Genomic DNA, 54,831 nt, shown 5'->3' with positions numbered 1-54,831 from the left:
ACTTTCGACGACTCGACGGGCCGCGAGCCAGTCTCAGTGTATTCGGACCGAACGAGGAGTCGCTACTGCGTCTCCAGAACGTCGACCGGCTCGAACGCGTCTTCGAGGTCAGCGAGCCGGGAACGTACTCGGTGGTAACGCGCAACGAGTCGACCGACGGCAGCGGTCGGTGGGAGACGACAGTCACAGTCTACCGTGGCTGGTGTGGAGACGTTTTTTGACACCATGAGCAGGCTCCTCGACGGACTGATCTGGGCGCTCGTCGGCCTCATCACCGCCGGGCTTGTTCGGCTGACGATGCCACGAAACACGGTTTTCGTGCTCGGCCTCCTTGCCGGCGTCGCAGTTGGCAGCCTCTATGCGGCCAACACGCGGCTCTCGCGGCCGACGCTGTCGACGCTCGTCGTCACGCTGTCGACGGGTCTCATCATCGCCACCGTCTCGGTCGTCATTGTGTCGACGCGATGGCTCCCATCGATCTGGACGGTAACCCTCGGTTACGCCATCGGGATCGTCGCCACGTGGCTGTTGGTGAGCGGGCTTGCGCTCGATGATCTGGGCGGGTTCGCCGCCATCGCCGGACTCCTGCTGGCGGTGATCGGCGGCGCGGCCGGACTGCTGGTGGTCGACGATTCACTGCTGTTTCTCGCCGTGCTGTTCGGCGGGCTGGTGGCTGGCCTGCTCGTCCCGCTCAGCGGGCTCGTCTTCGGTTTCGTTCGGTCGACATCGGGCGGTCCGCAGCGATCAAAAGACGCCGAACGCATCGAGCCAGCCACGCGGTTCGGCATCGAGGCCACGGCGATTGCGGGGTTAGCGGTGGGAGTCCCGTTCGGTTCGCGGGCGGTCGCGCTGTTCGGCTCCGGCGGACTCGACGCGTTCCCGATTGGGGTCGGCTGTGGCGCACTGTACAGTCTCGGACTCTGGGCGGTCAGTGGCGGCCGCTCCGAGCGGGTCAGTCGACTCCGTGATCGGTTCGTCGAGCGCGTCTATCGGCTGCTCAATCGGATCGAGGACTGGCTCGACCGCCGTCGACCCGATGGCCCACAACAGGACTCCGAGTCGGGCGACGGCGAAGGCCAAAGCGAGGAGACCGCCGCCGCAGACGACGCCGACTCGGTCGCGGCGGCCAGTCGACTCATCGAGGGAGTCGCCACCGATTTCGCTGACCGCGAGTTGGTGATCAAAGCCGCCGAAGAGTTAGAGAATCTCACCGCGACCAATAGCGGACTGCGCGACCGGATTTCCACGCTCTGGATCCGGTTCAGCGGCACGCTCTCCCGGGAGACGCTCAACGCCGGGATGGCACTCCAGCTTTCGGCGGCCGAAGAGGCTCGCCAGCGCGGCGACACCGAGCGCGCCGAATCGTTGACCGACACCGCCTTGCAACTGGCTGCACCGACAATCGGCTCGGTGGCCTCGGCCATCCTCCGCGGTCGACGCAACGGAGTTGATACCATCTTCGACACACTGGCACCGCTGTTCGCACGAATCGACAGCCTGCTCGGCGAGGAGCGGCGTCCGGTCGACGACGATGATCCCGAAGGGTTTCAGCTGATCCAGCAGCTACTCGAACGGCTCATCGACGAGGAATCCGGTGAGGGGTTCGACACCGCCTTATCGCGGATTCGGGCCGCGGCCGCCGACGGCTGGTACTCGGTGCAGGCGGGCGATCAGGCCCTCTCAGCCGGCAACTACCAGCGCGCGCTGGTCGCCTATCTCGCCGCGATCAAAGCCTACCGTCAGGCCTACGACATCGCCGACGACTCCGCCAAGACCGCGACGAGCAAGCACGCCCAGCCCGACGACGCCAGCGATACCGACAGTTCGACCAACGAGGAGGGAGGTGTCACGGCGAGCGCCGAGACATACGCTTCGGAGACCAGTCGACTCGGGACGGCCATCGAGGCGATCTGCCACGATACAGCCGCCGCAGTGATCGCGGCCACCAACGACCTCTACGGCGAACAACCGCCGCCGACCGTCGACACCGATGCCCGCCGAACCATCGTCCGGAGCCTGCGCACGCTCCGGCAGACTCGCACCCGGATCGATGCAGCCGTCCCGCCGGTCGACCTCGCCGACGACCGCTACCAGCAGGCCGAGATCGCCCGGTCGATTGCCCGGCTTCGTCGACACCTTGAGACGGCCGACGAGGCCGCGACCGCCGGCAACGTCGACGCAGCCGTCGACCAGTACGAACGGGTCGCCGACCGCCTCGACGTACTCAGCAACCGAGCTGGAACCAATGGGCTGACCGACCTCGCACGGTCGCTGACTAAGACCGCGGTCGACATCGCCGGGCTTGCCAAGGAGCCAACGCCGGAGGCGGTTACCAACCGACCGGAGCTAACGGTGCCATTACCGAATGACCGGCGAGCACCCGAGGTTGCCCCGGCCGGGCGGCGGCTCCGGCGGACGTTCTGTGCGCCCGCGTTCGTCGACCTCTGGGCGTTCACCGAGGCGGCGGCTGACCACGCGCTGCTGGACATCGCTGGCCCGCCGTATCCGGATCTGATTGGTTCGGTCGGGATCGCGATCTCGGGACTCGACCCACTGTACACCGAGCCGGACGTCGACTCGCTGCTCCAGTGGGTCTCGGAAATCTCGCTTGAGGCGCTGTCGACAGCCGTCGAGACCGCCTCGAAGAGTCACAGCAGGATGGTCGAGACCGACCCCTCGCCTCCACCGGTATTCCGGGAGCCACCGACAGTGCTTCGTGAGGAGTCGGCCGCCTCGGTGTCGACCGCCGAGGGTGTCGCGGCGTTCAGCGAGGCGTGGCTCTCGCGGGCGACCGCGCTGGTCGAAGCCAAAGAAACTATTGAGCGACAGCAGTCGGCGGTCGACGGGTTTGCCGCACTCGAACCAAACGTGCGAAAGACGCTTCAGCGGGACGGCCAACTCGACTCCTCGCAGGTCAACGCTGAACTGCTCGTGGTTGCGGCTCACCATCTCTCGGGTGTCGAGTACGATCCCGACGCGGAGACCCTAATAAAAACGGGGACGATATCGCGGCGCACACCGGCGTCCCCGGATGAGGAGCCACGGACTCCGAACTGAGTCTTCGATTGGAGTGAGGCTGTGATTGACCCGATTTCGCAGAGCGACATCGACACGTGACTGTCTGAAGGCGAATTTTCATTACGGCGAAGCCTGTAGAGACGTGTATGGTAGACAAACCAGACTCCGGTGAGATCTTCGGGATTCCGTACAACTTCGAACGGCCCTCGATTGGGCGGATGTTGTCGTCGTACTTCCAGCCCGGCGAGGGCATGTTGGTCAAAAAGCCGTTCGGCATCGGCTACACGATCAACCTCGCCAGCTGGCGGTCGTGGGTCGTCCTCGGCGTCGCGGGCGCGCTGCTCTATCAGGAACGACGCTCCGGCTCGGCCGACGAGGCCGACGCGGAGACCGACGTCGACGAGCCCGTCGAAGTCATCGTCGAAGACTGAACTGACCTGTTTTCACCGTTCTCAGCCGAACCGACGACACTTTGGCCCGTCGACCGAACCGACGACTATGCTTCACTACGTGACGACCAACCCCGGCAAACTCCACGAGGCCCGGGCGTATTTGGGCGACGACACGGTCGACGGCTACGACTACGACTACACCGAGATCCAAAGCGAATCGCTGGAAACCATCGCCGCTGAGGGAGCACGGGAAGCCTACCGCGAGGTCGGCGGCCCGGTGATCGTCGACGACTCGGGCCTGTTTATCAACGCCTTCGACGGGTTCCCGGGTCCCTACTCCTCGTATGTCGAGTCGAAACTCGGCATCGAGAACGTGTGGGAACTGGGGAAGACGGTCGACGACCGCGCGGCGTCGTTCCGGTGTATCCTCGCTTACTGCGACGGCGAGCCGGTTGCGGCTTCGCCCGATCCAGTCGACCGGGATGACCGCGCGGCCGCTGCTGCCGCTGGTGCTGGCGAAAGATATCAGGACGACGAACCACTACCCGTAAAACTGTTCGTCGGCTCGGTTCGCGGTACGCTGGTCGCCCCACGCGGCGACGGCGGCTTCGGCTACGACCCGATCTTCGAACACGACGGCTCAACGTTCGCCGAACGCAGCTCCGAGGAGAAAAACGCCCTCTCACACCGCGGCCGGGCGCTGGCGAAGTTCGCCGACTGGTTCGACCAGCGGTAGGTCGACGCCATGGCGTTCGACCAACGATAGTCGACACCATGGGTGGGTGACACAGGTGTTACTAGGTTACCTTTGTGTCCAATAAATGATATATGGGCATAGCGTGTAGGAACCACCGTGATGCAACGACGTTCATTTGCCGGGCAGTATCGTTCACAAGCAACCGCGGTCGTTGAGGTGGGTGCCTAATGGTGTTCGACGCAGCGGGCGCAGGCGAGCTGTTCCTGATTGCACGGCTGCTGTTCGGTGGCGTCATGGCCTTTACCGGACTGAACCACTTCTCGGACGTCGACGGGATGGCGGGCTACGCCGAGTTCAAGGGCCTGCCAGCCCCGCGTGCCTCGGTGCTGCTGAGCGGCGGGCTGCTGATCTTCGGCGGGCTCTCGCTCATCGCGGGCGTGTACGCCGTGATCGGTGCGGGCGCACTCGCCGTCTTCCTCGTCGCCTCCGGGGTCGCGATGCACGACTTCTGGGCCGTCGACGAAGACGAAAAGCAGAGTGAGATGAACAGCTTCCTGAAAAATATCTACGGTGCCGGTGCTGCAGTCGCCTTCCTCGTCGTCGCCACCGTGCCGTGGCCCTACGCAGTCAACATCGGCCTCGGCCTGTAGACTGACGCCGATTTCCCCGACGTTCACACACTCCTTGCTTTTCGAGCGCTCCAAACTCGACAGCTCTAGGCTCGCGGATCGCGGTCGGGACCGGGATACTCGCCCGACAGTTCGGCCTCATAGAGGCTCTCGGGATCGAACAGCAGTCCAAAGGCGTCCGGCTGGCGGACGCTGACCGGAAACCGGTTGTGGAGGGCTGCGCCCGTCGACGAATCGGTCAACGACTCATCAAACGACAGCAGATGCATCGCCCCGCCGCGGTAGGCCGAGGCGAGGGCGGGATGATCTCCCGGAGGTTGGTCGACCGGGTCGCGCCACCGTTCGATACACGCCCGCCAGTCGACGGCCAGCGACTCGTCGGCGATCGCCTCGATGATGGCCTCGGTGTCGTCAAGAAGCTGATCGCTGGCGACCAGTGTCGTCCACGAATGCTGGCGAAGGGAATCGAGCGCCCGTCTGGCGTCGCCGTCTATACAGCAGTCGGCGGCCAACACGTCGGCATCGGCGACGACGCGTGCCGGACTCGGCTCGGGTGGCTCGCTCGCGGTCGACTCGCTGTCGCCGCTTTCGGCGGCTTTGCTACTGCGATGGGCCGCGAGTGCCGACCGAATCTCGTCGACCGTCACATCGTCGGGAGCTTGAGCGAAGCAGTCGACCCAACTCATTCGTCACCGAGCAGAATGGATTCAACCTCGTCGATTGACTCCTGTTCGGTGACGAGCGCCAGCCGGTCGCCAGCACTGACTGTCGTTGTGGGGAGGGGAATCGTCATGGGCTTGGAGTCCGCACCGTGGGCATAGAGGCGTGCAGTCGCCGGGAGTTCGATCTCCGAGATGCGGCTTCCGATCACCGGCGACTCGTGGTCGACCGTAAACACGGTCAGCTGGAGCTGTTCGGTCAGGTCACCGATAGCGTTGAGGCTCCCGCCAAGGAGGGCAGTTTTGGCACCCGCTGCGCCGAGCCGCTGGGGATAGATTACCTCGTCGCAGTCGGTGACGTAAGTCTCGTAGACGTCGGTGCTCACGTCCTCACTGATTCGCATCACGGTCCGGCAGCCGTACTCCTTCCCGATGAGACAGATTTTGTGATTGATGTCGACGTCGCCCGTGATCCCGCCGAGGGCGTCGGCGGTCTCGATGCCTGCCTCGATGAGAACGTCCTCGTCGGTGCCGTCGCCCTCGACGACGGTGAGTCCCTGCTCACGGGCCCGTTCGACTTTGAGGTGATTGTTGTCGACCACCATGACGTCGTACCCCTCTTCGGCGAGCACACGGGCGGTGCGGGACCCAACACGACCGTAACCTACGACAATGATTTGCATACCACACCGTACAACCGTCGAGCGCAAAAAGGTGTGTCCTCGTTTCTCCAGCCGTGGATTCGTCCCGAACTGGCGGTTCGGTCCCTGATTTTATATTACTCGCCGACATGTGTTCGGTGTATGCACTCGGCGCTCGGTCCCCTGATCAGACAGCGTCTCTCGGTCAGTGGCATACTCAAATGGACACTGGTTCTCGGCGGGATCTTCGCCGTCACGCGCAACGCAGCACTCGTCGTGGGCCTTCTGACTGCCGCAGTGATTACCGAGACAGTCGAGGTTCTCAACGCCGTTCCGGGCGTCGACGAGCGATGGGTGAAGGCAGGCTTTTCGGTCGTCTTTCTGGGGTTGAGTTGCTTCTGGCTCTGGGCCGACCTCCAGACACCGACGCGTGACTACACCGTGTGGTTCCCCATACTGGCGGTTGTCGGTGGGTTGTGGCTGCTGTTGGATACCCGTGCGGACTTCGTTCAGGGCCACCAGTTTGGCGTCGCTGAGACAGTCGACGCCGCCGACGATCTGAGCAGTCGCGAGGCTATGCTGCTCATCCAACACACGAGTCTCGTTGCCGACCATCTCGGTGACCGGCCGAAAACCATCCCCGAACTCGCTACGGAGTGCGATCTGACCGAGTCGCGGGTTCGGGAGGCCATCGAGATCGCAGGTGACGATGGAACCATCTACCCGACTGGGGAGTCGACCGACAACGGCCAGCCGCGGTACACGTTGGATGATCGGAAGATGGGAGTCAGCGGCTTTGGTCGATTGGCTGCCGGTGGCCTCTCCGGGATCGTTCGCCGAGCGGTCCGCCCCTTCGTCAGCCAGTTCTCATAATCGCTGATTGCTGGTGTCTCGGCTCGGCTACAGACTCTCCTGCGGTTGGTTGTCAGGTCGATGCAGTTGCTCCGAAAGCGTCTGATTGACCTGCGAAGGATTCGGCACGTCCTTGAGTTCGATATTCAGCGTGTCCGAGCCTGCAGTAAAGGCAACCACGTCACCGTACCCCAGTAATCGTTCGCGGACCGACTGGCTGAGCGTCGTGTTCTGAACCCGCGCGAGCCGGATTTGGTCGACATCCAGCGAGACGAACCCCCGTTTGATGTAGATCACCTCCGAGGTGATGACATACACTACCCGATACCAGTTCGCCAGGACAACGGCGAAGATAGACAGCGCCGCCAGCAGTGGCAGGACACGGACAACCGGTGGCAACGGCTGACTCAGTACAGACCCGAGCAGTGACACACCGAAGGCAGCGAGACCGCCGACGAGGGCCGCCCCGAGTAGCTGTGGCGCAACCGTAAACAGGGATGGTCGACCGGTCCACTCGATGGTTTCGCCCTCGGTCAGTGTGAGCCAGTTGGTCGACTGGAGGCGGTGGGATGCGGCCATCTAATCTCGGTTTGGTCTCACTGGTCTTCCGTGTTCGTACCGTCCGGATCGCTAACTGATCGTGTCCGTCTACACCGGATCGGCTGCTGCAATCTCACCGATTGCGGCCGACAGCACGTCGACCGCGATGCCAATATCCCGTTCGTCGACGTCGAACGTCGGCGTATGATGGCCGCCGGGGTGGTCGGTGCCGACACCGACGTAGGTTGCCAGCCCGCCCTGATTTTGGACGTGTTGCATGAGGAAGGTGGCGTCCTCACTGCCGCCGAGACTGTCGCGTTCGAGCACGTCGTCGACACCTGCGGTTTGCCGAGCCACGTCGCCAACGATGTCGACCAACTGCTGGTCGCTTTCGGCGCTCGGAGCCTCACCCAACATCTGGATATCGGCCGTACAGTCGTGCATCTCGGCGGCCGAATCCAGGATACGCTGGGCGTGATCCCACATATAACTCATCAGCTCGGTGGTTTCGCCGCGGACTTCGCCCTTTATAAATGCGTGTTCGGGGACGATGTTGTCGGCGGTCCCCCCGCCGACGTGGCCCGCGTTGACGCGGGTTTCGCCCGCGGAGTGTCGGGGGATACCATAGAGGTTCTGGACTGCTGCGGCCATCGCTTGGACCGCGTTCGCACCGGATTCGGGACGGGCTCCGGCGTGGGCCGACTCGCCGGAGAAGTCGACGCGGAACTGCGTGACCGCCAGAAAGTCATCGATACCGGCGACGACCTGTCCGGAGGGATGGTCGAGCCCGATGTGGAGCGCGAGCAGGTGGTCGACGTCGTCGATGATCCCCGATTCGGCCATCGGTTTCGCGCCGGAGATCTGTTCTTCGCTCGGCTGGAAGATGATTTTAAACGTGCCCGAAAAGTCGCTGTCGAGGATTTGATCGAGGACGCCGAGGCCGATGGTTGCGTGGGCGTCGTGGCCGCAGGCGTGCATGTAGCCCTCGTTTTCGGATCTGAATCCCTCATCGACAGGCACGTGGCCCGCGTCGTCGGCTTCGAGGATTGGAAGCGCGTCGATGTCGACCCGGAGGGCGATGGTCGGCCCGGGGCCGCGGTCGACGACCGCGACTGCGCCGGTGAAACTCTCGCTGATCTCATCGAGGATCGTGCCGTTGGCTCCGGCTTCGCGGGCGCGGTTCAGCCACTTAGTCCGGGTCGATTCGTCGGGGACGTTGAGTCGCTGGTCGGCGGCGTGGATCTCCCGACCGTAGTGGAGTTCGTCAATCGGGCGGGTGCGTAGCTCCTCAATCAGCCGGGCAGTGGTATAAAATTCACACCACGCTGGCTCGGGGTGGCGGTGGAGATCGCGGCGCAGCGACCGGAGATCATCGTCAGTTTGGACTGCAGAATCGGTCATAGCCGATGGAGACGACCGAAGAAAATAAAGCTAGATGTACGCAGTCGACGTTCGACTCGATTTGGTTCGATCAGTTCTTGTGGCCGAGTGGTTTCTTCTGTTCGACTTCGATTTCAACGTGGATCGAGTCAGGGAACTCCATATGGCCGACTTTGTTGGCGATGTGGTCTGCGCCGTGGATGTCGACCCGCCGCTCGTAGACGGCATAGGTCCAGTTGGAGAACGTATCTCCGGGCTGAAGGGTCTGATACTGGGGGACGTTGTGCTGTTCGACTGGGGAGGTGTGGGGGCCTTTACATTGGCCGCCCTTCCGCTCGACCATCTCTTTGAGCGAGGAGACGGTATCTTCAAGCACTGCCCGGTCGCCCGACTGAAACGTGAGTTTTGTGACGAACGTCATGGTGACTACAGCCCAGTGTGGCCGCGAACACTAAAAACGCATCTACCGCTTGCCGGACTGTGAGACTCTCCCACGAGCGACGGTGTCGACCACCAGTAATGGGTGACTGACTGGCAGTAATACGTGACTACCAGTCCGTAGTGGTCGACTACTGACAGTGGTTTCGGGAGAATCGTGGTACTCACGGGTGTCGACTGGTATATCCTCCGACACCCTCTTAACATGCGGTCGCATACCGGTTGCTAATGACGGTTGAGGCAACCAGTGCTGGTGCAATCCTCTTCCGCGACACCCGCGGCCGACGGGAGTATTTGCTCCTCAAAAGCCGTCCGGGGGACTGGGAGTTCCCCAAAGGCGGGGTCGAAGGGAAAGAGGAGCTCCAGCAGACGGCGATTCGAGAGGTATCAGAGGAGGCCGGTATCGAGGAGTTTCGACTCATCAACGGCTTTCGCAAGGACTACGACTACGTGTTTCAGGCCAACGGGAAGACCATCCACAAGACGGTCCACCTGTTTATCGCCCACTCCTTCGAGGCAAGCGCCGAGCTCTCGAAGGAACACCGCGATCTCCAGTGGCGTGACTACGAGCAGGCGCTCAACACGATCACCCAAGACGGTCCCCGTGAGATCCTCGAAGACGCCCACGAGTACTTAGAGGAACTCAAAGACGACGACGGCGAGTACATCTGAGCGAGGCGACCGTGTCGACTGGTCGCTCGGAGTTCGTCTACGAACTACAGGTCTGTCGGTGGGCCGAACTCGCATGGCCACCCGAAGAGCCAACGCCACCGGCCTACCTCGTCGCCCGCCAACTCGGCACGAAGCAGCGACGCTGGGATACGGTCGTCATCGAAGCCGACCCTGAGGGGTTGGCCGCCCGTCGACAGTTCGGTGAACAGGAACTCGATGCTGACCTGCTTCACGTCGTCCGCCACGCTCCCGCCGACTGGGCGTTTTATCGCGACGCACTACCCAAACCTGACTACCCGTGGCGCTACGTCCGAGAGTCGATTCACCGGGCCGACGACCGCGGCATCGTCCAGACGCGCCGCAACGGCAATCGAATCGAGATCAAGCAAATTGCGCCGTATCCCGACTGGCTCGGTCGACTCATCGCCATCGAAAACAAGCCGGATCTCGACGCCAGCGCGGCCCGCCAACTGGCCGATCAACTTGAGCACGACGTAGCGGCTGGACTGGCCGACGAGGTCTGGGTCGCCACCGCAAAAACGGGTCGACGGGTCGAACCAGCCCTGCTCGAATCGCTCCCGGTCGAAGCCGGGATTCTGACCACCGATTTCGAGGGTGGTGTCGACGCCGAGTCGGCCAGCATCGAATGGTATCCAACGCGGCTTCAGGCTGATGAGGACCGCCACGACCGGCGGCTCGAACTCGCCGAACGGGCCTACGGCCGGGGGTGGCGTAACTACGAGCGAACGATGCGACCTGACTGTCGACACTTCCAGCTTCGCCCCGCCGGACGCGCTCTTCTCCCGTGGTGCGAAGCCAAACAGTGCCATCAGTCGTCGACGGTCTGTGGGAGTTCCTGCGACGAGTTCGAACCGGAGCCACCCACATGGCGGACCCGCGGCTGGCCAATCGAAGGCGGTCCCGGTAAGGGACTCAAACGGCTTCTTAAAAGTCGGGCTGAGCAGTATAATCACGTCGGTGCGTCGGGCCTCAACGCTGAGGAGTAACTGCCTCTATTCGTCGTCTGTGGTTTCGACGTCGACCGCATCTCGGTCGACACAGAGCCGGAAGGTTGGGACCGTTCGGTAGATCACTTCGACCACGCCTTTTCGTTTGAGGCTCTGAAGGGCGCGTCGCACCTCGCCAGCCTCGGGTTCGACATCGTAGGCCTCCCGGAGGGCGTTGAGCACGCTAACGACACTCTGTGAGCGGTCGTCAGGACCGGCGACGGTGTCGAACACCTTGGCCTCTAGGGGGGAGACGCGGATCGAACTCGGCGGCTCGTCGGTGCCTTGGCCCTCGGTTGGGGGTTCGACACCGGGTTCGACGCCCGTGAGGTCGACGGCCTCGGCCGTAGAGCGGATGAGGCTGTTGTCGTCCCGGAAGTAGTACTCCTTGAGGTGGCCTTCGAGATACTGGTGGACCTCACTGCCGCTGTCGAGCCCCCAGCGGTCCTGTAGCTCCTTGTTCTTCGTTGGCTGGAGTTCGACGATGTCTCCCAGCCGATCTAACTCGTCGTCCGTGAGGCTCATCGACCGATTGTTATTCCTCGCCATATATCGGGGTTCCGGGTTCGACTCGCTGTCGGACCTGTCAGGAAACCCTCCAGAGCGGCTAAGTCGTGTGGAACCGTTATAGATGCTGTGACAGACCGTATCAAAATCAATCGCGTCAAAAACGTGCTCGGACGAATCGACTACCCCACAGGGAGGGATGAGGCCGCCAGCGCGTTCGCTGACGTGACGCTGGTATTTGCCGACGGCCAGACGAACCTCGGCGAGTTGATCGCCCAAGCCGACCGAAATCGGTTCGACTCGGTCGACGACCTCGATACCGAACTCAACAACGTGATGCCCATCGAAGCAGTCGGCGAGCCCGGCCAGTCCGATGGCGACGCCTGACTGCTGGGAATCCCGGCGTTTAAGTGTGCCAGCCGTCTTTCGATTCGCTAATGGAGTTTTGTGACGACTGCGGTTCGATGATGAAGACGGAGGGCGACCACTGGGTTTGTGGGTCCTGTGAGTTCGAAAAGCCACGCGACGAAAAACAGGAACAGGCGATGACGACCACACAGGGCCAGGTCAGCACCGAGATCGTCGACGTCAGTGACGCCGAGGATCAGGGGCTGCCAAGCACGAAAGCCCAATGCCCGAAATGTGACAACGACAAGGCTTACTGGTATATGCAGCAGATCCGGGCGGCCGACGAGAGCGAAACGCGATTCTTCATCTGTACAGAGTGCGAACACAAGTGGCGTGAGGACGACCACTAGGCATGACAATCCCGCCGCCGTCGGTTCCGGAGTCGCAGTTGGTCGACTGGCGGCAGACCGAGCAGATCGTGCAGACCCCGTTTTCGACACCGATTGTGTCCGTGGTGGCCCATACCTGTGTGTACGATGCCGACCACCAGGAGCTTCGGGCGTCGACCGGGATCGACGAGCCATGGCGGTTCTTTTTCGCCAGTCGAATCCGACTTGATCCACCGAAGCGACCCTCCTCACTTTTGACCGCGCTTGTTCGACGAAAAGTCAGCGCCACGTTCGTCGACCGGCTCTCCGAACGCGGCTTCGAGCAGATACGCAAATCTGGCACGGAGCAGGTCACAATCGGCGACAATGAGGGAGTTCGGTATCGGTATCGAGCGCGCTGTCGACTGATGGTCGAGTCCACCACGCTCGAACTCCCGGTCGAGGGCTATCTCGCGGTCTGGGCCGACGAGGAGTACCACGTTGCCGGTGGCGCATTTCCGGCCGGTCGACCGACGCGTGGCTCGCCGGAACTCGCCTCGAAGCTCGCTGAACACATCGATCCGGCCGCCGCCCGCGAGGAACTGTTGGCGTTGATCGAGGGCTGTGGCGAGCAGTAAACGGAGTCGCTTACTCTTCAGTACTGCTGTCGGTCGACTCGGTCGAACAGGACCCACCGCTTACGTCGGTGAGGATCGAGAGGTCGCCCTCACGAGTGACCATCACGACGAGGTCGATACAGTCACGCTCCGGGAGTTGTGTTGAGGAGAACTGGGCCCGCGTGTCGTTGTCGAGACGGACGATCAACTGAAAAGAGCCTGGGTCGGTCGGCCAGTCGCCACTGAGCGTGAGACTGCTGTCGTTCCCGCCGTTTGCGGCCAGTTCGTGTGTCCGCCAGTACTCGTTTTCACCGTCCCACTCGATGAATATGTCGAGCGTATGGGACTGGTCGTTGAGGTTCTCCAGCGAAATCGACTCCAACACCGGTCCAGTCGCCTGCGATGAATCACCCTCGGCGTCAGCCGTGTTCTCCGCTCCCGAACAGCCCGCAATCCCGGCCACCGTGGTCGCCCCGCCAATCGCAAGCAGTTGACGGCGTGTGTATGCAGTCATTACTACTGGTTCACAAACGAGACGGTATAACGTTTCGTCACACGCCGCGACGTTAGCCGCGGCGTCGACGTATGCCGGCCTGCACAACGCCGCTGAGATCGATCCGAAACGGACTGATCCCGAACAGGTCGGCGAGTCGACCCGGTGGCTGGGAGGGGTCGTAGCGGGCAACTGGGACACCCTGAACGCGGACGAGTACTGGCGTCTCGATCCGGAGGGGGCTGCCGAGACCCAACTGGCGGAGCCAGTCGACGGCCTCACTCTGGGCTGTCGCGCGGAGCTTACGCAGGGCGGCGAAGCTCTTTGCCTCGACGTACAGGGTGTCGTGTTCGGTGTGGAGTTCGAGGACCGAGTTCGGGAGGTCGACAGTCAGCTCGGCCTCAATCAGGAGCCCACGATGCTTGTCAGCGACACCGCGCTGCTCGTCGGATGCCTCGCGAGGCTCGTCGGTTGTGGTCACTTGTCGCTGTTGCGTTCGCGGGCCCGGATTTTGACGGTGCCGTTGAGCCGCCACTGGGCGTGGTCGGCGTCCTCGCCGATCCGGTCGGGGACGTCGACCTCCATATCCTCGAACTCGTAGGTGATCTCGGCTCCCCGGCCCGTCAGTCGCTCGTAGAGGCCAATCGCCAGCTCCGGCCACGTTTCAGTCTCGTTGAATTGACCGCTGGAATCGTCTGTCGACATCGTAGTTGTACTCAGGCGGGCCGATACAAAGAGTCTGGTGTCGTCCGGCCGCCAGCGACACCGATCCTAACTGTTGCGAGCGAAGGTCAGATAGCCGGTGTGGCCGACGCCAGCCGTCGACGGCCGCGAGCCGCGGTCGTCGAACATCATCTCTCGCTGGATGGTCTCAATCGTCACAATTCCGCTGAGTCCGGCTTCCTCGGCCGCAGCTACTGTCTTCCGGGAGTTCTCGATAAACGGCGAGTAGACCGCAACGTAGCCGCCGTACGTGAGGAGATCGGGAGCCGAGTCGACGATCTCGGGGGCGTCTTCGGTGTCGAGCGTGAGGAGATCGAACGGCTCACTCTCGGTGAGGCTGTCGAGATCCGCTTTGATGTCGCCGCTACGGACGTCGACGTGATCCTCGACACCGGCGGTCTCCATGTTCTCGCGGGCGACTTCAGCGAAGTCGGCCGACTGCTCATAGGTGGTGACCGAGGCACCGAGTCGACCCAGATACGCCGATAGCACGCCAGTTCCAGTCCCGGCGTCGAGAACGCTGTCGTCGGCTGCCGCACCGGTGTGGCCGATTACGAGCCCGATATCGCGGGGCATCATCGGCGCGCCGGTTCGTTCGAGGTGATTAAACAGATCCGGCCCGCGGAGTTCGCGGGCGACGAACTCGTCGCCGAGATGCGTCTCAAGGACGTCCCCGCTTTCGACGTCTTCGGGGACGGTCAGCATGCCGAGATCGGTGTGAAGCTCCGCACCGGGTGCGCGGAGGTACTCCCTGTCACCGTGTGTGAGGAGGATCACCCGAGGCGAGAGATCGCCGCGGCGAGATCGCCGTCTTCGGCTTCGAGCGCTTCACGCGCGTCGCTTTTCGACGCACCAGCCTGCGAGGCGACGAGTTTGACGTCGTCTTCCGGGATGGCTTCCTCGTCGGTTCCGGCGTCCTCACCGCTGCTGTCCTCGATAGCGCCTGCGGCGTCCTTCGTTTCGGCCTCGCCGACGATCTGGTAGGTCTGGCTGCCCTGAGCGTCCATTCGGGTGACCTCCGGCGCGTCGAAGACGAGCTGCTCGCCGTTGGTGGTCGTGATGGTCACGGTCTCGGCATCGATATCCGTGACATCGATTCCCATCTGTTCCATCATCTGTTGCATCTTCCGTGGGTTCATACCGCCGCCTCCAAACATAGGTAGATCTTCTCGGGGAACGACGAAAAACGTGGCGAAGCCAGCCGCCTCCCCACTGCCCTCCAGCCGCCCGTGATCTCAGCACTGTGTCGACCGAATTCCCCCCGAATGTCGACCGAATCGTGACACACGCGCCTGACTGAGAGTCTCGGATACTATAAAAATGACTACACTTCTGCCGGCCGAAATTTGGGTGGTTGCACATGACACAGACACCACGCAGAGACGTACTGAAAGCCGCGGGAACGGTCGCCATTGTCGGCGGCTTGGCAGGCTGTGCCGGAGGCGAGGGACAATCGACAGGGCAGCAAAACGAGACGGACGGCACCCAACAGGATGGCGGACAGATGGGTGCGTTCCGGGTTGCTCACATGTCGACGGATGCGCCGAACGTCGACGTCTTGGTCGACGAGGAGCCTGTGATCGAGGATCTCGGCTTCCGTGAGGTAAGTCCCTATCAGGAACTCGAACCGGGACCCTATCAGGTACAGGTCGCGGCGACCGGCGATCCGGAGACGCTCGTCTTCGACGAGGAAATCGAGGCCCAAGCGGGAGTCACAAACACCGCCGTCGCCTACGGTGAGGCTTCCGGCGGTCCTGACACCGCCTTTACCGTCGACGTTCTCGAAGACGATCCGAGTGATCCGGGCGAAGGGATGAGTCGTGTCCGGCTGTTCCACGCTTCGCCGGACGCCGGTGACGTGAATATCATCGTTACCGAGGCTCCCGAAGGCGGACAACAGCCGGAAGAAAATCAGACCGAAGAGGGAACAGAGGAAAATCAGACCCAAGACGGACAGCCAACCGACCTGCCACAGCAGGGAGCCGTGCTGTTCGAAGCCGTTGGCTTCGGCGAGTCGACCGCCCAAGAGGTTCCAGCAGGCGACTACTCGCTGGGGGTTGTTCCGGCCGATGACGACGATCAGCAGGCCCAAAACGAGACGAACCAGACTCAACAGGAGCCTGAACCCGAAGACGCCCAGTCGACACAGGAACCGGTCGCGGAGTTCGATCTCGCCGCCGAAGGCCAAACCGTCTACTCGGCGTTCGCCACGGGCTATGTCAGTCCCGAAGACGCGCCCGTCGACGAGGCCTTCGAGGTCATCACGGTCGTCGACGCAGAGGCAGGCGAACGCGCAGATGGCGGCACCGACAGCGGTGGAATGATGACGCTGACACGATAGCCAACTCGCCAACGACATTTAACAGGCCACACCGCGTCAGCGTCGACAATGTTCGATGACGAGGACCTCGCGACGATCCGCGAGGCCAAAGCCGAGTGGGAAGCCGAGACGCTCGAACCGACCGTAGACCGGTTCGGCGAGCGCGCCGAGCAGTTCGACACCGACACCGGCGGTCAGGACGTCGACCGGCTCTACACGCCCGACGACGTTGCCGACCTCGACTACACCGAGGATCTCGGCTTCCCCGGCGAGGAACCCTACACACGGGGCGTCTACCCCACGATGCACCGTGGTCGACTGTGGACGATGCGGCAGTACGCCGGGATGGGCACCGCCCGCGAAACCAACGAGCGGTTCAATTATCTGATCGACCAAGGCTCCTCAGGACTCTCGATGGCGTTCGATCTCCCAACCCAGATGGGATATGATTCTGACGCCTCAATGGCCGCTGGCGAAGTCGGAAAGGCTGGCGTCTCCATCGATACCCTCGCTGATTTCGAGACCGTCTTCGAGTGGATTCCGCTCGACGAGGTCTCGACGAGCATGACGATCAACGCCCCGGCGGTCGTCCTGTTGGCGATGTATATCGCCGTCGGCGACAAACAGGGCGTCGACCGCGAGGAACTCAGGGGAACGCTCCAAAACGACATCATGAAGGAGTATATCGCCCGGAATCTGTTCATCTACCCGCCGGAGCCGTCGATGCGGCTGATCACGGATACGTTCGCCTTTGGGGCCGAGGAGGTTCCCAACTTCAACACGATCTCGATTTCGGGGTATCACATCCGCGAGGCTGGCTCAACTGCGGCCCAAGAGATCGCCTTTACGCTCGCCAACGGGATCGAGTACGTTGAGGCCGCCATCGAAGCCGGACAGGATGTCGACGAGTTCGCCCCACAGCTCTCCTTCTTTTTCAATGCCCACAACAACATCTTCGAGGAGGTAGCGAAATTCCGCGCCGCCCGGCGGCTCTGGGCCACGATTATGGACGAGCGGTTCGGTGCGGAGAATCCCAAATCCAAACAGCTCAAATTCCACGCCCAGACCGGGGGGTCGACGCTAACGGCCCAACAGATCGAGAACAACGTCGTCCGCGTGGGGTATCAGGCACTCGCGGCGGTCCTCGGTGGGACCCAGAGCCTCCACACCAACGGCAAGGACGAGGCGCTTTCACTGCCGACCGAGGAGTCGGTGCGGACCGCCCTGCGGACCCAGCAGATTCTGGCCCACGAGTCGGGCGCGGCCGACACCATCGACCCGCTTGCGGGAAGCTACTACGTCGAATCGCTGACTGACGACGTGGAGGCCGAAGCCCGCGAGATCATCGACACCATCGACGAGCGCGGCGGGATGCTCCGGGCGGTCGACACCGGCTTCGTCCAACAGCAGATTCAGGACGTGGCCTACGAACGCCAGCGGGAGATCGAAGACGGCGAGCGGATCATCGTCGGCGTCAACGAGTTCGAAGTCGACGAGGAGCCGAAAATGGATCTCGAATCCGTGGACGAAGAGGACGGGGCTCGGCAGGTCGACCGACTGGAGCGGGTCAAAACAGATCGCGAGGAGGAGGCGGTCGACGATGCGCTGACGGCGGTTGCCGAGGCGGCGGCGGGCGGCGAGAACGTCTTGCCACCGGTGATCGAGGCGGTCAAAGCCTACGCCACGGTCCAGGAAATCTGTGACGTGTTTCGCGATGAGTTCGGCGAGTATCAGCCCGGCGTCTGAGGCGGTGGCTGTGGCTCACTGAAGCGAGACGGCCGTTCCGTACGCGAGGACCTCCGACGCCCCATCGCCGTCGTTGCCGGTCATAAACCGGACGCCGACGATGGCGTCCGCGCCCATCGACTTCGCCTCGGCTTCCATCCGTTTTTCGGCCCGCTCGCGGGAGTTCGTGGCGAGTTCCGTATAGCCGCGGACCACACCGTGTGTGGTGGAGATTGTTCGATCGGGGACCGTTTCGGTTGTCGTAACGATCATGTCGACTGACTCTCAGTGTGGGCTACTAATTGTGTCGGCGAGGTGACGGCAACTTCTCACACCGTAATCCGCCACAGTAGCGGCTGGCCTTTTATACGGGCTGCCGTCGACCGATGACGTATGCGTTTCCACCACGCCGGGATCGCGACCGCCGATACCGACCGACTGGCCGAACTCTACGGCGAACTGTTCGACGTGCCTGTGGTCCACGACGAACGGTTCGATGGGATGACTGTCGTTTTTCTCGATCTCGATGGGAGCTATTTCGAACTGTTGGAGCCACACGACGGCGGGCCGATTGCGAACTATCTCGACAGCCACGGTCCGGGCATCCACCATCTGGCCGTGGCGACCGACGATATCGAGGCTGCGCTGTCGACCGCCCGAGAGTGTGGCATTGAGCTGATCGACACCGAGCCGCGGCCCGGCGCGTGGGGCCACGATGTCGCCTTTCTGCATCCGGCGTCGACGGGTGGGGTGCTCGTCGAGTTCGTCGACGACTAACGACGGGGCTGTGATACCGCGGTATCACCGCTCGACTGCATCATAAGGTCACTGCTCAGTCGACCCACCGAACGGTCGCAGAAATCTATTCGTGTGGTTATTAATGACAAAGACGATTACATTTGAATAAAATATATCAGGCAGTATCATAATCCACAGACTATGTTCGAAGATGGAATGGCGTATCCCGTTCGCGGTGATTGGTTCGGACGAACAGTGATCGGTGGACTGTTGTTCATTTTTTCGATCTTTTTGATTCCAATATTTTTCTTGGTGGGGTATCTAATCAGAGTACTTGAACGGACTGTTGCGGGCGTCGACGAACCACCGGCGTTCGACGATTGGGGTGATCTCTTTGTGAAGGGAATTGTTGGAACGGTTATTTCGGTCATCTACTCGGTTGTACCGTTCGTCGTGTTCGGGATTCTGGGCTCCGTTCTGTTCGGTGTTGTTGGCCTTGCGGGGAGTGCTGGCGGTGATGGCGGTGGCATCGTTGCTGGCCTCGGATTCACGGCGATCCTGATCCTCGGGCTACTGTTCGTCCCGGTTTTGTTCATCGTGTACTACATGGTCCCGGCGGCACTCACCAACTACGCCATCGAGGACGAGTTTGGGGCGGCCTTCGACTTCGGGACAATAAAACCGATCCTGCTGAGCAGTGAGTACCTGGTCGCCACGCTACTGCCGCTCGTCGTCTCAGTGTTGCTCTGGATCGCAACGAGTATCTTGGGTCTCACGGTTATCGGTCTCGTACTCGTTCCGTTCCTCCAGTTCTACGGACAGGTCGCGGTGTTCAGAATGTTCGGCTCGGCCTTCGAGAGCGTCACGCGTCGGTCAGGAACGGCTCGTGCGTCACCTGCCGTCTCTGCGGACTAACCCGCGTTGATCCGCTGGTATCGAGCCGTCGACTCTCAAACTTATTGGTGAATCACAAGTCGATTCGAAATAATAAACTATTATGAATATATGAACGAGAGATAAGTAAGAGTTAAAGCATTTGGATTTGACAAACGCGGTATGGTGCAACAGAACACCGAAGAAGTCAGTGGAATCGTCTCTGCGCTTCTTTCGTTGATAATCGTTGGATTGGGTCACATTGTCATTAATAAGCAGACCAAGCGGGGAGCCTTCTGGTTGGTCGGCTCAATCGGTGCCGGGGTCCTCTACGGTCTGTTCAGCTTTTTAACAGCAGGACTCGGTCTGTTTTTGTTCCCAGTCCTGTTTTTGATTCCGGTAGCGTCCGCTGTTGACGCCTACCTGCAGGCCCAAAAAATAAATTCGGGTGCGATTCAGGTCTAATCACAGAGCGTTCGGACAGTACCGTTTTTAACAGATATTCTACACGGACATAGTAACTTCTGAAGGCTGTCATACCCGTCTTCGCGCTGATTCAACCGGGATCAGTCACTGATAGGTATAAAATCCGGCACCCGTCTTTTTGCCGAGATCGCCCGCTTCGACCTTTCGTTTCAGCAGATAGGCGGGCGTATACCGATCACCCAACTCGTCAGCGAGCGTCCGGGAGGCATGAAGACAGACATCCAATCCGATATGGTCGGCGAGTTCGAGCGGGCCCATCGGGACGTTCGTCCCGAGTTTCATCCCGCGGTCGACATCCTCTTTTGTCGCAACACCCTCGTCGTAGGCGCGAATCCCCTCGTTGATCCACGGCATCAGGATTCGGTTGGTGACGAATCCCGGCTTGTCGTCGGCCTCCCACGTCTCCTTACCCAGTCGCTCGGCGAACGCGTGGGCGCAGTCGACCGCCTCCGATGCCGTTTTTTCGCCGACGACGATCTCGACGCCCTTCATCACTGCGACGGGGTTCATAAAGTGGATACCGACCACCTGCTGTGGGCGGTCGGTGGCCGCGGCAATCGTCGTGATCGAGAGCGTGCTCGTGTTGGTCGCGAGGAGGGCCTCGCTGTCGACGAGCCCGTCGAGATCCGCGAACAGATCCCGTTTGATATCGATATCCTCGACGACGGCCTCGATGACGAGATCGCAGTCGGCGAGATCGGCGAGATCGGTTGTGCCGGTTACGCGGTTGCGAACTGCCGACACCGAGTTCGACGCCGGGAGGCGTCCGTCGTCGGCCAGCCGCGAGAGGCTTTCGTCGATGGCCGCCAGCCCTTGGTCGACGGCCGCCGGGTCTACGTCGCACATCCTGACCGCGTAGCCGGCGGTCCCACACGATTGGGCGATCCCATGGCCCATCGTTCCCGCACCGACGACGCCGACTGTGTCGATCTCAGCGAGGGCGTACATACATAACCCTCTGTTCCCAATAGCCTAAATATGAGGGACCGGCCTCCATACCCACCCATCGTGCTTCCCGATTCGAGAGAGCTGTTGCGTCGACCCGGAACGCAGAACGACCGCGAGCAGTGATCGGTCTGTCACACTACGGCCGCATAAATAGCACAGTACTGATAAGTATGGCCGGTGTCTCGACGTATGCCACTGATTTCTACCTCTCATTAGTCGTAAAGTGATGCAAATATTCATTAGCGATGGGTCCAAGATTCGTATGGAATGGTGACTGGTTGTGTCTAGCGATGGTACAGATCGGTGTACTGTCGACAGCCCGTTACAATCAGTGCGGTTCGTCGGTCCCGCAACCGCGACCGCGCTCGATACCCACGGGTACGATGCCACAGCCATCACCGACAAGCGCGTCTCCTACCGGATGTTGGTCGAGGCGGGCGTGAATCCGGGTGTCGCCGCGAAGATCCGCCGCGAGCACTCGCTGTCGTGGTCGTTTAGCTCCGGCGGCGACCTCGACCGACGGTCGGCACAAATCAGGGGCCTCGGCACCGCAGAGGCCGAGTGGGTCGCCGCCTCGGCCGGTGACTGGGAAGCGGCCTCCGAGCAGACGGTGGCCAGCCAGCAGTCGACGGCCGACTCAGCCGCCGATTCCGATACCGTAACCGACGAGAGCGACGAGACGCCGACACCGTGGCCGACTCACGGCGAGTCGACTGCGGATACGACTACGACTGGCACCGCGACCGATGGGAGCGGCGATGCGATCCGTGCGGAGGCCGCCTGGCGCGCCCGGAGCAAACCGACGCCCGTCGATGAGCTGGATGCGGTCGACGCGGCGTCGGCCGACCAGCTTGCGGAGGCGGGGATTATCTCGGTTCGAAGCCTCGCCACCGCCGATGCCGAACACGTCGCCGACGTGCTGGAGCTTTCAAAAGCGGTTGTCGACGAGTGGCATCAGGCCGCGCGGGATGCCCACGACCGATCCTAGGAGGATTCAAATAGATCAACAAGTCGACACCGACCGCTCGTCGACTCGGGAATCCCAATACAAGAGACATAGCTATAAGCCGACGGTATCGCGCTGCCCAATGTCTATGAATTAATTATAATGATCGATTCAGTCATTTTCACACGCGTCTACGATAATTTGCGCACAAAATCTGGCGGGGAAAACTAAAATCTGCGAAGTTTTTACTACAAAACAAAGTAACGCTGTGAGCCCAAAAATGTGCGTACGGGACTCTCTAACGTATCAAATCTGAAGGATTGACCACAGCGTTTTTATCCTAGATTACGGGACATAGTACTGATGATCCCTCACGCTGACGAGGCGATAACACGCGACGATAAGTCGCTGATACTCGCCTACGATCACGGACTAGAACACGGCCCCGTCGACTTCGAGCCGAATCCGGCCACCGCCGATCCCGACCGCGTCTTCGAACTGGCCACCCACGACGCGGTGACTGCGGTTGCCGTCCAGAAGGGGATCGCCGAGGGCTACTACCCGTCCTACGAGGATGACGTGACGCTCCTGGCGAAACTCAACGGCACCTCGAACCTCTGGATGGGAGAACCGAACTCGTCGGTCAACTGGACGGTCGAAAACGCCGCCGAGGTCGGTGCCGACGCGATTGGGTTCACGGTCTACGGCGGCTCGAACCACGAGATCGAGATGGTCGAAGAGTTCCGCGAGGCCCAGGAGGCCGCCCGTGAACACGATCTCGGTGTCGTTATGTGGTCCTACCCGCGCGGACAGGGCCTGAAAAACGCGACGACTCCCGACACCATCGCCTACTCGACGCGACTCGGTCTCGAACTCGGTGCCGACATCACGAAGGTCAAATACCCCGGTTCGCCGGAGGCGATGAACCACGCGGTCACCATGGCCGGCAACTCCAAGGTCGTCATGAGCGGTGGCTCGAAGACCGACGATCAAGACTTCTTGGCGACAGTCCGCAACGCGATGGATGCCGGAGCCAACGGGCTTGCAGTCGGTCGAAACGTTTTCCAGCGCGACAATCCAGAACAGATCCTCGACGGACTCGAAGCCGTAATCTTTGAGGAAGCCAGTGTGAAAGACGCACTCGACGTGATGGGATCCGAACCAACCAATCCGGCGGCCCTTGAGTAATGAGTTCACCAACTACTGACTCCGACCACGAGGCGGTCTTGGACGATATCTTCGAAACGCTTGCCGAACTCGCCCCCGAAATCCGGGCTTCGCTGCCCGGTCGACGGACCAAAAGTACCGAAACGAACCCCAGCGGCGAGACGCAGATGGAAGCCGACGCCTACGCCGACGAACTCCTCGAAGAGGCACTCGGCGCAATTGACGGTGTTGGGTTCTACGCCAGTGAGGAGCAGGCCGAACCACTCGACCACGGCGAGGGTGTGACGGTCGCCCTCGACCCACTCGATGGCTCGTCGAACCTCAAACCCAACAGTCCAATGGGAACGATCATCGCCGTCTACGAGGGTGAGCTTCCGGCCGGTGGCGACGAGCTGCTGGCCTCCGGCTTCGTCCTCTTCGGCCCGATCATGACGATGTCGGTCGCCCGCAACGGCACACTTACCGAATACATGGTCGAAAACGGTGAGAGTGAGGTTATCACCGAGAGCGTTCAGCTCCCCGAGGAGCCGACCGTCTATGGGATGGGTGGCCGTGCTCCCGACTGGACGCCCGGCTTTTCGGCGTTTATCGACGAGGTCGAAGACGAGTACAAGCTTCGGTACGGCGGTTCGATGGTCGCCGACGTGAATCAGGTACTGACCTACGGTGGGATCTTCTCGTATCCCGCACTCCAGTCGTCGCCCAACGGAAAGCTTCGCCTCGAATTCGAAGGGATTCCGATGGCCTACATCATCGAGTGTGCTGGCGGCGCGTCCTCGGACGGAACCCAATCGATCTTGGATGTCGAGGCCACTGAGGTTCACCAGCGTGTGCCTGTCCACCTTGGCAACGAACAGCTGATCGACCGCGTTGAGGCCCACCTCGTCGACGAGTAGTCGACGCCGACTCCGAAAGATACTATTCCTCTTCGAAGACGAACGTTCCGTCCTGTTGGACGATGTCGCCATCGAGTTCGATTCGGGAGTCCTCGCTCATGTCGACGATCATGTCGACGTGTTCGGCCGACTCGTTGCGCTCGTTGCCCTCACCGACGGTATCCTTGTATGCCGACCCAACTGCGAGATGGATCGTGTCGCCCATCTTCTCGTCGAACAGCATGTTGTAGGTCACCTGATCGATAGCGCGGTTCATTCCGACGCCGAACTCGCCGATGCGGCGTGCGCCATCGTCGGTGTTCAGGATTTCAGTAAGGAGGTCCTCGCCGCTCTCGGCGCTGTGGTCGACCACTTCGCCGTCTTCGAAGGTGAGCCGGACGTCCTCGATCTTTCTGCCCTGCCGATAGAGTGGCACATCGAAGTAGACCGATCCCTCGACGCTGTCGACGACCGGCGAGGTAAACACCTCACCACCCGGCAAGTTCTTTTCGGCGTAATCGTTGAGTGTCGGATTGCCGGCGATAGAAAAGCGGATGTCGGTCTCCTCGCCGGCGACGATCCTGACTTCGTCGGCGGCGTCAAGGCGGTCGACCATTTGAGCCTGGAACTCGCGTTGGGCCTCCCAGTCGAGACTCACAGCGTCCCAGACGAAATTTTCGTACCCCTCGGTGCTCATCCCCGCGAGTTGGGCGTGGCCGCTGGTCGGAAACTGCGTCAAACACCAGCGTTTCGAGAGACGTTCCTCTTGGACTGGCCGCACCGCTCGCTTGTAGGCCGCGTTGTTCTCGGGTGGCACGTCGCTGGTTTCAGTGACGTTGGGGCCGCCGCGGGCGATGATGAACGCATCAGTTTCCTCGAAGAGGGCCTGTTGGTGATCGGGGGTTTCGTACTCCTCGCCACCGGCCCGGAGGTAGGCCCGCGAGGCCCGCTGGGAGTGGGCCAACCAGATCGGAATCGCGCCGCGTTCCCCACACAGTTCGTGGAGCGCAACAGCGAGGTCTTCGGCCTCTTTTGGGACTTGAATAACGACACGGTCGCCTTCCTGAAGGTCGACCGAGTGGTCGACGATTGTTTCGGCGTGTTGGCGGATTCGTGAGTCCATACACCCCGTGGTGTCGCCGTGGCTGAATAACTTCACCTTCGGCGGCTGTTTTTATACCGGATTCCGGGGTTAGCGTCGTCAAGCCGTTGTCCGAACCCTTTTAGAACCTCATGCGCCAAACAGGAGTAATGAGTAATCTAGAGCAGGAGTACCGCCTCGACTACTTCGAGGCCGAAGACTTCGTGCGCCGGGAGTGTTCCTCGTGTGGGGCACACTTCTGGACGCGCGACCACGACCGCGAACTCTGCGGTGAGCCGCCGTGTGAGGACTACCGATTTATTGATGACCCGAGTTTCGACGAGGAACACACCCTCGAAACGATGCGCGAGGCGTTCCTCTCGTATTTCGAGGACCACGACCACGAGCGAATCGAGCCCTACCCGGTCGCTGCAAACCGCTGGCGTGACGACGTGCTTCTGACCCAAGCATCTATCTACGATTTCCAACCACTCGTCACCAGCGGCCAGACACCACCACCGGCCAACCCGCTCTGTATCTCCCAGCCCTGCATTCGGATGCAGGACATCGACAATGTCGGCAAAACGGGTCGACACACGATGGCCTTCGAGATGATGGCCCACCACGCGTTCAACGCCCGCGCCGAGGCCGAGGGAGAGTATGCCTACGAGGGCGAGGTCTACTGGAAGGACGAAACCGTCGAGTTCTGTGATGGCCTCTTCGAGTCTCTCGGTGCTGATCTCGAAGAGATCACCTACATCGAAGATCCGTGGGTTGGCGGCGGCAACGCTGGCCCAGCCATCGAGGTCATTTATAAAGGCGCGGAGCTCGCCACGCTGGTCTTCATGTCGATGGAGCAGGACTCGGAGGGTGAATACGAGATGAAAGACGGCAACCGGTATTCGAAGATGGACACCTACATCGTCGACACCGGCTATGGCCTCGAACGCTGGACGTGGATGAGCCAAGGCACCCCGACGGTTTACGAGGCGATCTACCCCGAGATGATCGCCTTCCTCAAAGATCACGCTGATATTGATCACACCAACGAGGAAGAACAGCTCATCCACCGGGTCGCCAAACTCGCGGGCCACATGGATATCGACGAGGCCGACGACATGGACAGCGCGAGAGCAGAGATCGCTGACCGCTTAGACGTCTCTGTCGACCGACTCACCGAACTCATGGAGCCGCTGGAGGACATCTACGCTATCGCCGACCACTGCCGGGCGCTGGCTTACATGTTCGGCGACGGGATCGTCCCTTCGAACGTCGGCACGGGCTATCTCGCCCGAATGGTCTTGCGGCGAACGAAGCGCCTCGTCGACAACGTCGGCGTCGACGCGCCGCTGGACGAACTCGTGGATATGCAGGCCACCCGGCTGGAATACGAGAATCGTGATACGATCCGCGATATTGTCCGGACTGAGGAGGCCAAATACCGCGAAACGCTGGAACGCGGCTCCCGGAAAGTCGAACAGTTGGCCGACGACTACGCCGGAACCGACGAGTCGATTCCGGTCGACCAGCTGATCGAACTGTACGACTCCCACGGAATTCAGCCGGATATGGTCGCCGAGATCGCCGCCGAGCGCGATGCGACCGTCGAGATTCCGGATGACTTCTACTCGCTGGTCGCCGCGCGCCACGATGAGGCCGGTGAGGCAACCACGTCTTCTGAACAGGACGAACGACTGGGTGATCTCCCGGAGACTGATAAACTCTACTACGACAACCAAGAGCGGATGGAGTTCGAGGCGGTCGTCCTCGACGTGTTCGAGGCCGACGAGGGCTACGATGTCGTTCTCGATCAGACGATGTTCTACCCCGAGGGTGGTGGCCAGCCCGCCGACCACGGGACGCTGACCAGCGAGGAGGCCACCGCCGAGGTCGACGATGTCCAGATCGTCGACGGCGTCGTCCTCCACCGCACGGATCGTGATCCGGGCAAGGGCGAGTTCGTCCGTGGCCAGATCGACGCCGACCGGCGGCGTCGACTGATGAGCCACCACACGGCGACTCACATCATCGGTCACGCGACCCGAAAGGTCCTCGGTGAGCATATTCGGCAGGCAGGCGCTCAGAAAGGGATCAACTCCTCACGACTCGACGTTCGGCACTACGAGCGCATTACGCGCGAGGAGGTCACAGAGATCGAACGGATCGCCAACGAACTCGTGCGGGACAACATCTCGGTCACACAGGAGTGGCCCCACCGCAACGAGGCCCAAGAGGAACACGGGTTTGACCTGTATCAGGGTGGCATCCCACCGGGGACCAACATCCGACTGATCCACATCGGCGAGGATGTTCAGGCCTGCGGTGGCACCCACGTTAGCCGGACCGGCAACGTCGGCGCGATCAAGATTCGTAAGACCGAACCAGTTCAGGACGGCGTCGAGCGAATCGTCTTTGCGGCCGGCGAGGCGGCCATCGAGTCGACCCAGCGCACCGAGGATGCGCTGTACGACGCCGCCGATGTCTTGGACGTGAATCCACAGGAGGTCCCCGAGACGGCCGAACGCTTCTTCACCGAGTGGAAGGAACGCGGCAAGCAGATCGACCGTCTCAAAGACGAACTCGCGGAGGCTCGCGCCGCCGCCGAGGCCGACGAGATATCGGTTGGCGATCAGCCCGCCGTGATTCAGCGCATCGATGCGGATGTCGACGAACTCCGGGCGACCGCCAACGCGCTCGTCGAGGAGGGCAAAATCGCCGTCCTCGGTAGCGGCGAGGGCGGCAGCGCGGTGTTCGTCGTCGGTGTCCCCGACGCCGCAGGAATCAATGCCGGTGAGGTCGTCGGCGAACTCGCTGGTCGTGTCGGCGGTGGTGGTGGCGGCCCACCGGATTTCGCACAGGGTGGTGGGCCGGATGTCGACGCACTCGATGACGCGCTTGAGGCGGCCCCCGAAATCCTCCGTGGCGTGCTGAACGCGTAGCTGTCTCGCCTCTTTTCGGGTTCGGTCGACAATATATTCGTCCGTAATCAGTTCTAAGAATTCCCCTTCGAGTAGCTACATTGGATCTCCTCCTGCCGACAGCGACTCATAAGTTATGAGTTGGATTTTCCTACCACCCTCAATGGCTTTGGGTTACCCACCAGAAAGAATTAAATATGTATTGCCCATAGTATGTCATGTATTATGACCCGGTACTACGACTTCGTGCTTGGCCTGATTCCGGCTGTGATGTTCGGACTGACTGCGATTTTATTCCTCGCAGGCATCCAGTTGACGATGGCCGTGCCAGTCGGAGCCGGGGCTGCGGTTCTCGTTATCGGACACGCGCTGTTCGTCAACGTTCCGGGTCGGGCCGAGCCGACGGCCGACCAGCGATCCGCCGTTCAGCCATCAAACGCTGACTAACTCACAGTAGTCGTCGACTACGTTCGGATCAGTTCGCTCCGTAACCGACCAACGGACCGTCGATGTACCTTTCCTTCTTGCTGTCTTCTGTTGAGCTAGCATGACCGACTGCCTCTTTTTGAGTAGCAGCGATGTCCAGGGACTCGCCGAGCCAGCGGCTTACGTCGACGCCGTCACCGAGGGCTATCGCCAGCGTGGCGAAGGCGCGCCAGCCGAACCACGAACGAAACTCATCAACGAGTCGCCGCCGGGGATGTTCACCGACTACGCGGCAGTGCTTCCGGAGGCTGGCTATATGGGTGGCTACATGTATTCGGCTGGCTTCGGCGAGCGCGATGCGTGGTTCATGACGCCGCTGTTCGATGCCGACAGTGGCGAACCACTCGCGCTTCTGGATGGGGCCAGCATGAATCCGTTTAAAACGGGTGCGGCAGGTGCGGTTGGCGTCGACCACCTCGCCCGCGCTGACGCCGAGACGGTCGGGATCATCGGGTCGGGACCACAGGCTCGCGGCCAGCTCCGGTCGACGGCGACTGTTCGAGAGCTCTCAGCAGTCGAGGTCTACTCACCGACGCCAGCCAACCGCGAGACGTTCGCCGACGAAATGACTGCGGCGCTCGACTGCGAGGTGACTGCGGTCGACTCCAGTGCCGATGCGGTCACTGGGGCCGATATCGTCATTACAGCAACGAATGCCGACGAGCCGGTGTTTGATGGCGATCTGCTGGCTCCCGGCACCCACGTGACTGCAATGGGACAGTACACGCCCTCGAAGCGCGAACTCGATACGACCACCATCGCCCGGAGCCGGTACGTGCCGGATCTCCGTGAACGCGTCATGCAGGACGCTGGCTCGTTCATGCACGCTGTCGAGGCGGGCGTCGTCAGCGAAGTCGACATCCATGCCGAGTTGGGTGAGATCGTCGCTGGCAACGCAGTCGGGCGACAAAGCGAGACGGAGGTTACGGTGTTCGACAGCGGCGGCACCGGGATCGAGACTGTCGCCGCGGCTGGGATGCTCTACGAACGAGCGAAAGCCGAAGGACTCGGGTCGACAATCTCGTTTGCACCGGCCAACGAGGCACTGACTGGCGAGTAAGTAGGGACCGTATACTCTTACGGTAGGCGTCGACTACTATCCGTATGCTTCAACTGCCGTCGAACATCGCCGAGCGGGTCGTCTCGGAGTTCCTTACGGATATACTCAGTATTCTCCCGACACTCATCTCGGGACTGGTGTTTCTGACGCTCGCCTACATCCTGATTCGTGTTATCCGGTCGGTGCTTCGGTCCACACTCGGTCGGCTCTACTCTCAGGAGGAACAACTCATCGTCGACCTCGTGGTGACGGTCGTCACTGTGTTCCTCTGGTTCGGGGCTGGCCTGACGCTGTTCAAAATCGTCGGGATGGACGATGTGGCAGCGAGTCTTGGGACTGCAACCGGTTTTGTCGCCTTGGGTATTGCCTTCGCCCTCAAGGAGATGATTGCCGACACGGTCGCCGGGGTCTACCTGCTTCAGGATGCGGATTTCAACGAGGGTGATCTGGTGACCACGGCCTCAGTAACCGGCACCGTCACCGGCATCGATCTGCGTAAAACCCGGATTCGGAGCGAGGAGGGCGACCTGATTGTCGTTGCCAATCGGGATGTCGAAAAGAAGTGGGTTCAAGAAGCTCCAACCGACGATGAGGTGTCGTCGACCGATTCGGGTTTGAAGTAAGCCGGAGACTACTGTTCGGAAGTCAGTGATGTCGGGGGCTCGTCGACTGTGAGTTTGCCCGACAGATCGTGTTGAGTGGTCGTACTGAGATCGATGCCAGCAGCCTCACACCGATCTTTGACTATTTGAATGTATTCGGACCGGGTTTCGGAAAACTCCTCGCGGTCGGGGTCGCCGATCCAAAACCGGGCCTGCAGTAGTACTGCGGTATCACCGAGATCAGCCATCCGAACCGAGGGTTCGGGATCGGTGAGGATTTCGTCGTGGTCATCGGCCACATCGAGCAAAATACGCGTTGTTTCATCGATATTATCCGCGTAGCCGATGCCGAATTTGTAGGAAATGCGGAGTGTGTCGTTGCTCATTCTGTTTGTCACTGAGGTCGTCGCAAGCTCCGTGTTGGGGACGGTGATCGTCTCGTTGTCGAACGTTCGGACGCGAGTCACCCGGAAGCCAATATCGTCGATAAAGCCCGCCTTGTCGTCCCACTCGATCCAGTCGTCGATAGTGAAGTTCCGATCCTGAACGATAAACACGCCCGCGACGAAGTTTGAGATCACGTCTTGGGCGGCGAAACCGACTGCCAGCGTTAGCGCGGCGACAATGAGTGCCGAGCCACCCAATAGACCACTAAAGCCCGCGGCTGCCGCGGCAACGGCGAGCGTGCCTACGATGACGCCCACGTGGAGTACCTTCTGAAGGGCCCGCTCGATGGTTGGATCCATGTTTCGGCGGCCAAACAGCCACGCGACGGCCGGTTCCAACAGGTATCGACCGGGGATGTAGACCACAGCCGCAACGACAAGCAACTCCCCGAGCTGTCCGAGAAGAGCCGCGTATTTCGGAACGAGACTGTCGACTGACTGCGGAAGTACCATTACCTACACCCCTGCAAGCAGGAAACTAAGAGATACTGGTAGAAGCGACCGACACCGTCGACTACTGGAGCCGGTAGCGAAGCAACGCTGCAATTCCACCGAGATTTTTCAGCTGTTGGCCCGGCTGGAACTCCTTCGAGAAGACGGTGATTTCGCCACCCTTCTGTTCGACAGTCTCGATAACCTCGTTGACGTCGAGGTCCCAGTCGCCCTCTTTCTGTCGTTCGTCTCGGAGTCGCTCATCAAGGATCAGTAGCTCTTCGACAGCCCCGAACTCGGCGGCCTCTTGGACCTGCTCGATCCCATAGGCGGCCTTCGCGCCGTCGCCAATGCGGGTCATCAGTTCGTCGATGGTCTCGGCCTCGCGGGCGATTCTGGTCTCGTCTTGGACCTCTTCGACCGCACCGCGTTTGAGCACTTCGTGGACCCCGCGACCGCCCGCACTGGAGGTGTCGACCACCGTAATCAGTTCCTCCAGATCCCGATAGTTCTCGGCGATGTAGTCCCGAGCGTCCTGTTTGGTAAATCCCGGTCCAGCGAGAATGATCGCGTCGGTGTCGAGATGGCTGAGTGCGCTTCCCAGCTCGCCGAACAGTTCATCGCGGGGCCGAGAGTATTCTCCTTTGCCGGTCGGCTTCGTGAAGGAGGCGTACTCGTCGACGCCGTACTCTTTGACCAGATGGATGTAGGCCTCGCCTTCTTCGACGGTGGCGATGGCGACATCCGGGTTGTCGGCGGCCTCCTCGGCCTCCTCGATGCGGTCGATCTGATCCGGTTTGAAATGCTTTTCAATGGTTAGCTCTTCGTGCTGTTCGACATTGAGCGTGTGGTGGAGTCCGAGCTGGTCCTCGCGGGAGCAGCCGGTGATGACCCCACCCACGCGGAGTCGGTTGGCGAAGCGGGCGAACTCGACGCTCTCGACCTCAATCGTCACTGAGATGTGTTCGCGCTGGCCGCCGGTGTCGCGCATCTGGTCGTCGTTGCGCTGGATGCGGCGGGTGGTGTCGCCGGAGACGAGATCGCCCGGTTCGAGGACGTAGGAGAGATGCCACAGATCATCGACGGTTTCGGGGACCAGCGTCATCCGTTCTCGGCCCTCCTCGCCACGACCGCGGCTCGCGATTCGCATACCCCTTCTTCGGCCGACCGGCTAACAACCCTTCCGTTTGATCTGGGCCTCTGGCTACTGGTCGTCGTCGACGCCCCAGACGAAGCCGTGGTCGTCGGTGTTGTTAGTCTCGCCATCGCCATCAGGAGCCTCGGGTTCGTCGCTGTCGGCACCGACGCTGTTTGCCGCTCTGCTATCGTTGTCGTCATCACTCCGCAACTGGTTGCTCTCGTCGTCGACTGACTCACCGTCGTCATCCGACACTGACCCATTGCCATCAGCCTCGGTCGGTGTCGACTGGCTGTCGACCGCCGGGAGATCCGACTTTCCGGGAGGCTGTGACTCGGCGGGATTCAGCCCCACGGTTCGTCCCGTCTGTATGGCTGGGTCGGCCTCCGGTCGACTGGGTTCGGTCTTGGGGCTGGGCGCTGACGCCGAATCCGCGGTCATCAGCACGCCCGTTTCCGCGGTCGTGTCCCGTACGGATGCCGGATAGATCTCGGCGAGTCCCGTACTCCCCCCGCGACCGGTCGCCCATGCCGCCGATACCCGGATGACGAACCCAAGGTAGAATCCGAGCAGGATCGTCACCAACAGGATGATCAGCGCGGCTGCCGGTGAGAGATAGCCTACAGCTACTGCGATCCCAACCAATGGAAGGAGGAGGGTTGGCGCGGCCGTCAGCAGCCCCATTGCGATCAACCACCCCGTGAGGTAGTCACCGGTTGCGGCCAGTCGGAGCACCCGGCGAACCCCAAGCGCCGCCCGAAGCGAGCCAGTCGACGCAAACACCGCCCGCGCGGCGGGCCGAACGTAGAGATAGACGAGTCCGTAGAGCAGGAGTCCGAACCCCGCGACCAAAATTAGCACGCCGACCAGCGCCTGTGCCGACTCGGTGAACCCCGGCGGCTGTATCGCCGCCGCGACCCACCCGCCTATCGCAATCCCACCCAGCACAGCCGCCGGAAGCAGATAGACCGCCGAAAGCAGCGTCGACGAACCGCCCCTTCGGACGAGCGTCCCCCAGCGCACGAACGACGGGACAGTGGGTCGGTCGTGGATGCCACTGTCGACGACCGCAAGCAGATAGCCTCGCAGTACGAGACTCGGCAGGGCGACCACCGGCGTGGCGGCGAGTCCAACCCATGGCGATGCGACCAGTAACACGGTCCAAACTGCCACTAACACCGGTGTAAAAAAAGCCAACACCGAACCGACGAGGATCGTCCCGAAGGCGTCGTCGGCACGGTAGGGCACCCGGAGCGACTCGCTCAGCATTGGCTATATCCAGTACCCCACCCATCTTATGTACTGTGGTGGACACAAACCGCGTCGCTCGATGACCCTTTGTGAGGGTCGACGATGGATGTAACTGCTTTCCCTGAGGCTTGGGTGTGACTGACACACACCTATTTGTGCGTAGAAACAGTATGGTAACTAACACAATGTCCTCTACCGGATGGTTGTCAGAAACGGGCGTACAGGGGGCGACCAGACACCGGGAGTCCGCCTTCGGAGAGGCTGGTATCGGATGACGGGCGACTCACTGACGTCTCAGGCGGCCAGAGAGGAGCTGTATGACATTATTCGGGGCGACGGCTCGTTTGAGACCAAAGCACAGGCGGCACTCGACATCGGGGTGCGGTTTTTGAGTGCCGACAGTGGCTATCTCGCACGCGTCGACGCCGAAACGGAGTACTGGGAGATACTGGTCAGCACCGAGCCGTTCGACGGCGAGGCCCCGACCGGACAGGAGATCGATTTCGAGCTGTCCTACTGTCGACGGACGGTCGACTCGGACGAACAGATCACACTCCACGATGCCCCAAATCAGGGGTGGGCTGACGACCCTGCGTTTCAGGCCCAAGGATTGCACTGTTATCACGGAACGACACTGATCGTCGATGGTGAGCCCTATGGAACGGTCTGTTTCGTGGCCGAAGATCCCCGCGGGGAGTTCAGCGACTGCGAGAGTCTGTTTGCCGAGATGATTGCCCGACTGCTCGAACGTGAACTCGAACGCCAACAGCACGAAACCGAACTCACGAGACAGGCCAACCTTACGACCGTCCTCAACCGTGTGCTCCGGCACAACCTCCGAAACAAGCTGTCGATTGCGCGTGGGCATATACAACTGATGGCAGATTCAGCGACTGAGTCCGGAGAGATAGCCCTCCAAAGTGTCGACACTATCATCGAACTCTGTCAAAAAGCCCGGGACCTCGACCAGATAATCAGCCTTGAGACCGACCCCGAACCAACTGACATCACTGCGCTCGTCCGGGCGGTCGCCGAGAGAGTTATTTCTCAGCATCCGAATACGAGTATCGAGATCGATCAGGTGGACTCTGTCACGGTCAGTGTACTGCCGAGTTTCGAGCGAGCCCTCTTAGAGCTGATCGAGAACGCCGCGAAACACGGTGGCCCACCCTCGACGATTACCGTTTGTATTACGGAGGTATCGGATGGCGTCGAAATACGGGTCTCTGACGACGGTCCCGGTCTGGCTCCCCAGGAGGCGAAAGTACTCGAAACAGGCTCGGAGACGCCCCTGACCCATGGGAGTGGACTCGGGCTGTGGATCTCTCACTGGATCGTAACTGGCCACGGCGGCAGCATCGATGCCACAGTGACCGACGCGGGGACGACGATGACGATCAGTCTCCCCCAGCAGACGGAGTCGACTACGGACAGCCACCAACCCACGCTCAAGCGCGCTCACGATCAGTATCAGGCAGCCTTCGAGGAGGCCTCCGACGCGATGGTGATCGTCGACACGGAGGGCCGAATCATCGAAGCCAACCCGGCGGTCGCTGACGTCTATGGGGTCGAGAGCCAGCAACTCCTCGGGCGGCCGATTGCGGAGTTCCTGCCCGAGGAGTTCGATTACGAAGGCGCGTGGAGCCGGTTCCAGACCAAAGACTCCGAACACGATACGGTCACCATCGTCGGCGGCGACGGCGTCGACCGGCGTATCGAGTACACCGGGACGACGAACATCGTTCCCGGCCATCATCTCATCGTCGGGCGAGATATCTCCAAGCGGACGGACCGCGGTTCACGCTAGCAGACGACCGTTTCTCGGACCACAGTAAGAACCGCCAGTTACAGAGTTTCGAGGCGAAAGTCCACGACTTTCGTCGTGGGAGGATGTCAAGTCGACTGCTTAGCTGAACTTGCTTCGGTCAGCACTCCCGGCGACGGTTGCGAGGTCGGCGTACACGTCCGCGATCCGGTCGCGGATGTTCCGGCCCGCAACGCGGGGGTCGAACCGATCCTTGTTCGGGGCCCAGTCGACATCGTTGAAAAATGTATCCCGGTGGTCTTCGATCCCCTCCGGCGGGACGATTTCATCGGTCTCCTCCCGGTAGAGATCGAACGCCGTCCGGGTGTACTCGTACTGGTAGCGGGTATCCTTGTTGACCTTACAGATTCCGTGTTTCAGCATCTCCTGAAGCTGTTCGGGCTGGACACCCGACGAGCCGTGCAGCACCAGCGGCGTGTCGAGACCGTGGTCTCGAAGCGCCATCCGAATATCTTCGGTCAGATCGGGTCGGAGTTCGAGATCCTTGCCTTTGGCGACGCCGTGCTGGGTGCCGACCGAAATCGCCAGCAGATCACAGCCTGTGCGGTCGACGAACTCGACGGCCTGCTCGGGATCGGTATAAAAGGCCTCGTCGGCGACGATCTCGTCTTCGACGCCCTTGATCGTGCCGAGTTCGGCCTCAACGAGGATGTCGGCGTCGGCCTCGTCGACCCAGTCGACGACCTGTTTGGATTTTTTGACGTTCTCCTCGAAGGGGTCGTGGGAGGCGTCGATCATAATCGAGGAGGGGATCTCCAACTCGATCTGTTTCCGGATCGTATCGAGATCCGTCTGGTGATCCATGTTGAGAAAGACGCCGATATCGTACTGGTCGGCGATGAGGTCGATGTAGTTGCTCATCGCTTTGAGGCCCGCAATCGGATTGCCGTTGCCGGCGAACGAGCAGGCCCCGTTGGACATCTGCAGGAGGAGATCCGAGTCGACCCGCTGGGCCCCCTCGATCAGTCCGATCATTGTGTTCGGTTCGGCGATGTTACTCGCGATCAGCCCGAACCCCTCGTCGAGGGCGTCGTCGTACACTGTCGACAGGTCAGCGCCACCACGAAATGTCATACTGAGATAGATGTGTGTGGAGGGAAATAAACCCCACAGAGAACTGTCCCTTACTGGTCAGTTCGTGTAGGTTTCTGGAACGCTACTGGTCGACACGCTGGCTGCCACCGGCCGGCAGATGCTCCTGGATCAGATCGGGGCTGGCGACCTTCCTGACGAAGCCTTCGTCAACGAACCGCTCTTTGAGTTCGCGGTAACAGCGTTTTGCCATGTCGTTTTGGGCGAATTTGCCGGGCTGCAGCCCAATCTGGGTTGCGGCGTTTTTGTCGACCGCATCCGTGGGACCGCCAACGACGCGGGTCTGTGGCTCACACTGAATCCCGACCGCGAGGTCGACTGCCGTATCGTCAAAGTAGGTACGGTCCCCGCGAATCACGAAGCTCCCCTTGTCGATGTACTCGCCGCTCTCGGGGGTTTTCGAGACCTGATCGGGATCGACCATGTAGACGTCGCCTGCGTACTGGCCGGCTTTCCAGACCGACGAATGCGAGACCGCAAAGGTGGCGGCCTCTTCGAGCGTCGACTCCGGAAAGTCGATATCCTTAGCCGACTCGCTGGGGCCTGTCGCTTTGAGAATCGTCACCGGCGCGCCGTGGGCCTGGGCGTGGAAGAACTTGTCACCGCGGCTCATATACTTCTTGACAAGTTCCTCGTTCTGGTCGGCGTTTCGGCCGGCAATGACGAGGAAGTCGTCGGTCGTGTGGAACCAGCGGAACCGCTCGTACCACTGCTCGTTTCGCTTGATCGGGACCGATTTTCGGGCCGTCCAGTCCATCTCCTCGTAGTCCTCGTCGGTCACTCCGTTGTCATCGTCCTCGTCTTCCTGATCCTCGGCATCCCACGCCTCACGCCGGGCTTTGGCAGCTTCGAGATCCTCACGGGTGTTTTCGATAGCCGCCTTCGCGCCTTCCTTTTTCTCTTCGACGCGTTTGGCCTCTTTATAAAGCTCGTCGGCGTTCTTTTCGACGCCGGTGGTCGCATCAATCGTCGCCTGTGTTTCGCCGAGGTCGACCGTGACGGTCCCTTGGGAGCCGTCGACGTTCACCACAGCCTCGGCTTGCGGGATTCCCTGCTCGGCTCCCGCCTGCAAGGTTTCGCCGATCTCATCCCATGGAACGCCCTGCTCGCGGGCGGTCTGGATGGTCGAGAGGATCTCGTCGACCAGATCGTATTTGGCATACAGCGCTTCGGCCTTCTCGCGTTCGGCCTCGGCCTGCTCCTCGAAGCCTTCGATGGCCTGCTGCTGTTGTTCGATGATGCGGTTCTGTTTGGCGATTTCGCTTTCGAAATCCGGTTTGCTGGTCGTGGGTTCGGTGTCGTCGGTCTCGTCGTCCGAACGATCCAGTCGGAAGAAGTACTCGTCGACGGCGTCGTTGAAGTTGTCGTAGGCCTCCTCGTCGAGATTCTCGGCTTCGCGTTCGGCCAGTGGGAACGGAGTGACGTCGACAACCGCCTCCTCGTCGAGATACAGTCGCGGCTCGAAATCCCCGGCGTTCACACGCGTTGCGAGGTTGTCGAGTACGTCGTAGATGGCCTGAAACGTCGACTCGTCGGCCTCGTCGATATCGAGTTCTTTGTCGACGTTGGCGCGGGTACAGACCTCTTCGGCGTACAGTCCCCCAAGGTTGAGTTGGGTGGCGAGTGTCCGGACGACGTCCGTAGTTGAGGCCTCCATCTCTCGCTCGAAGGCGTCGTAGCTGACCGACAAGGGGTTGAGCCGTGAGTCGGGGAACTGGTACTGGGAACCGGGCGCGACGGTTCGGGATTTGAGCCGAACCGTCTCCAAGCTCTGGACGACCTCGCCGGCTTCGTCCAGAACTGCGATGTTGCCCTGTCCGAACAGTTCGGCGACAATCGTCGTGTTGGCGTCGGGTCGCTCGAACTCGAAGACCAAGATTCGATCAAATTCGTACTGGGAGACACCAGCAAAATCCGCCCCGCCGAGGCGGTTCCGGATCATTTTGGCGAAGTTCGGCGGTCGACCCGGTGCGTCGGAGACGTGGTCGGGGTCGGCCATGTGAGCGCGTTTGGTGTCGCCAACCTCGATCATGAGTTCGACGCGACCGCGGTCGAAATCCCGCATCTTGAGCCGCAGCAGATCGTCGCCGTAGAGATACGCCTTGTCGACCTTTGCGCCCTCGTACCGGCCCAACTCGGTGACGAGTGCCGCAAGGTCGATGCTCGAAAGCTCCCGCTTGGGGTCCATACGGTGAGTTCACCACGACGTGAAAAAGGGGTGTCGCTCCGCACTCCGGGAACAGGCGTTTTTTATTCCTTGAATGCGGCAGTCGAATTATGATATCAGTGGTCGACGTGACGTTCATCGCCCTGCTGGCTGGCGCGGCCACTGGGCTCGGTGCGCTGCCGATTCTGATAGCGAGCAACGTCAGCCACCGTGTGTACGACGGCGCGCTCGGTCTCGCGGCGGGGATCATGGTCGGTGCGGCAGTGTTTGCGCTGGTCGTTCCGGGCCTCGAACTCGGCACGCTCGCGGAGGTCAGCGGCGGCTTCATTGTCGGCGGCGGGTTTCTGCTTGCGGCCAACTGGGCGATTCCACACGCTCATATGCTGTTCAGAGGCCCGAACGGCGACGAGTTCCCCGAGTCACAGCCGGTCGACGAGGAAGACGACGCCATGCGCCGGGCGGTCCTGATCGGAAGTTCGATCACGATTCACAACGTTCCCGAAGGGCTTGCTATCGGGATCGCCTTCGCCAGTGGGTTCGAGGAAGTCGGCATCGCACTCGCAGGGGCGATTGCGATCCAGAACGTGCCCGACGGGTTTGCGATGGCGGTGCCCGCGAGCCAGACCGGACTCTCGAAGGTCAAGACGATCCTGTATACAACCCTCTCGGGGGCGATTCCGGAGCCGATTGCGGCGGCGGCGGGCTTTGCACTCGTCGGGGTCGTCACCGGTGTCTTCCCCGCTGCGGCTGGGTTCGCGGCTGGCGCGATGATGGCGGTCGTCTTCCGCGAACTCATCCCCGAAAGTCACAGTCACGGCTACGCTGACACAGCAACAGTGACGTTTATTCTCGGCTTTGCGATCATGCTCGGCGTCGACGTCGGCTTAGCTGTGTGAACTGTTTCGCGACTTGATCCGAACATTGTCCGTATATATTTTAGAAGCAGCGTGCAACGCTCTCATCTCGTAGTCAAAAGGGCAGCGCCCCCGCACCGCCCTTCCATGCAGAGAACAACGCTCTGTGAGCGTTCCCCCATCTCTGCGAATACTCGTTAAAACTAGCTAGACTAAACGGTATCGTCTGCGATTTCTCACGTTTTTATACGTATTTAAATAAATACGTTTGTCTGCTATTGTGTGGATGCGATCTCCACCATCGGCCAGTCAGCGCTCATTATGTATTTACATCCTGTATCTTCTCGTTGACGACGACCCGACCTAGGCCGGTGAGTACCGTCCCGTCGTCTGTCATGCGGACCAGCCCAACGTCTTGTAGCGAGTCGAATACGTCTTGGAGTTCGCCGGGGTTTTTATCGATAATCATCGAGAGATCCATCTCGTCGCTGGCCGAGTAGAGCGCAACGAGGACCTCCTTGAACGCCTCGGTGATCGTGAGCTGCTCGATTTTCCGTTTCCGTTTCCGGTAGCTCTGTCTGACGAACCGCTCGAACAGTTTTTGTTTCCTATCATCTCGGAGCTTGATTGCGGTTTCGGCCGCCTCCTTGGAGGCGTGGAGATGGCGAATCGACAGCCCCCGCATACGGAGGTTCTCGTAGGTCTGTTTCCCCGTCCCGATGTGGATGATATCCGACAGCCGAATCGTCAGCTCGTCGTCTCCGTCGGCGGCGGTGATCGATACCGACCGGTCGTCGACTGTAAGCTCGCCGGGGACCGGATCGGTTTCTAAGACGCGGCCACCCTTCTTTGCAGGGTGGGTGACGATGATTTCACAACCTTGGAGGATCAGCTTGAACAGTTCGTTCGCAAAGCCGATCTGTTTGTTCCCCCGGAGTTCGATGATCGCCAGCTGTCGACCCTCACCTTCGTCGGAGGCGATGGCGACCGTCGACTCGAAGGTCTCGGCGAACTCCGAGGGAATCTGATCCGGCGAGAGGTCGACGATGGAGTCGACCGGGATGGCTGTGTACTCCTCGCCCATCGTGTCGTCGGCGCGGGCCAGCACCAACTCGGACGCACCCAGCACGACACGGCAGGCGACTGGCTGGCCATCGGCAAGCCCGGAACAGGCAACTGTCGTCTCGGTCGTGAGGATTGGGTCCCCCGAGATTCGCTCTCGTGGATCGAAGAGGCCACCGCTGTCGACGCTGGCCGTCCCACCGGTCTGTCCCTCGGAATCGCTTGTACTCCCCTCGTCCGGTGCTATGTCCAGTTGTCCGGACTGATTTGTTGAGTGACTTTCGGCGGCTGTCGACCGACCATCGGCCGAGCCTGCCTCTCGGCTCGCCGCCCCCTTGGACTGATCGGTCGATTCCGCGTCGAGAGCGTCGTATCGCTGTGCCTCGCGGCGGCTTACCCACTGCTGCAGCGTGACGGCTGCACCGTCTTCGTCGACCAGCTCGCTGTCGCGGTCGAGATGCATCCGGTCGCCGAGATCGGCGACGTTGAACGAGCTGTCGACCGAACTGGTCACCGGCCGTGGGTTGCGGAGCGAGTCGGGGTAGCTCGCCCGCTGCTCTGCGCGAGCCAGTCGGCGTCGTACGTCCGCGGATCGAACGGCTCGTGATCGAACGGTTCCGGCTCGGCGAGCAGTGCATACGCCGCACCGGGATCTGCGACCGTCGACTCGGTGAACTGCGCGAAGAGCTGTTCGCGGGCGTCGCCACCTTCTCGCCGGGCGAACGCACCGGCGGTGTCGACATCTTCGCCGAGCAGGCCCGCGATCCGGCGGGCCGAAAAGCCAGCGTCGGCGAAAAACGCCGCCGCGGTCGCTCTGAGGCTCTGGATATCGATACTGTCGTAGTCCAATCCCTCAGCCTGATGGGCGCTCCGATTGATGAGTCGGGCCATCGCCTCCGCCGAGAGGCCGAGATAGCCCTCCACATCACAGAGTGTCGCCAGCACTGCGGTCAGTCGTTGGGACCACCCGAAGGGGGCGGTCCGTTCACCACCGGGTGGGGTCCACGTCGACTCCGCAAGAATATCGAGTACCTGTCGACCGTCGCCCGCGCGCTGGCGGTGTCGAGCGGTCTCGTAGCAGAGATTGCAGGCACAGGGATCGCGCTTTGGAATCCGGATCACGCCGCGGTCCCAGTCGATCCATCCCTCGTGGAGATGCTGGATCTCTCCCGGTCGCAACCCGAGTCGACCGCTGAGGATGAGGATGGCGGTCGACCGAACCCGCCGCTGTCGGTCGGAAAACGCCAAGCCGCCCAAATATAAGCTATAGAACGCCGCCGGATCAAGTGCCTTCGATGGCGGGACCGATGCCGCTGACAGTGCTTCCGGTCGACCTGACATGCGCTCGTCCATTTTTTCACCTCTGGTATGGTAGCTATACCAGTACACGCATCAGTTATAATAGTACTCACTGACAGGTTCGCCGCGTGTCGGTGTCGACGTTAGACGAAGCCATCGCTGGATCGCGTTGATAACAATAAAATCAAACCGAGTCGGTTGCGGCGTTAGTTGAACTGCTCTGCGGCGGCCTCAAGGACGGCGTCCTTGGCGGCCTCGCGTTTGCCGGCGAGGAACTCGATGCGGCCTTCGCGGACGCCGCGTGCGGTGACGTCGGCTTCAGGAGCGGCCTCGGCGGCCTGCTCGGCGACGGCGCGAATGTCGAGCGGTTCGGTACTTCGGAGGTAGAGTTCGTCCATGCCGATGCCGACAGTGACGAACGCCTCACCCTCGCGTTCGGCGCGATGGAGTTCGTCGAGCAGGAGTTCCGTCGACGGGAAGTCGAAGCGGTGACTGAACTGATCGGTGTCGAGGACGGCCATCGAGACACCGTCGCGTTCCTCGCCTTCGAGGTTGGCTTGGGCGGTCGAGAGCTCGGTGTCGAGCTTCTCGCGGAACTGCTCGGCGATGTGGCCAGCGAGGCCGCCGGCGTCGTCGAACAACAGATCCGTAATCAGTTCGCGTTTGTCCTGATACGACTGGTAGTAGGCCTCAAGGGCGACTGCCTCGCGGATGTTGGTTACCTGCTCGGCGTCGTAGCCCGCGTCTTCGGCGGCTGCGGTGTAAGCCTCGGGGGTGTCCTCCCAGTAGCTCACTGCGGGGAGGTGCTGCATGTCGTCGCTCACGTCGGTGTTGAGCGCCGCAGCGAGCGTCGCGGTCAGCGCGCCGACCGAGAGATCCGTTGCCTCTTCGTCCGCGGTGACAACCTGTTCGGCCACGTCGTCGACATCGGTGTCGGCCGAGATCGAATCGAGAACGATTCGTTCGGCACCGTACACACCCAAGAGGCCGAGTCCGTCGGCCGAATCGGCGGTGCTGGCGGCTCCAACGAAGCAGAACAGTGGCAGTTTCTCGTCGTGACGGTCTCGGTCCTGAAGCATGCGGGTCGCGTCTTTGGTCGCCGCATCCATCCCGTAGATGGCGTTGTCGAGCGGCCGGCGGACGATGTAGTGGTACTCGGCATCCGAGCGGGCGTGTTCCTCACGGACGAGCGGGAGGACGGCGCGCTCAATGGCCGCTCCGGCAACGTAGCCGTCGGCGGTGGCTGGATGTCGGATGACGACCGGGCGGGATTCGAGAACGGCTCGGCGGATCGCCTCGGCCACGTCGAGGAGCGGTTCGGCGATGGCGTCGACCGCGTCGTGGTCACCGATTGGCTCCAGCGAGTCGGGTCGGGCACGGTCGGTGAGCGCGTCGGCCAGTCGCGTGGTGACGGCCTCGCGTTCCTCGTCTTCGAGGGCGACGAGTTCGTCGGTTTCGACCTGGAGTTCGCCGCGGCGGCGTTCGACCTCGCCGTCGAGTCGGACGATGTCGCCGAGTTCGATCTCGGGGTAGGCGCGGACGCCAGCCTCGACGAACGCGGCACAGTCGACGACGCCGGTCTCGTCGCGGAGTTCGAAGACGGTCGGGCCGCCGGTCTGGCGGATGCTCACGATCTCGCCGTCGAGTCGGACGCGCTCGTCGACGAGATCAGCGAGTGCTTCGATGCTGACTTCGTCGTAGCCCTCAGCGACGGGCTCGCCGTCTGCTTCGGCTGATTCGGCCTCGCGCTCGGAAACGGTGACCGCACCGCCCGAGGAGTTGCTGCTCGGCGTACTGGTGTCGGTTTCGCCGCCAATAACGGCCTCCTTGGTCTCGCTTCCGGTCTCGGGACCGTGGCTGACGGCGACCTCGCCGGTGTCGAATTCGTCGGTTTCGACTGACTCAGGTTCGGCGTCGTCAGTTTCGCCTTCGTCGACTGCGTCGGTCTCGACGCTTTCGGTCTCGACTTCCGGCTCCGGTTCTGGCTCCGGTTCGCTTGTCTGAGTCTCGGCTTCCGACTCGTTGTCGTCGACCTCTGCGGCGAGCTTTTCGTCGGTGCCGTCGAGGATCAGTTTGCCACGGAACTCGCGGTCGGACTGTCGGATCGATTTGCCGAGATCGATGTTGCCGTTGTCTCGGACGTTGTTGACGCGAACGCAGACGGTGTCGCCCGGTTCCCAGTTGAGACTTTCGAGGCGACGATCTAGCTCACTGCGGTGAAGCAGGCCGGTGACGCCGGGGGCGAGATCGATGAAGACGCCGAAATCGGCGTAGCCGTCGACCGTTCCCTGATAGAATCGGTTGTCGATAAGTTGCGATGCATGGTTTCCACGGAACTCGAAGATGACGTCTTCTTGATGACTGTCACAAACGTGACCGCCATCAACAGGGACGTCACAGATGATACACGAACCCATTTGCTAAAAAAATATGGACCCACCCTTTAACCGTTGTCGAAACGCGCTGGGGTGTTAGCCGACTACTCCGGCGGCCACTGCCTGCCCAGCCCGAATCGCTCCGAACCCTACACCGAAAACGAGTATCGCTGGCAGCATCCCAGCTACAGCGGCCCGAAGGGATGTCGTCCGGTGGACGACTGCCAGACCGACAATGAGCAGGCCGGTCGCGTACAGCCCACAGAGCGCAGCCACCCCCGGAATCGGAACCCATGCGAACACACAGGGCGCGGTTGCATAGCCGATGATCTGGACCGTCTCGCTGACGCCAGCGCGGTCGTCGACAAGTAGCATAAGAATGACTGTCTGGATGGCCGAAACGAGATGGAGCGCCGCAGGGGCGACGACGACAGCCAACAGCAGCAAAACGAAGACCGCGGTGAGGCCGAGGCTGTCGGCCATGATCGGAATCCGGCCCTCGCCGAGTAGGCGTTCGGGCTGGACAGCCAGCAGGCCACCGACGTAAATCAGTGCCACGACGATTGCGAAACTCAGTCCCGGTGCTTGGTCGCCCGGGGCGACGCCATTGGCGAAAAACCGGCGCGGTCGACGGAGGACTTCGCCCCACGCGCGCACCAAGCCAGTTGGCCCTCGATCACGGCCGCCACGCGGCGTTTCGACCCACGTTGTCACGGTCGACCGGAGGGCTGGCGGTCCTATCAGCGTTACTATCGCGCGGAGTCCACGGATTTTTCCCTCCCGCTGGCACCCCTCTCTGTATGGAGGAGCAACTTCGCGCCGGGCTTGCTATTTATAATGCCGGAGCCACCCATGCCGCCCACGACGCGTGGGAGGACGTGTGGCTCGACCTCCCGACCGGGAGCGACGACGAGCAATTGCTCCACGGACTGATCCAGTTTACGGCCGCAATCTACCACGCCCAGAACCGAAACTGGAGCGGCGCGGTCGGCCTCTGTGAGAGCGGTAGGGAGTATTTAATTGGGTTACCATCGACCTACCGCGGTGTCGACACCGTGGCTGTCCGGAGCTACTTACAGGCACTCGAAACCGACCCCGAGCGAATCGAACGCGCCTCTCCGCCCGTGCTTACTTATAAGGGACAGCCACTTGCAGCAGCCGATCTGGAACTCGGGGCGATCACGACGGCCGCAGGGGTTCTCACCGAGGAGTTCGACCAGTACGACGACAGCGTCATCCACGATGCCATCGAGTACGCCCGCGAGGAAGTAGACGAGAGCCAGACGGAGTATATCAGCCTGCTCACGACCTTCGTCGGCGAGTCGACACACCGCGGAATCGTTTATAATAGATTAGCATCACAGGTCGAGCGTCGACGGCGGAAAGAGAAGGATGTCGCAGGGCTGTTCGATCCTGCCGACGAGAACGAAGAGTAGTTTCCAGCTTAGTATTTCGGCTCAGCGCCGGTCGTCTCGTAGATTTCGTCCATCAGTTCGTCGCGCTGACGTTGCCATGCTTCGAGGGCCGCAGGCGTCGACGGATATCGCTCGTAGTGGTTGATCAGCTTCTCTGCAAGCTGTTTGACCTTGTAGAAGTCCAGAATCTGCCGCCAGTAGCCGAAGCTGTCGACGGCGGTCCGAGCAGCCAGCAGTGGCCCCATCGACGTTTTGCCCGTATACAACGCCTCAGCCAGCTTTTCGCCCGGCAGCGCAGCCAAGAGGCCCATCAGGTCGTCGATGTCGACGGCGGTCGAAAGAATATTGTAGACGTCGAGGCCCGCATACCGGGAGCCGAAGTGGTCCATCACGCGCTCGTTGTAATGCCAGAGGGCGTCCTCGCTCACGTCGCCCGCCTCAATCGCCTCGACGGCCTGTTCGGCGGCGTACTTCCCGGCGTAGGCCGCACCAGCGATTCCGCCGCCGGTGGTCGGATTGACGTGGGCCGCAGCGTCGCCGACCGCCATGTATCCGGGAGCCACAGCCGAGTCGTAGACGCGCCGGGTTGGGAGGGCCGCGCCGAGTTTGTCGGTGACCTCGCCGTTCTCGAACTCCTCGCGATCTTTGAGGTCCTCTTTGAGGTCCTCGATCATCTGCATCGGTTCTTCGTTCATCTGGAAACCGAGGCCGGCGTTGATCGTTGTCGACGTGCGCGGGAAGTACCACAGATAGCCCGCCGCACGCTTGGTCGGCTTGAAGACGAGTGCATCGTCCCACTCGACGTCCTCCTCGACCTCCACGATCTCTCGGTAGGCCGAGCAGAACTGGGAGTACTGGACGTTTGTGTCGAACGTGGTCCCGTCGAAGTCGACTTTGTCCTGCAGCAACGAGAGCGAGCCACCCCCGTCGATCACGACCTCGGCGTCGTATTCGACGGCCTCGCCGTTCGATTTCCCAGTGACGCCGGTGACGGTGCCGTCGTCGGCTTGGGTGACGTCTTGGACGACCGTATCGTAATGGAACTCCACGCCGGACTCTTCGGCGCCTTCGATGAGGAGTTTCCCGTACTTCAGTCGATCAATCACGGCGAGTTCGCCAGGGACTGGGATTTCGAGCACCGTGTCGTGGCTCGGGATCTCGAAGCGACCGTGGTCGACGTCCGTGTTCGTGAAGGAGGGTTCGATCTTGGACTTCGGAATCGCCTCGGGGAAGGCGTCAGCGCCTTTGAGGGCGTCGCCGCAGGCGATGTGGCCTGCCTCTTCGGCGTCTTTCCGCTCGATGATGACGACATCGAGGCCAGCGTTGGCGGCGGTCGCCGCAGCATAACAGCCCGATGTCCCCGCGCCAACAACGGCGATATCGTACTCGTAGGTAGTCATTGGCCAAAATCCAACCTCCGTGGCGAAAACTCTTTATCTCGAAATCAGTCGCTTTGTATGCAACACATAGTTGGTAGCGAACACACTGATTGCTGTGGCGGCCCTCTGTTCGGTATGGACCGCCATGAGCGACGACAGGCGTGGGAGGCGTTGTCGACGGCGTATGCCGAGCGACGCAACCCGGATGGTTCGGATGCAGACCTGATCGATGACCTGCTGGCGGCCCTGCCCTCCGAACCATTGGTTCTCGATCTGGGCTGTGGCGACGGCGCGCGAACGCTCGCCAATCTGCCGCCGGGAAGTATCGGCCTCGATTTCGCCCGCCGTGGTCTCTCGCTGGCCGCCGAAACCGTTCCCGACAGTCGACTGTTGCAGGGCGAGATGAGCCACCTCCCGGTGGCCACGGATGCAGTCGACGGGATCACGGCCTACCATGCGGTGTTTCACGTCCCCCGAGACCGCCATCCCGAACTCTACCGAGAGTTTGCCCGCGTACTAAAACCCGGCGGCACGCTGCTAATGACACTATCCTCGGGCCGGTTTCAGACCGTGCGCCGCGGCTGGATGGGTGGAGAGATGTTCTTCTCCGCGCCGGGGCGGGAGTCGACGCTCAACCAACTCCACGAGGCTGGCTTCGAGGATCTTCGAACCGAAACGGCGACCGATCCCCTCGGCTCCAGCAGCGAGTTCGTGTTTGGGGATCTCGAAGAGTCGTCCTGAGTCGGTCGACGACGCGTCCACTCGGTCGACCGATTCGGATCCCGACACGGTCCGAACTACAGCACGGTCCGGAGTGCGAGAACCGTAGCGATGCCGACAGCCAGCGAGAGCGTGATACTCTCGGTCCGCCACGCAACGACGAGGACGACCCCGGCAGCGAGCCAGGTCGAAAGCGTGGCCCCGATCAGTTCGGGGGCGACAATCGAGACGATGATCGCTCCGGGCAGGATTTCGAGTCCGGATTCGATCCGTGGTGAGAGGTCGACCTTGCCGAGCAGCCACAGCCCTCCGGCTTTAGTCACGAAAGTGGCGACGCTCATTCCCAAAATAACCGCGACGACGATGGGGTTCAGCTCAATCGTCATACCGAATCATCTCCACGGCTGCCCCCGCGAGACCACCGAACAGGATGTACCACTGACCGCCGAGGAGCTGTGCCGTCCCGACGGCGACGAGACCGGCGACGAGCCACGGGATCAGATCCGACCGTCCCTCCCAGAGGCCAACCGCGATAATGATGAACACAGCAGTCAGCATGAAGTCGAGCCCGTAGGTCGCGGGATCGTCGATCACGCCGCCTGCTACCGCTCCAAGCACCGTCGCAAGCACCCAGAACACCCAGATCGCGATCCCCGAGCCCAGCAGGAACGCGCCAGCCGGATTCCCCGACCGGAGCTCCTGCATCGTGAGCGCCCAGTTCTCGTCGGCCATGACGAACACGCTGCCGTAGGCCTGGAGGGGCGAGAGCTCTTCGAACCACGGCCGCAGCGATGCGCCCATCAGCAGGTATCTGAGGTTCACGATGAACGCCGTGCCGATGACCGCAGTCACGGGGATCGGCTGGTCCCACACCCCGATGGCGATTACCTGGGCGGCCCCCGCCACTACGGTGGCACTCATCAGCGTCGACTCGGCGATGCTCAACCCCGCCTGCCGGGCAAGCACGCCGAACAACACCCCATAGCCTGCAACCCCGAGGGCGACCGGGACACAGGCAATGAACCCCTTGCGGGCACCCGCGACCGAAAACGTGGTCGACGCCGAAGTCGTCTCGTTCACCTCCGAGGTCGTTGTGTTCACCTCCGGGGCCGTCTCGTCGCTGTGGGTGGTTTCCTTCGCCATACGTACTCTGTCAGGTCGGTTTTATTGATTGTTTGGACACGGTGCCGACTCGGAGACGCCCACGACTGCGAGGCGGCTGACCCGATTGCTTCCATCTAACAAGAGACGAACGGACAACCAAACTACAAGACGATTCGACACAGAGTTGGGAGACAATGGAGGACAACCTGCTGGAGTCGACGCCGGAGGGGATCGAAACCGCCGCCGACAGCATCCGCGAGGGCGGCGTCATCGTCACCCCGAGCGACACCAACCTCGCACTGACGCTCGATCCGTGGGACGAGGCGGCCATCGAACGCGCATTCCGGATCAAAAACCGCGAGCCAGTCGACCCCCTGACGCTGTTCATCCGTGACCCCGACGACTGGACCCGGTGGGGAACAACCGACCGCCGAGACGAGATGGACGCACTCGTCGAAGCGTTTTGGCCCGGTCCGCTCAATCTCATCGTCGAGAAAACCGAAGCCGTCCCTGAACGCGTGGTTGCTGGCGGCGACACCGTCTCGCTGGCCTGTCTCAGTAACCCGACGTGGCGCACACTCTCGAAAGCAGTCGACCAACCGCTCTGTATGACCTCGGCAAATCTCACCGGGCAGGCCGACGACCAACTTGTCGACCTCGATCTCGCAACCGAGCAGGTCGGTGATCGAGTCGACTACATTCTCAAAGGCTCTGCTCAGGCAACGACCCAATCGAGTACGATTGTCGACCTCAGTGGTCCAGAGCCGACTATTCTTCGCCACGGCGATATCACAGTCGAGGACCTAAACGCGGTGGTCGATGTCTTTTCATCGCCCGACGAGACGCCGTAGGGAGTATCTAACTACTGTTAGGCGTCGACTTCTGTTTCTATTACCCCTGTTGCCGCCTCAACGACCGCGTCGACATCGTCGCTTTCGGCGTAGAGCCGAATGTAGGGCTCGGTTCCGGAGGGTCGAACCAGCAGCCACGAGTCATCGACGAAGGTGAGCCGAACGCCGTGATCCAGCGAGACCGTCGCATCCGGAAACTGTTCGGAGAGGCTGTTTTCGAGCCGAGCCATCGCATCCGGCTTGATTTCGTCAGGACAGTCGACGCTCACCTTGCGATAGGGACGTTCGGTAATCGGCTCACGAAGCGAGGCTAGTCCCTGCTTGGCGACCAGCCGCGAGATGACCGCCGCGCTGGCGACGCCGTCGATCCAGCCACCCAGCTGGGGATGAATATGTTTCCACGGCTCGGCGGCGAAGACGACCGGTTTGTCGTCTGCTTCGGCGGCGGCGATTCCCTCGTGGAGGCCACCCAGTTGGACCCGGTCGACGCGACCACCGGCAGCAGTCACCTGCTCATCGATCCGCCCCGAGGCGTTCGGTGTCGTGATGACGACCGGCGTCGGGGCTTCGTCGCCATGTTCGTCGACATACTGTCGCGTGTAGTGATCTGCGAGAATCGCGAGGACCGTGTCCTCGTGGACGATTTCGCCGTCTTCGTCGACGATCACGATTCGATCACCGTCACCGTCGTGGGCGATGCCGAACTCGAACTCGCCGTCGGCCACCAGCGTTCGGAACTCCGAGAGCGTCTCGGGGGTTGGCTTGCTCGGCCGGGCCGGGAAATGGCCGTCGACGGTCGCGTTCACGCCGATAGCGGTCGCACCGAGTTCACGGAGCACCGCCGGTGTCGCGTTCGACGCCACGCCGGTCCCACAGTCGACCGCGATCCGAACCCCCTCGCAGTCGGCTCCGTATCTGCGGCTGTAGTCGACGACGGCCTCTCGATACGTTGGCAAAAGGTCGCTTCGGACCGACGACTCCCACTGCTCCCAGTCGGCAGGTGGGCCGTCTTCGTCGACGTACTGTTCGATCCTCTGTTCTCGCTGGCTGTCGAACTCCGACCCGTCGACGAAACATTTGATCCCGTTGTCGGTCGGCGGATTGTGCGAGGCGGTGACCATGAGTCCGTGTCGACCTTGGGAGGCAAACGCCAGCGTCGGCGTTGGCACCGCACCGATCCGAACCGGTATCGCACCCGCCGAGGCGACACCGGCTTCGGCGGCCGCCGCCAGTGCGGGCCCACTGGTTCGGCCGTCCCGGCCGATAACGACCTCCGGCGACGTCTCGTTGGGTTTCGACTCGGTTGCGACCTGCCCGACGGCCTGCCCAACCGCCAGCGCGACCGCTGGCGTGACGCGGTCGACGACGCTCCCCCGGATGCCCGCTGTTCCAAACTGAACCATGTGGTACCGTTGGAACCCTGACGTTTGAAACCGCTGGTCGACCGGAAGCGACCGTGTGATGGCGTTTATTTGTCCGGCAGTCGAACCCAGTGATATGACGGATTCCGACCGCGTTCGTGCTCACGTCTTTGTTAGTGGCCGCGTACAGGGCGTCTACTACCGAGCCAGCACGCGCGAGGCTGCCCGCGAGGAGGGCGTCGACGGCTGGGTGACAAACCGCTCGGATGGTCGCGTCGAGGCCGTCTTCGAAGGCAATCAGGATAGCGTCGACAGGATGGTCGACTGGTGTCACACCGGGAGTCCGGCCGCCAACGTCGAGGATGTCGAGGTCACGATGGAATCGCCGGAAGCCGAAGACGGCTTCGAGGTTCGGTGGTAACAGGGAATCTCCGAGTAACACTGAGAAGGGCCGGAGGTGGAATGAAGGAGTGGGGTGAAGAGAAGACGGCGTCACCTCCGAACGCGCGTCCTCTCGGACTGGATGTAGTACCAAGCTGAGGTGGCAACTGCGGGAATCAGGATGGTGGCATTGATGTATGGCGTGGATTGATTCGTGACCTCACCTCCGTTGGCAACTTATCCAGTTGTAAGAGCTAACAGTACATATACTTCAGGTTATAAGCTGTAGTGGGGTGCATTAAACAATATATATGCTCAATACGTGTCCGTTCGTCCATAGAAGGCTGCGTCGACTGCCAGCAGTCGACCGGCGCGGCAGTAGCTCACAAGCATACTGAACGAGAAACGAGCCAAGGTGGCCCCCGACTCCTCGGCTCGTTGTCGGGTCCGACCAGACCCGAACTGAAGCGACTGGGATGGGCGCGGCAGCGTTCTTGCCGACGGCGACGAGAAAAGCGTCGATGCGTCGGCACCTCACCGTTGGTATCAGGCGTTGATAAATGCACCGTCCTCCGGCCCTCGAAACTCAGTCCCGGCGGTCACCGAGGGCGGGAAACCGCTCCCGAATCTCTTGGACTCGCTGGGGGTCGACTTCGACTGCGAGGCGTGTCGGCTCATCGCCCACGCTGGCCATCGTCGTCCCCCATGGATCGTAGACCGTCGACCGGCCACAGAGCGTCGAATCGGCCTCCGGGAACGTTCCGGACCCGTTAGTAGTCGCCACATAACAGAGGTTCTCGATGGCTCGGGCCCGCCCGAGCGTTTTCCAGTGTTCGACCCGCGGGTAGGGCCACGCGCTCGGCACGACGATCAATTCTACCCCGCGGTCGACCAGCCGCCGATACAGTTCGGGAAACCGCAGATCGTAGCAGGTCGTTATTCCTACTTTCAGTCCCTCGAAGTCGACAATATCGAGACGCTCGCCGGGCACCAACAGCTCCGATTCGGCCGACTCGTAGCCGAACAGGTGGTGTTTCCGGTAGACGCCGCGCTGGTCGCCGTCGCGGTCGAAAAAGACGGCCGTGTTCGCATATCCACTGTCGGCTGGCACGTCGTAGCCTGCTTCGGCACTGGCCGCAAGATCTTCGACCGTCGTTCCGGCGACCAGTCCCACGCTATTCTCGACGGCCAGTTCGGCGAGTCGGTCGAAAATCGGTTCATTGAGCCCTGCAGCGTGGGTTGGGTAGTCGTCAAACGCGAAAAAACCGACCACGAACTGTTCGGGGAGGACGACCAGATCCGCGCCATCGGCGGCGGCAGCCGCGACGGCCTCGGCGGCCCGCGAGAGATTTGCTTCGACCGCGCCGGGTTCGATCTGTAGCTGTGCGAGGGCGAGTTTCATGTTCAGTTGTCGGCAGCGATATCGGCCCGCAGGGCGTCTTCGAGGTTGTCAATTTCCGTATCGAGGTTTCGTTTGAAGAACTTCTCGACGCCCGGGAGCTTCCCGTCGACGACGAACTCGTTTGTGAGTCGACAGCCGGTGTCGGTGTCGGTGATCGTGTGTTCGCCGGTCACATTCATCCCTTTCGAGCGCCCGGAGAACTTGACGCGGTGGGGTGGCTCTCGAAGCACGTCTTCGGTTTTTACCGTGATCGTGGAGTTGATCAGTGGAATCGGCAGTTTGACCTGCCAGATCGCTCGGTTCTCCCCGCGGAGTTCATAGGAGTCGACGACGCTGATCGCGCCGGCTCGTTTTTCGGGATCGGCGATAAACTCCCAGACTCGCTCGCCGGGCACATCGAACTCGAAGCTCCGTGAGACACGGACTGTCATTGGTGAGGAGTCGAATGGCGTAGGTAAAAAGGGCGTGGAAGCGGCACCGAGACGCTGAGCGAGGGTTACTCGGGGGTGACGCGCCACGTCGTCGATTTGGCACGACTCCATTTCTCGATCTGAACGTCGTCGGATTTTTCGGCCAGCCGCGGAAGCCGTACACCGACCTGTTTCGAGGAGAGCCCGATGGCCTCGGCGATGGTCTTGGCCCGGAAATATCGCTCGCCTCGGGAGACGCTGTCGCGGAGATAGGCGACGATCCGTTGTTCCTCGTCGGTGTAGCTAGTCATTGCCATCCCATTGGGCTGTGAGCGGCTTAACAATTGCGTCCCACACCCCCGACACGTCTGCTACTCGTAGAGATGAATGACGACCACACAGAGACTGGCGGCGACCATCGCAGCCGCAAACGCCCACGCCTGCATGCGTTGTGTTGAGCCACCAACCATGAACAGCGCGCCCAGAACCGCGAGCACGCCGAAGGCCATCGATATCCCGATTGCTTTGTCGGAGTCGACTGATCCGGTTTCCATACAGAGTGCTTCGACGGTGCCTACTTAATATATTCGTCCCAGTTACCTGATTTCGACGTGTTCGGACTCCTCGTCGAGTGCGAGGTTGGCCGCGATTTCGGCGTTCCGGACAGCATACTCGGCGGTCTGCTGGAGACTGACGAGCACTTCGCGGACCCGAAGCAGCTCCGTGTTCGATAGTTCCGGAAGGTCGTCGAGGATCTCTTGTTCGCGATCGGCGATCTCTTGAAACAGGTACCGACATTTGATCGTCAGATCGTAATCCCGCTCGACGACCGCCCGGACTGCGAGCACGGTCAGCTCGTCGACCTGATCGGTGAACTCCCTGATTCGTCGCATCGTCGAACTGTCGACATCCAGCCCCTCGCTGTCGGCATCCATCACGATATCGGCGATATCCTCGGCTTTGTCCGCGGTGAGTTCGAGATTCTTCGCCACCGAGCGGTAGCCGATCAGTGGGAAGCTAGAGTCGAGACCGACCGCTCGACAGAGGTTGGGGTTCTGATGCGCAGTGAAGATGAGACGCAGGAGTAGCACGAAGATCTTGTTGGCCTGTCGCTCCCGGTTGAGCGCCCGCTGGGCGAGATCTTCGTTCCCGTGGGCCAGCGCTTTGATTCCCTCGCCGCGCATCGTACTCCCGGTGTTTTCCAGTCGCTCTAAGAGGTTGTCGAGGGTGAAATCCTCGGGGTCGACCGAACACCGAATCGCAATGGATTCGGGCGTTTCTTCGATCACACCGAGCCCCATCAGCTGGGTTTCGGCCTTATATACCGCGTTGATATGTTCGGATTCGAGCGCGCCGTCTTCCTTTTGAACGTGGATCACTCGTCGACCGAGGACGTACTGGGCGACGATGGCGCGTTCGAGCGCCCCGGCATCGAGGTTGTCGGCGTGGATGATCGCCTCGCTTTCCTCGGTGTTGGCTGACTCAGGGAGTACCGTGAGAGTCCCTTTGCCACCCATCCGAATCGAAACCTCGTCGCCCTTCTCGACGTTGTGTTCCTTGGCCCATTCGGCTGGCAACGTCATCGCCAGCGTCGAGGGTCCCAACCGCTGAACCTTCCGCGTTTCCATACCTCCTGTCGGCTTCGTATCTCCTTAATCTTG

At 61.4% G+C, this 54,831-nt stretch carries 61 protein-coding genes (1 of these 61 running past the window's edge); 29 read left to right on the top strand and 32 right to left on the bottom strand.

Annotated features, from left to right (window positions below; all coding sequences use genetic code 11):
* From HALTADL_RS15990 to HALTADL_RS15970, 5 genes are all read left to right on the top strand, one after another.
* Positions 1-221 carry the 3' portion of a hypothetical protein gene (locus tag HALTADL_RS15990; protein ID WP_089671323.1) on the top strand. The gene continues 190 nt to the left of window position 1, outside the view, so the window shows 221 of its 411 coding nt (coding positions 191-411); its start codon lies off the left edge, out of view; its stop codon occupies positions 219-221.
* Between the two features lie 4 nt (positions 222-225).
* Positions 226-3,057: a DUF3488 domain-containing protein gene (locus HALTADL_RS15985; RefSeq protein ID WP_143054116.1), complete on the top strand. Its 2,832-nt coding sequence runs from the start codon at positions 226-228 to the stop codon at positions 3,055-3,057.
* 107 nt (positions 3,058-3,164) lie between these two features.
* Positions 3,165-3,449, top strand: a complete 285-nt coding sequence (locus HALTADL_RS15980) for a DUF5808 domain-containing protein (RefSeq protein ID WP_089671325.1) — start codon at positions 3,165-3,167, stop codon at positions 3,447-3,449.
* A 67-nt stretch (positions 3,450-3,516) separates the two neighbouring features.
* Entirely contained in the window at positions 3,517-4,146 is a 630-nt protein-coding gene (locus HALTADL_RS15975) for a non-canonical purine NTP pyrophosphatase (protein ID WP_089671326.1), read from the top strand.
* A gap of 191 nt (positions 4,147-4,337) precedes the next feature.
* Positions 4,338-4,757 carry a DoxX family protein gene (locus tag HALTADL_RS15970; RefSeq protein ID WP_089671455.1) on the top strand — a complete coding sequence of 140 codons (420 nt, stop codon included), beginning with the start codon at positions 4,338-4,340 and terminating at the stop codon, positions 4,755-4,757.
* 65 nt (positions 4,758-4,822) lie between these two features.
* On the opposite strand, the gene HALTADL_RS15965 is transcribed toward HALTADL_RS15970, so the two are convergent.
* Together HALTADL_RS15965 and HALTADL_RS15960 are read right to left on the bottom strand one after the other, a co-directional pair.
* Positions 4,823-5,422: a DUF7384 family protein gene (locus tag HALTADL_RS15965; RefSeq protein WP_089671327.1), complete on the bottom strand. Its 600-nt coding sequence runs from the start codon at positions 5,420-5,422 to the stop codon at positions 4,823-4,825.
* Positions 5,419-6,078, bottom strand: a complete 660-nt coding sequence (locus HALTADL_RS15960) for a potassium channel family protein (protein ID WP_089671328.1) — start codon at positions 6,076-6,078, stop codon at positions 5,419-5,421. The genes HALTADL_RS15965 and HALTADL_RS15960 overlap by 4 nt, the downstream gene beginning before the upstream one ends.
* Before the next feature lie 120 nt (positions 6,079-6,198).
* Between HALTADL_RS15960 and HALTADL_RS15955 the strand changes: the two genes are divergently transcribed.
* Positions 6,199-6,909 (top strand): hypothetical protein, encoded by a 711-nt coding sequence (locus HALTADL_RS15955; RefSeq protein WP_089671329.1) that lies wholly within the window; start codon positions 6,199-6,201, stop codon positions 6,907-6,909.
* Between the two features lie 27 nt (positions 6,910-6,936).
* Here HALTADL_RS15955 and HALTADL_RS15950 read toward each other — a convergent pair whose 3' ends face one another.
* From HALTADL_RS15950 to HALTADL_RS15940, 3 genes are all read right to left on the bottom strand, one after another.
* Positions 6,937-7,467, bottom strand: coding sequence for a PH domain-containing protein (locus HALTADL_RS15950; RefSeq protein WP_089671330.1), 531 nt, complete (start codon positions 7,465-7,467; stop codon positions 6,937-6,939).
* A 69-nt stretch (positions 7,468-7,536) separates the two neighbouring features.
* On the bottom strand, positions 7,537-8,829 hold the full coding sequence (locus HALTADL_RS15945; protein WP_089671331.1) for an amidohydrolase: 1,293 nt from the start codon (positions 8,827-8,829) through the stop codon (positions 7,537-7,539).
* A gap of 70 nt (positions 8,830-8,899) precedes the next feature.
* Positions 8,900-9,229 carry an uS10/mL48 family ribosomal protein gene (locus HALTADL_RS15940; RefSeq protein ID WP_089671332.1) on the bottom strand — a complete coding sequence of 110 codons (330 nt, stop codon included), beginning with the start codon at positions 9,227-9,229 and terminating at the stop codon, positions 8,900-8,902.
* 245 nt (positions 9,230-9,474) lie between these two features.
* Here HALTADL_RS15940 and HALTADL_RS15935 point away from each other — a divergent pair, with 245 nt between their 5' ends.
* Positions 9,475-9,918, top strand: coding sequence for a bis(5'-nucleosyl)-tetraphosphatase (locus tag HALTADL_RS15935; RefSeq protein ID WP_089671333.1), 444 nt, complete (start codon positions 9,475-9,477; stop codon positions 9,916-9,918).
* Positions 9,919-9,929: 11 nt separating this feature from the next.
* The gene (locus HALTADL_RS15930; RefSeq protein ID WP_089671334.1) at positions 9,930-10,925 is read left to right on the top strand and encodes a DUF5787 family protein; all 996 of its coding nucleotides are present in this window, start codon (positions 9,930-9,932) and stop codon (positions 10,923-10,925) included.
* A 6-nt stretch (positions 10,926-10,931) separates the two neighbouring features.
* On the opposite strand, the gene HALTADL_RS15925 is transcribed toward HALTADL_RS15930, so the two are convergent.
* Complete coding sequence (locus HALTADL_RS15925) at positions 10,932-11,450, bottom strand: DUF5797 family protein (protein ID WP_089671335.1); 519 nt, start codon at positions 11,448-11,450, stop codon at positions 10,932-10,934.
* Positions 11,451-11,561: 111 nt separating this feature from the next.
* Between HALTADL_RS15925 and HALTADL_RS15920 the strand changes: the two genes are divergently transcribed.
* From HALTADL_RS15920 to HALTADL_RS15910, 3 genes are read left to right on the top strand one after another with little or no spacing between them, the layout of a single operon-like run.
* Positions 11,562-11,819 (top strand): DUF5789 family protein, encoded by a 258-nt coding sequence (locus HALTADL_RS15920; RefSeq protein WP_089671336.1) that lies wholly within the window; start codon positions 11,562-11,564, stop codon positions 11,817-11,819.
* Positions 11,820-11,869: 50 nt separating this feature from the next.
* Positions 11,870-12,190, top strand: coding sequence for a transcription factor S (locus tag HALTADL_RS15915; RefSeq protein WP_089671337.1), 321 nt, complete (start codon positions 11,870-11,872; stop codon positions 12,188-12,190).
* 2 nt (positions 12,191-12,192) lie between these two features.
* Positions 12,193-12,786, top strand: a complete 594-nt coding sequence (locus HALTADL_RS15910; protein WP_089671338.1) for a hypothetical protein — start codon at positions 12,193-12,195, stop codon at positions 12,784-12,786.
* A 10-nt stretch (positions 12,787-12,796) separates the two neighbouring features.
* Here the strand turns inward: HALTADL_RS15910 and HALTADL_RS15905 are convergent, their stop codons facing one another.
* The 5 genes from HALTADL_RS15905 to HALTADL_RS15885 all read right to left on the bottom strand — a co-directional run bounded on the left by HALTADL_RS15905 (position 12,797) and on the right by HALTADL_RS15885 (position 15,138).
* Positions 12,797-13,279, bottom strand: coding sequence for a hypothetical protein (locus HALTADL_RS15905; RefSeq protein WP_089671339.1), 483 nt, complete (start codon positions 13,277-13,279; stop codon positions 12,797-12,799).
* A 52-nt stretch (positions 13,280-13,331) separates the two neighbouring features.
* Positions 13,332-13,739, bottom strand: coding sequence for a hypothetical protein (locus HALTADL_RS15900; RefSeq protein ID WP_089671340.1), 408 nt, complete (start codon positions 13,737-13,739; stop codon positions 13,332-13,334).
* Entirely contained in the window at positions 13,736-13,963 is a 228-nt protein-coding gene (locus HALTADL_RS15895) for a hypothetical protein (RefSeq protein ID WP_089671341.1), read from the bottom strand. Before HALTADL_RS15895 ends, HALTADL_RS15900 begins: the two co-directional genes overlap by 4 nt.
* Before the next feature lie 66 nt (positions 13,964-14,029).
* The gene (locus HALTADL_RS15890; RefSeq protein ID WP_089671342.1) at positions 14,030-14,758 is read right to left on the bottom strand and encodes a methyltransferase domain-containing protein; all 729 of its coding nucleotides are present in this window, start codon (positions 14,756-14,758) and stop codon (positions 14,030-14,032) included.
* Complete coding sequence (locus HALTADL_RS15885) at positions 14,755-15,138, bottom strand: nascent polypeptide-associated complex protein (protein ID WP_089671343.1); 384 nt, start codon at positions 15,136-15,138, stop codon at positions 14,755-14,757. Before HALTADL_RS15885 ends, HALTADL_RS15890 begins: the two co-directional genes overlap by 4 nt.
* A gap of 203 nt (positions 15,139-15,341) precedes the next feature.
* On the opposite strand from HALTADL_RS15885, the gene HALTADL_RS15880 reads away from it, so the two are divergent.
* Both HALTADL_RS15880 and HALTADL_RS15875 read left to right on the top strand, forming a co-directional pair.
* The gene (locus HALTADL_RS15880; RefSeq protein ID WP_089671344.1) at positions 15,342-16,322 is read left to right on the top strand and encodes a DUF4397 domain-containing protein; all 981 of its coding nucleotides are present in this window, start codon (positions 15,342-15,344) and stop codon (positions 16,320-16,322) included.
* A gap of 48 nt (positions 16,323-16,370) precedes the next feature.
* Positions 16,371-18,047 (top strand): acyl-CoA mutase large subunit family protein, encoded by a 1,677-nt coding sequence (locus tag HALTADL_RS15875; RefSeq protein ID WP_089671345.1) that lies wholly within the window; start codon positions 16,371-16,373, stop codon positions 18,045-18,047.
* A 15-nt stretch (positions 18,048-18,062) separates the two neighbouring features.
* On the opposite strand, the gene HALTADL_RS15870 is transcribed toward HALTADL_RS15875, so the two are convergent.
* Complete coding sequence (locus tag HALTADL_RS15870) at positions 18,063-18,299, bottom strand: YbjQ family protein (RefSeq protein ID WP_089671346.1); 237 nt, start codon at positions 18,297-18,299, stop codon at positions 18,063-18,065.
* A 120-nt stretch (positions 18,300-18,419) separates the two neighbouring features.
* On the opposite strand from HALTADL_RS15870, the gene mce reads away from it, so the two are divergent.
* The 3 genes from mce (at position 18,420) to HALTADL_RS15855 (ending at position 20,102) form a co-directional block, all read left to right on the top strand.
* On the top strand, positions 18,420-18,803 hold the full coding sequence (mce, locus tag HALTADL_RS15865) for a methylmalonyl-CoA epimerase (RefSeq protein ID WP_089671347.1): 384 nt from the start codon (positions 18,420-18,422) through the stop codon (positions 18,801-18,803).
* A 162-nt stretch (positions 18,804-18,965) separates the two neighbouring features.
* On the top strand, positions 18,966-19,679 hold the full coding sequence (locus tag HALTADL_RS15860) for a DUF4013 domain-containing protein (RefSeq protein ID WP_089671348.1): 714 nt from the start codon (positions 18,966-18,968) through the stop codon (positions 19,677-19,679).
* A gap of 141 nt (positions 19,680-19,820) precedes the next feature.
* Positions 19,821-20,102 carry a hypothetical protein gene (locus tag HALTADL_RS15855; RefSeq protein WP_089671349.1) on the top strand — a complete coding sequence of 94 codons (282 nt, stop codon included), beginning with the start codon at positions 19,821-19,823 and terminating at the stop codon, positions 20,100-20,102.
* 105 nt (positions 20,103-20,207) lie between these two features.
* Here the strand turns inward: HALTADL_RS15855 and HALTADL_RS15850 are convergent, their stop codons facing one another.
* Positions 20,208-21,071, bottom strand: coding sequence for a 3-hydroxyacyl-CoA dehydrogenase family protein (locus HALTADL_RS15850; protein ID WP_089671350.1), 864 nt, complete (start codon positions 21,069-21,071; stop codon positions 20,208-20,210).
* Positions 21,072-21,351: 280 nt separating this feature from the next.
* Here HALTADL_RS15850 and HALTADL_RS15845 point away from each other — a divergent pair, with 280 nt between their 5' ends.
* The 3 genes from HALTADL_RS15845 (at position 21,352) to HALTADL_RS15835 (ending at position 24,080) form a co-directional block, all read left to right on the top strand.
* Positions 21,352-22,059, top strand: a complete 708-nt coding sequence (locus tag HALTADL_RS15845; protein ID WP_143054117.1) for a DUF7409 domain-containing protein — start codon at positions 21,352-21,354, stop codon at positions 22,057-22,059.
* Between the two features lie 321 nt (positions 22,060-22,380).
* Complete coding sequence (locus HALTADL_RS15840) at positions 22,381-23,205, top strand: class I fructose-bisphosphate aldolase (RefSeq protein WP_089671352.1); 825 nt, start codon at positions 22,381-22,383, stop codon at positions 23,203-23,205.
* Entirely contained in the window at positions 23,205-24,080 is an 876-nt protein-coding gene (locus HALTADL_RS15835) for a class 1 fructose-bisphosphatase (RefSeq protein ID WP_089671353.1), read from the top strand. The genes HALTADL_RS15840 and HALTADL_RS15835 overlap by 1 nt, the downstream gene beginning before the upstream one ends.
* A 22-nt stretch (positions 24,081-24,102) precedes the next feature.
* Here the strand turns inward: HALTADL_RS15835 and HALTADL_RS15830 are convergent, their stop codons facing one another.
* A complete protein-coding gene (locus HALTADL_RS15830; protein WP_089671354.1) occupies positions 24,103-25,182 on the bottom strand; it encodes an aminopeptidase in 1,080 nt (359 codons plus the stop codon).
* Positions 25,183-25,310: 128 nt separating this feature from the next.
* Here HALTADL_RS15830 and alaS point away from each other — a divergent pair, with 128 nt between their 5' ends.
* The 4 genes from alaS (at position 25,311) to HALTADL_RS15810 (ending at position 30,227) form a co-directional block, all read left to right on the top strand.
* On the top strand, positions 25,311-28,079 hold the full coding sequence (gene alaS / locus HALTADL_RS15825) for an alanine--tRNA ligase (protein ID WP_089671355.1): 2,769 nt from the start codon (positions 25,311-25,313) through the stop codon (positions 28,077-28,079).
* A gap of 204 nt (positions 28,080-28,283) precedes the next feature.
* Complete coding sequence (locus HALTADL_RS15820) at positions 28,284-28,505, top strand: hypothetical protein (RefSeq protein ID WP_089671456.1); 222 nt, start codon at positions 28,284-28,286, stop codon at positions 28,503-28,505.
* A 100-nt stretch (positions 28,506-28,605) separates the two neighbouring features.
* Positions 28,606-29,604 (top strand): ornithine cyclodeaminase family protein, encoded by a 999-nt coding sequence (locus HALTADL_RS15815; RefSeq protein WP_089671356.1) that lies wholly within the window; start codon positions 28,606-28,608, stop codon positions 29,602-29,604.
* A gap of 44 nt (positions 29,605-29,648) precedes the next feature.
* Entirely contained in the window at positions 29,649-30,227 is a 579-nt protein-coding gene (locus HALTADL_RS15810) for a mechanosensitive ion channel family protein (protein ID WP_089671357.1), read from the top strand.
* 8 nt (positions 30,228-30,235) lie between these two features.
* On the opposite strand, the gene HALTADL_RS15805 is transcribed toward HALTADL_RS15810, so the two are convergent.
* The 3 genes from HALTADL_RS15805 to HALTADL_RS15795 form a co-directional block, all read right to left on the bottom strand.
* Positions 30,236-31,105, bottom strand: a complete 870-nt coding sequence (locus HALTADL_RS15805; RefSeq protein ID WP_089671358.1) for a mechanosensitive ion channel family protein — start codon at positions 31,103-31,105, stop codon at positions 30,236-30,238.
* Between the two features lie 61 nt (positions 31,106-31,166).
* Positions 31,167-32,234, bottom strand: a complete 1,068-nt coding sequence (locus HALTADL_RS15800) for an mRNA surveillance protein pelota (RefSeq protein ID WP_089671359.1) — start codon at positions 32,232-32,234, stop codon at positions 31,167-31,169.
* Positions 32,235-32,288: 54 nt separating this feature from the next.
* Positions 32,289-33,491 carry a DUF4013 domain-containing protein gene (locus tag HALTADL_RS15795; RefSeq protein ID WP_089671360.1) on the bottom strand — a complete coding sequence of 401 codons (1,203 nt, stop codon included), beginning with the start codon at positions 33,489-33,491 and terminating at the stop codon, positions 32,289-32,291.
* A gap of 253 nt (positions 33,492-33,744) precedes the next feature.
* Here HALTADL_RS15795 and HALTADL_RS15790 point away from each other — a divergent pair, with 253 nt between their 5' ends.
* The gene (locus HALTADL_RS15790; protein WP_162551743.1) at positions 33,745-35,280 is read left to right on the top strand and encodes an ATP-binding protein; all 1,536 of its coding nucleotides are present in this window, start codon (positions 33,745-33,747) and stop codon (positions 35,278-35,280) included.
* A gap of 99 nt (positions 35,281-35,379) precedes the next feature.
* Here the strand turns inward: HALTADL_RS15790 and fba are convergent, their stop codons facing one another.
* The gene (fba, locus tag HALTADL_RS15785; RefSeq protein ID WP_089671362.1) at positions 35,380-36,372 is read right to left on the bottom strand and encodes a class II fructose-bisphosphate aldolase; all 993 of its coding nucleotides are present in this window, start codon (positions 36,370-36,372) and stop codon (positions 35,380-35,382) included.
* An 82-nt stretch (positions 36,373-36,454) separates the two neighbouring features.
* Positions 36,455-38,578 carry a ribosome rescue protein RqcH gene (gene rqcH, locus HALTADL_RS15780; RefSeq protein WP_089671363.1) on the bottom strand — a complete coding sequence of 708 codons (2,124 nt, stop codon included), beginning with the start codon at positions 38,576-38,578 and terminating at the stop codon, positions 36,455-36,457.
* Between the two features lie 89 nt (positions 38,579-38,667).
* Here rqcH and HALTADL_RS15775 point away from each other — a divergent pair, with 89 nt between their 5' ends.
* On the top strand, positions 38,668-39,453 hold the full coding sequence (locus HALTADL_RS15775; protein WP_089671364.1) for a ZIP family metal transporter: 786 nt from the start codon (positions 38,668-38,670) through the stop codon (positions 39,451-39,453).
* Between the two features lie 277 nt (positions 39,454-39,730).
* Here HALTADL_RS15775 and HALTADL_RS15770 read toward each other — a convergent pair whose 3' ends face one another.
* The 4 genes from HALTADL_RS15770 to HALTADL_RS15755 all read right to left on the bottom strand — a co-directional run bounded on the left by HALTADL_RS15770 (position 39,731) and on the right by HALTADL_RS15755 (position 44,861).
* Complete coding sequence (locus tag HALTADL_RS15770) at positions 39,731-40,987, bottom strand: CheF family chemotaxis protein (protein WP_089671365.1); 1,257 nt, start codon at positions 40,985-40,987, stop codon at positions 39,731-39,733.
* A complete protein-coding gene (locus HALTADL_RS15765; RefSeq protein WP_089671366.1) occupies positions 40,984-41,826 on the bottom strand; it encodes a hypothetical protein in 843 nt (280 codons plus the stop codon). Before HALTADL_RS15765 ends, HALTADL_RS15770 begins: the two co-directional genes overlap by 4 nt.
* 152 nt (positions 41,827-41,978) lie before the next feature.
* The gene (locus HALTADL_RS15760; protein ID WP_089671367.1) at positions 41,979-44,189 is read right to left on the bottom strand and encodes a DHH family phosphoesterase; all 2,211 of its coding nucleotides are present in this window, start codon (positions 44,187-44,189) and stop codon (positions 41,979-41,981) included.
* Between the two features lie 54 nt (positions 44,190-44,243).
* On the bottom strand, positions 44,244-44,861 hold the full coding sequence (locus tag HALTADL_RS15755; RefSeq protein ID WP_089671368.1) for a YIP1 family protein: 618 nt from the start codon (positions 44,859-44,861) through the stop codon (positions 44,244-44,246).
* Between the two features lie 86 nt (positions 44,862-44,947).
* On the opposite strand from HALTADL_RS15755, the gene HALTADL_RS15750 reads away from it, so the two are divergent.
* Positions 44,948-45,583, top strand: coding sequence for a DUF309 domain-containing protein (locus HALTADL_RS15750; protein WP_089671369.1), 636 nt, complete (start codon positions 44,948-44,950; stop codon positions 45,581-45,583).
* 8 nt (positions 45,584-45,591) lie between these two features.
* Here HALTADL_RS15750 and HALTADL_RS15745 read toward each other — a convergent pair whose 3' ends face one another.
* The gene (locus HALTADL_RS15745; protein WP_089671370.1) at positions 45,592-46,962 is read right to left on the bottom strand and encodes a geranylgeranyl reductase family protein; all 1,371 of its coding nucleotides are present in this window, start codon (positions 46,960-46,962) and stop codon (positions 45,592-45,594) included.
* A 114-nt stretch (positions 46,963-47,076) separates the two neighbouring features.
* Between HALTADL_RS15745 and HALTADL_RS15740 the strand changes: the two genes are divergently transcribed.
* Positions 47,077-47,682 (top strand): class I SAM-dependent methyltransferase, encoded by a 606-nt coding sequence (locus HALTADL_RS15740; protein WP_089671371.1) that lies wholly within the window; start codon positions 47,077-47,079, stop codon positions 47,680-47,682.
* A gap of 56 nt (positions 47,683-47,738) precedes the next feature.
* Here HALTADL_RS15740 and HALTADL_RS15735 read toward each other — a convergent pair whose 3' ends face one another.
* Positions 47,739-48,047 carry an AzlD family protein gene (locus tag HALTADL_RS15735; protein WP_089671372.1) on the bottom strand — a complete coding sequence of 103 codons (309 nt, stop codon included), beginning with the start codon at positions 48,045-48,047 and terminating at the stop codon, positions 47,739-47,741.
* A complete protein-coding gene (locus tag HALTADL_RS15730; RefSeq protein ID WP_089671373.1) occupies positions 48,037-48,804 on the bottom strand; it encodes an AzlC family ABC transporter permease in 768 nt (255 codons plus the stop codon). The genes HALTADL_RS15735 and HALTADL_RS15730 overlap by 11 nt, the downstream gene beginning before the upstream one ends.
* A gap of 155 nt (positions 48,805-48,959) precedes the next feature.
* On the opposite strand from HALTADL_RS15730, the gene HALTADL_RS15725 reads away from it, so the two are divergent.
* Positions 48,960-49,616 carry an L-threonylcarbamoyladenylate synthase gene (locus tag HALTADL_RS15725; RefSeq protein ID WP_089671374.1) on the top strand — a complete coding sequence of 219 codons (657 nt, stop codon included), beginning with the start codon at positions 48,960-48,962 and terminating at the stop codon, positions 49,614-49,616.
* Positions 49,617-49,633: 17 nt separating this feature from the next.
* On the opposite strand, the gene HALTADL_RS15720 is transcribed toward HALTADL_RS15725, so the two are convergent.
* Entirely contained in the window at positions 49,634-51,019 is a 1,386-nt protein-coding gene (locus HALTADL_RS15720) for a phosphohexomutase domain-containing protein (protein ID WP_089671375.1), read from the bottom strand.
* Positions 51,020-51,113: 94 nt separating this feature from the next.
* Between HALTADL_RS15720 and HALTADL_RS15715 the strand changes: the two genes are divergently transcribed.
* The gene (locus HALTADL_RS15715; protein WP_089671457.1) at positions 51,114-51,398 is read left to right on the top strand and encodes an acylphosphatase; all 285 of its coding nucleotides are present in this window, start codon (positions 51,114-51,116) and stop codon (positions 51,396-51,398) included.
* Positions 51,399-51,944: 546 nt separating this feature from the next.
* Here HALTADL_RS15715 and HALTADL_RS15710 read toward each other — a convergent pair.
* The 5 genes from HALTADL_RS15710 to HALTADL_RS15690 form a co-directional block, all read right to left on the bottom strand.
* Positions 51,945-52,760 carry a nitrilase-related carbon-nitrogen hydrolase gene (locus tag HALTADL_RS15710; protein ID WP_089671376.1) on the bottom strand — a complete coding sequence of 272 codons (816 nt, stop codon included), beginning with the start codon at positions 52,758-52,760 and terminating at the stop codon, positions 51,945-51,947.
* Between the two features lie 2 nt (positions 52,761-52,762).
* Positions 52,763-53,191, bottom strand: a complete 429-nt coding sequence (locus tag HALTADL_RS15705) for a CoxG family protein (RefSeq protein WP_089671377.1) — start codon at positions 53,189-53,191, stop codon at positions 52,763-52,765.
* Positions 53,192-53,256: 65 nt separating this feature from the next.
* Positions 53,257-53,481 carry a DUF7123 family protein gene (locus HALTADL_RS15700; RefSeq protein ID WP_089671458.1) on the bottom strand — a complete coding sequence of 75 codons (225 nt, stop codon included), beginning with the start codon at positions 53,479-53,481 and terminating at the stop codon, positions 53,257-53,259.
* Between the two features lie 60 nt (positions 53,482-53,541).
* Positions 53,542-53,724: a DUF7525 family protein gene (locus HALTADL_RS15695; protein ID WP_089671378.1), complete on the bottom strand. Its 183-nt coding sequence runs from the start codon at positions 53,722-53,724 to the stop codon at positions 53,542-53,544.
* Positions 53,725-53,766: 42 nt separating this feature from the next.
* A complete protein-coding gene (locus tag HALTADL_RS15690) occupies positions 53,767-54,798 on the bottom strand; it encodes a phosphate signaling complex PhoU family protein (RefSeq protein WP_089671379.1) in 1,032 nt (343 codons plus the stop codon).
* Positions 54,799-54,831: the final 33 nt, after the last annotated feature.

The organism is Halohasta litchfieldiae (assembly GCF_002788215.1).
GTDB classification, from domain to species: Archaea; Halobacteriota; Halobacteria; order Halobacteriales; family Haloferacaceae; genus Halohasta; species Halohasta litchfieldiae.
Note: the sequence above shows the minus strand (reverse complement) of the source record. Positions and strands in the feature narration are given on the sequence as shown.

Bases quoted from the DNA above. Each gene is read 5' to 3' on its own strand.
- HALTADL_RS15850 (WP_089671350.1), bottom strand. From the start codon at position 21,071: ATGTACGCCCTCGCTGAGATCGACACAGTCGGCGTCGTCGGTGCGGGA.
- HALTADL_RS15945 (WP_089671331.1), bottom strand. From the start codon at position 8,829: ATGACCGATTCTGCAGTCCAAACTGACGATGATCTCCGGTCGCTGCGC.
- HALTADL_RS15695 (WP_089671378.1), bottom strand. From the start codon at position 53,724: ATGGAAACCGGATCAGTCGACTCCGACAAAGCAATCGGGATATCGATG.
- HALTADL_RS15690 (WP_089671379.1), bottom strand. From the start codon at position 54,798: ATGGAAACGCGGAAGGTTCAGCGGTTGGGACCCTCGACGCTGGCGATG.
- HALTADL_RS15955 (WP_089671329.1), top strand. From the start codon at position 6,199: ATGCACTCGGCGCTCGGTCCCCTGATCAGACAGCGTCTCTCGGTCAGT.
- HALTADL_RS15765 (WP_089671366.1), bottom strand. From the start codon at position 41,826: ATGGACGAGCGCATGTCAGGTCGACCGGAAGCACTGTCAGCGGCATCG.
- HALTADL_RS15985 (WP_143054116.1), top strand. From the start codon at position 226: ATGAGCAGGCTCCTCGACGGACTGATCTGGGCGCTCGTCGGCCTCATC.
- HALTADL_RS15725 (WP_089671374.1), top strand. From the start codon at position 48,960: ATGGAGGACAACCTGCTGGAGTCGACGCCGGAGGGGATCGAAACCGCC.
- HALTADL_RS15775 (WP_089671364.1), top strand. From the start codon at position 38,668: ATGATATCAGTGGTCGACGTGACGTTCATCGCCCTGCTGGCTGGCGCG.
- HALTADL_RS15935 (WP_089671333.1), top strand. From the start codon at position 9,475: ATGACGGTTGAGGCAACCAGTGCTGGTGCAATCCTCTTCCGCGACACC.
- HALTADL_RS15735 (WP_089671372.1), bottom strand. From the start codon at position 48,047: ATGACGATTGAGCTGAACCCCATCGTCGTCGCGGTTATTTTGGGAATG.
- HALTADL_RS15895 (WP_089671341.1), bottom strand. From the start codon at position 13,963: ATGTCGACAGACGATTCCAGCGGTCAATTCAACGAGACTGAAACGTGG.
- HALTADL_RS15975 (WP_089671326.1), top strand. From the start codon at position 3,517: ATGCTTCACTACGTGACGACCAACCCCGGCAAACTCCACGAGGCCCGG.
- HALTADL_RS15800 (WP_089671359.1), bottom strand. From the start codon at position 32,234: ATGCGAATCGCGAGCCGCGGTCGTGGCGAGGAGGGCCGAGAACGGATG.
- HALTADL_RS15795 (WP_089671360.1), bottom strand. From the start codon at position 33,491: ATGCTGAGCGAGTCGCTCCGGGTGCCCTACCGTGCCGACGACGCCTTC.
- HALTADL_RS15805 (WP_089671358.1), bottom strand. From the start codon at position 31,105: ATGGTACTTCCGCAGTCAGTCGACAGTCTCGTTCCGAAATACGCGGCT.
- rqcH (WP_089671363.1), bottom strand. From the start codon at position 38,578: ATGGACCCCAAGCGGGAGCTTTCGAGCATCGACCTTGCGGCACTCGTC.
- HALTADL_RS15810 (WP_089671357.1), top strand. From the start codon at position 29,649: ATGCTTCAACTGCCGTCGAACATCGCCGAGCGGGTCGTCTCGGAGTTC.
- HALTADL_RS15740 (WP_089671371.1), top strand. From the start codon at position 47,077: ATGGACCGCCATGAGCGACGACAGGCGTGGGAGGCGTTGTCGACGGCG.
- HALTADL_RS15875 (WP_089671345.1), top strand. From the start codon at position 16,371: ATGTTCGATGACGAGGACCTCGCGACGATCCGCGAGGCCAAAGCCGAG.
- HALTADL_RS15855 (WP_089671349.1), top strand. From the start codon at position 19,821: ATGGTGCAACAGAACACCGAAGAAGTCAGTGGAATCGTCTCTGCGCTT.
- HALTADL_RS15820 (WP_089671456.1), top strand. From the start codon at position 28,284: ATGACCCGGTACTACGACTTCGTGCTTGGCCTGATTCCGGCTGTGATG.
- HALTADL_RS15815 (WP_089671356.1), top strand. From the start codon at position 28,606: ATGACCGACTGCCTCTTTTTGAGTAGCAGCGATGTCCAGGGACTCGCC.
- HALTADL_RS15750 (WP_089671369.1), top strand. From the start codon at position 44,948: ATGGAGGAGCAACTTCGCGCCGGGCTTGCTATTTATAATGCCGGAGCC.
- HALTADL_RS15840 (WP_089671352.1), top strand. From the start codon at position 22,381: ATGATCCCTCACGCTGACGAGGCGATAACACGCGACGATAAGTCGCTG.
- HALTADL_RS15710 (WP_089671376.1), bottom strand. From the start codon at position 52,760: ATGAAACTCGCCCTCGCACAGCTACAGATCGAACCCGGCGCGGTCGAA.
- HALTADL_RS15870 (WP_089671346.1), bottom strand. From the start codon at position 18,299: ATGATCGTTACGACAACCGAAACGGTCCCCGATCGAACAATCTCCACC.
- HALTADL_RS15960 (WP_089671328.1), bottom strand. From the start codon at position 6,078: ATGCAAATCATTGTCGTAGGTTACGGTCGTGTTGGGTCCCGCACCGCC.
- HALTADL_RS15835 (WP_089671353.1), top strand. From the start codon at position 23,205: ATGAGTTCACCAACTACTGACTCCGACCACGAGGCGGTCTTGGACGAT.
- HALTADL_RS15905 (WP_089671339.1), bottom strand. From the start codon at position 13,279: ATGACTGCATACACACGCCGTCAACTGCTTGCGATTGGCGGGGCGACC.
- HALTADL_RS15925 (WP_089671335.1), bottom strand. From the start codon at position 11,450: ATGAGCCTCACGGACGACGAGTTAGATCGGCTGGGAGACATCGTCGAA.
- HALTADL_RS15910 (WP_089671338.1), top strand. From the start codon at position 12,193: ATGACAATCCCGCCGCCGTCGGTTCCGGAGTCGCAGTTGGTCGACTGG.
- HALTADL_RS15915 (WP_089671337.1), top strand. From the start codon at position 11,870: ATGGAGTTTTGTGACGACTGCGGTTCGATGATGAAGACGGAGGGCGAC.
- HALTADL_RS15730 (WP_089671373.1), bottom strand. From the start codon at position 48,804: ATGGCGAAGGAAACCACCCACAGCGACGAGACGGCCCCGGAGGTGAAC.
- HALTADL_RS15880 (WP_089671344.1), top strand. From the start codon at position 15,342: ATGACACAGACACCACGCAGAGACGTACTGAAAGCCGCGGGAACGGTC.
- HALTADL_RS15760 (WP_089671367.1), bottom strand. From the start codon at position 44,189: ATGGGTTCGTGTATCATCTGTGACGTCCCTGTTGATGGCGGTCACGTT.
- fba (WP_089671362.1), bottom strand. From the start codon at position 36,372: ATGACATTTCGTGGTGGCGCTGACCTGTCGACAGTGTACGACGACGCC.
- HALTADL_RS15860 (WP_089671348.1), top strand. From the start codon at position 18,966: ATGTTCGAAGATGGAATGGCGTATCCCGTTCGCGGTGATTGGTTCGGA.
- HALTADL_RS15790 (WP_162551743.1), top strand. From the start codon at position 33,745: ATGACGGGCGACTCACTGACGTCTCAGGCGGCCAGAGAGGAGCTGTAT.
- HALTADL_RS15940 (WP_089671332.1), bottom strand. From the start codon at position 9,229: ATGACGTTCGTCACAAAACTCACGTTTCAGTCGGGCGACCGGGCAGTG.
- mce (WP_089671347.1), top strand. From the start codon at position 18,420: ATGCGTTTCCACCACGCCGGGATCGCGACCGCCGATACCGACCGACTG.
- alaS (WP_089671355.1), top strand. From the start codon at position 25,311: ATGAGTAATCTAGAGCAGGAGTACCGCCTCGACTACTTCGAGGCCGAA.
- HALTADL_RS15720 (WP_089671375.1), bottom strand. From the start codon at position 51,019: ATGGTTCAGTTTGGAACAGCGGGCATCCGGGGGAGCGTCGTCGACCGC.
- HALTADL_RS15715 (WP_089671457.1), top strand. From the start codon at position 51,114: ATGACGGATTCCGACCGCGTTCGTGCTCACGTCTTTGTTAGTGGCCGC.
- HALTADL_RS15950 (WP_089671330.1), bottom strand. From the start codon at position 7,467: ATGGCCGCATCCCACCGCCTCCAGTCGACCAACTGGCTCACACTGACC.
- HALTADL_RS15830 (WP_089671354.1), bottom strand. From the start codon at position 25,182: ATGGACTCACGAATCCGCCAACACGCCGAAACAATCGTCGACCACTCG.
- HALTADL_RS15980 (WP_089671325.1), top strand. From the start codon at position 3,165: ATGGTAGACAAACCAGACTCCGGTGAGATCTTCGGGATTCCGTACAAC.
- HALTADL_RS15885 (WP_089671343.1), bottom strand. From the start codon at position 15,138: ATGTTTGGAGGCGGCGGTATGAACCCACGGAAGATGCAACAGATGATG.
- HALTADL_RS15700 (WP_089671458.1), bottom strand. From the start codon at position 53,481: ATGACTAGCTACACCGACGAGGAACAACGGATCGTCGCCTATCTCCGC.
- HALTADL_RS15965 (WP_089671327.1), bottom strand. From the start codon at position 5,422: ATGAGTTGGGTCGACTGCTTCGCTCAAGCTCCCGACGATGTGACGGTC.
- HALTADL_RS15705 (WP_089671377.1), bottom strand. From the start codon at position 53,191: ATGACAGTCCGTGTCTCACGGAGCTTCGAGTTCGATGTGCCCGGCGAG.
- HALTADL_RS15745 (WP_089671370.1), bottom strand. From the start codon at position 46,962: ATGACTACCTACGAGTACGATATCGCCGTTGTTGGCGCGGGGACATCG.